Below are 56,149 nucleotides of genomic sequence, written 5' to 3' on the forward strand. Positions count from 1 at the left end.
TGCTGCCCGACGCGGCGACCTGGGTCCTGCCCGACCTCGAACTGTTCCGCACCGGCACGACCGAAGCCGGTCGACTGCACCCCCTGGTCGCCGCCGCGCTGGTACCGGGCCACGCGGCCACCGGACCGCCCCCGGCTCCCGAACAGGCCGGGCAGCCACGGCTCGTGGAGTGCCGGGGCGCCCGGCACCGGATCGGCCTGGTTGACGGGGTACTGGCCCCGCTGGACCACGACCCGGCCGAGATCCGGCGCGAGGAGCTGCTGGCCGCGCTGACCGGCACCCCGCTCCCCTGCCTGCGGGCCATCGACGAGGCACACCGTCGACCGCACTGCCTGGACGGTGTCCGCGATCGTCTGGCGCACGGCGACACCGAGGGTGCGCTGGCCGTCGTGGAGGCACTGCTCGGGCCCGAGGCGCTGCTGCGCGCCGGCCCCCTGCGCGACGAGCTGGAGGCGGCCGCGCTGCGGCGGATCACCTACGGCCTGTTCAGAGCGGGTCTGACGGGTCCGGGTCCCGCCTGGTTCCGCCCGCGCCTGAACGGCCGTCACTCCCATGACCACCGCACCCACCCGCGCCACGCGACCGCCCGCTGAGTTCCCTCTCCTCTCGCTGCGCCCACTCCTAGCCACAAGGTGATCACCCATGCCCACTCACGCTCCTGCCCACGTCTCCCAACTCGACATCGCAGCCGACCTGTTGACCCTCCTGCGCGACTCCACCACGGAACCCCGCCCCGACGAACAGCTGGAGGCCCTCACCCTGGCCGTGGCCGCCGACCTGCCCGTGCTGCTGTGGGGTGAGCCGGGCATCGGCAAGACGGCGGCGCTGACACAGCTCGCCGCCGCCCTGGACCTGCCGCTGACCACGGTGATCGCCAGCGTGCACGAACCGTCCGACTTCTCTGGGCTGCCCGTGGTCGGGGACGATCCCGCGACCCAGGGCGTGCCGATGGCCCCGCCGGACTGGGCGGTCCGGCTGGTGCGGGCCGGCCGGGGGCTGCTGTTCCTGGACGAGCTGTCCACCGCGCCGCCCGCCGTGCAGGCCGCACTGCTGCGTCTGGTGCTGGAGCGGCGGATCGGCGCGCTGCGGCTGCCGCCCGGCGTGCGGATCGTGGCCGCCGCCAACCCCCGTTCCTCGGCGGCCGACGGCTGGGAGCTGAGCCCGCCGCTGGCCAACCGGTTCGTCCATCTCCAGTGGACCCACGACCACGAGGTGGTCGTACGCGGACTCGGTGGGACCTGGCCCCGGGCGACCCTGCCGGCGCTCGACCCTCGCAAACTCACGGAGGCCGTGGACTTCGCCCGGCGCGCGGTGTGCGGGCTGCTCGCCGCGCGGCCCACGCTCGTGCACCGGCTGCCCAGCGGGGAGACCCGGCGGGGCGGGCCCTGGCCGTCGCCCCGGAGCTGGGACATGACGCTGTCCCTGATCGCCTTCGCGACCGCGGCCGGCTCCTCGCGGGACGTGCTCTCCTCGCTCGTCCGGGGCACGGTCGGGGACGGCCCCGGACTGGAACTGCTGGCGAGCCTGGACCGGCTCGACCTCCCCGACCCCGAGGAGGTGCTCGCCGATCCGGCGGGGGCGGTCCTGCCCGAGCGGGGAGACCTGCGGCAGGCCGTGCTCGACGGTGTGGTGGCGGCCGTACGCGCCCGTCCGGACCGGGCCCGCTGGGACGCGGCCTGGGCGGTGCTGGTCAGGGCGCTGGAGACCGGGGCCCCGGACCTGGTGGTCGTGCCCGCGACCACGCTCGCCTCGCTGCGTCAGGAGGACTGGGACCTGCCTGCGGCGATCGACAGGTTCGCCGGGACGGTGGCGCTGTCGCGGCGGGCGGACCGTGCGGCGCTCGCCGCCGAGGCCCGCCGATGAGCACGGGCACCAGCGAGCAGACGGGCGGTCTGGACCGGGACAAGCTCTTCGCCGCCCGCCTCCACGCCGCCCGGGTCCGCCCCTACCTGGCCACCGCGCTCTTCGCCCTGCACACCGTCGAGTCGCAGCGGGTGCCGACGATGGCCGTCGACCGGCACTGGCGCTGCTATGTCTCGCCGGCGTTCGTGGACCGGATGCCGGTGGAGGAGCTGGCGGGCGTGTGGGTGCACGAGGTGTCGCATCTGCTGCGCGACCATCACGGGCGCGGTGACCGGGTCGCCCGGGAGCGCGGGCTGACCGGTGTCGGCGACCGGCTGCGGATGAACATCGCCGCCGACTGCGAGATCAACGACGACGTGTACGGCGAGGGGCTGGTCCGGCCGAAGGGAGCCGTTCTCCCGCATCGTCTGCGGCTGGACGCGGGACTGCTGATGGAGGAGTACCTGAACGACATCAGCCTCGGGCCGCTGACGCTGGACCTGTCCTGGCTGGACTGCGGCAGCGGCGCCGACGGTCTGGAGCGCGAGTGGGACCTGGGCCCCGACGGCGCCGACGGTCTGAGCGAGCAGGAGCGGGACACGGTCCGCTTCCGGGTGGCGCAGGGCATCAACGGGCATCCCGGCAGCGCCCCGAAGGGGTGGCGGCGCTGGGCGGAGGAGGCGTTCCATCCGCCGCAGCCGTGGCGGGACCTGCTGGGCGCGGCGATGCGCTCGGCGGTCTCCGGGGCCGGTGCGGGCGACGACTACAGCTACGGCCGTCCGTCGCGGCGCTCGGCGGGCGTGCCCGGCGCGGTACTGCCGAGTCTGCGGCGCCGGCCACCACGGGTGTGCGTGATCATCGACACCTCCGGCTCGGTCAGCGACGACGAACTGGGCAGCGCCCTCCTTGAGGTCGCCGCGATCTCCCGTGCCGTGGGCGGCCGTCGTGACCTGGTCCATGTGCTGTCGTGCGACGCGGCGGCCGGGGTCGCGCGTTCGCTGTGCCGGGCCGAGGGCATCCCGCTGGTCGGCGGCGGAGGGACGGATCTGCGCACCGGTTTCGACAGGGCGCTGCGCTCGCGGCCGCGCCCGGACGTCGTGGTGGCCCTCACCGACGGGCAGACGCCGTGGCCCGCCGCGCGCCCTTCGTGCCGTACGGTGATCGGGCTGTTCCCGCGCGAACGGGCGGGCTGGGCGCGGAGTGAGAACAATCCCGAGTACGTGCCGAGGTCGCCGCCCGCGTGGGCCCGGGTGGTGGAGATCGGCTCGGTGTCCGGTACGCGATGAACGGCGGGCAGACGGCTGGTTCCGCCTCGGCCACGAGGTGGACGTGGGGGTGGTCGGCCACGAGATCATGGGGGCCTGCGATGTCCGGAGCACACTGCGCGCCTGGGCGGGAGGAGCGTCATGACCAATGTCGACGTGCACCAGCATCTGTGGAGCCCCTCGCTGGTGACGGCCTTGAGGTCGCGCCGCGAGCCGCCGTATCTCGACGGCTGGACCCTGTATCTGGACGGTGAGCCGCCCTACGAACTCCCGCCCGCCGACCACGACGTGGCCCTGCGCGCGGAACTCGCCGCCGCCGACGGTCTCGGCCTTGCGCTCGTCTCGCTATCCGCGCCGATCGGCGTGGAGTGGCTGCCCGCCGCCGAGGCCCGGCCCCTGCTGGACGCCTATCACGAGGGGGCGGCCGCGCTGCCCCGGCCGTTCGGGGCGTGGGCCGCCGCCAATGTGCGGGACATCGACGCCAAGGCGACGGCACAGGCCCTCGACCAGGGGTTCGTCGGTCTCCAACTGCCCGCGAACGCCCTTGCGGACGCGGCCGGTTACGCCCGGTGCGCCCCGCTGCTGGATCTGCTGGAGGAGCGTGGCCTCCCGCTCTTCGTCCACCCGGGACCCGCGGCCGGCGGTTCCGAGGGGCCCGGCTGGTGGCCCGCGATGGTCCCCTACGTCCAGCAGATGCACGCCGCCTGGTTCGCGTTCCGCGCCCACGGCCGGCCCCGTCACCCACGCCTGCGGGTGTGCTTCGCGCTGCTCGCCGGACTCGCCCCGCTGCACGGGGAGCGGTTCGCCGCCCGCGGGGGCGGCGTGACGACACAGCCGGACCCGCTGGTCTTCGTCGAGACCTCCTCGTACGGGCCCCGGGCGGTCGAGTCCGTCGTCCGGGCGCTCGGCGTGGACGCGGTGGTCCAGGGTTCGGACCGGCCGTACGCGGAGCCGCCGCAGCATCCCGGCCACGGTCTGGGCGGAGCGGCGGCGTACGCCTTCCGCATCGCCAACCCGCGGCGGCTGCTCACCGAGGCCCCGGATCAGCGACAAGTCAATTAATGGCAACGATTTTCATATAACAGCCGCCAGACCTGTTTACGACAATCATTTCCACTTAGCGTGAGGGGGCAATCAGAACCGCGCTTGGAGGATCCATGCTCACGTCCCCGTCCCGCCGTCTGGCGCTGCTCGCCGGCGCCTCTGTCGCCCTGTTGGCAGGGTGCGGCGGTTCCACGGACTCCGGGAGCGACGGGAGCGCGTCCGCGGCCCCGGCCGCGGCGTCCAGGGTCGCCGTCGTCGCCTCCACCAACGTGTACGGCGACATCGTCTCGCGCATAGGCGGCGACAAGGTCTCCGTCACCTCGGTCATCAGCGACCCCGACCAGGACCCGCACTCCTACGAGGCCAGCACCCAGAACCAGCTGGCCCTGTCGAAGGCGAAGGTCGTCGTCGAGAACGGCGGCGGCTACGACGACTTCGTGGACCGGATGCTGAAGAGCGGCGGCAACTCCTCCGCCGAGGTGATCAACGCGGTGAAGGTCTCCGGCCACACCGCCCCCAAGGGCGGCGAGCTCAACGAGCACGTCTGGTACGACTTCCCCACCGTCGCGAAGGTCACCGACCGCATCGCCGCCGCCCTCGGCAGGGCCGACCCCTCGAACGCCGCCGCCTACACGAAGAACGCCGCCGCCTTCAAGGCGGACCTGAAGCCGCTGGAGGCCAAGGAAGCTCAGATCAAGAAGGAGCACGGCGGCGAGGTGATCGCCATCACCGAGCCCGTGCCGCTGTACCTGACCGGAGCGAGCGGCCTGGTCGACAAGACGCCCGCCGAGTTCAGCGAGGCGATCGAGGAGGGCACCGACGTCTCCCCCAAGGTCCTCCGGGAGGCGCTGGCCCTGTTCTCCGGCAAGCAGGTCAAGGCGCTGGTGTACAACGCGCAGACCTCGGGACCGCAGACCGAGAAGTCCGAGCAGGCGGCCAAGGCGGCGGGCATCCCGGTGGTTCCGGTCACGGAGACCCTGCCGAGCGGCAAGAACTACCTCACCTGGATGACCGGCAACGTCGACGCGCTCGCGAACGCGCTGGCCAAGTGAGCCCGATACCCCCGCCGGTGATCAGCCTGCGCGGCGCCGCGCTGTCATACGGCGCCCGCACGGTCTGGCACGGTCTCGAACTCGACGTCCGGCCAGGGGAGTTCCTCGCGGTACTGGGCCCGAACGGGGCGGGCAAGACCAGCTTCGTCCGGGCCCTGCTGGGCCGGCAGCCGTTGTCCGCCGGGGAGTTGACGGTCCTCGGCCGCGCTCCCCGTGAGGCTGCCCGGCACATCGGGTACGTCCCGCAGCAGGCGGCGCTGTCCGCGCAGGCGATGCTCCGCGCCCGCGACCTCGTGCGGTTCGGTATCGACGGGCACCGTTTCGGGCCACGTCTGCGAACGGCCGCCGTACGCGGGCGCGTCGACGAGATCCTCGCGTCCGTGGGCGCCTCGTCGTACGCCGACGTACCCGTCGGCATGCTGTCCGGCGGCGAGCGCCAGCGCGTCCGGATCGGGCAGGCTCTCGCGACCGACCCCCGGATCCTGCTGTGCGACGAGCCGTTGCTCTCCCTGGACCTCCATCACCAGCGCGCCGTCACCGAGTTGGTGGACGCCCGCCGCCGTTCCCACGGCACGGCGGTCGTGTTCGTGACCCATGAGATCAACCCGGTGCTCGACCTGGTGGACCGGGTGCTCTACCTGGCCCCCGGCGCCCACCGCGTCGGTACTCCCGACGAGGTCCTCACGTCCGAGTCCCTGTCCCGGCTGTACGGCACCCGGGTCGACGTCGTCCATGTGCACGGCCGGGTCGTGGTGGTCGGCGCCCTGGACGAACACGCGCACCACGTGCCCGAGGAGGTCCACCCATGACCGTCTGGCACGAGCTGTTCAACTTCGAGAACTACGGCGAACTCCTCGCCCTGGTCCGCAACTCCCTCATCGTCGGCGCCGCCCTCGGTCTGGTCGGCGGCCTCGCCGGGGTCTTCGTCGCGATGCGCGACCTGCCGTTCGCGGTGCACGGCATCAGCGAGCTGTCCTTCGCGGGCGCCTCCGGAGCACTGCTGCTCGGCATGAACATCGTGGCGGGCTCGATCACCGGCTCGCTTCTCGCGGCCGGGGCGATCGGCGTGCTCGGCAGCCGCGCCCGTGACCGCAACTCGGTGATCGGCATCCTCATGCCGTTCGGACTGGGTCTCGGGGTGCTCTTCCTCGCCCTGTACAAGGGCCGTGCGGCGAACAAGTTCGGCCTGCTCACCGGTCAGATCGTCGCCGTGGACACCCCACAGACGACCTGGTTGCTCATCACCTCCGCGGTGGTCCTGATCGCCCTGGCCGTGATGTGGCGCCCGCTCGCCTTCGCCAGCGCCGACCCCGACGTCGCGGAGGCCCGCGGGGTCCCGGTGCGCGGGCTCTCGTTCGCGTTCATGATCGTGCTGGGCCTCGCGGTGGCCCTGTCGGTTCAGGTCGTGGGCGCCCTGCTGGTCCTGTCCCTGCTGATCACCCCGGCCGCGGCCGCCGCCCGCGTCACCGCGTCGCCGGTTCTGCTGCCCCTGCTCAGCGTGGCCTTCGCCCTGGTGTCGATCGAGGGCGGCATCCTGCTGGCCCTGGGCAGCAGCATCCCGATCAGCCCCTACGTGACGACGATCTCGTTCGTCCTCTACGTCGGCTGCGGCGCGGTCGGCAGATACCGGTCCCGCCGACGAGTCGCCCTGCGATCGGTCCCGGTGCCCGCCTGAACCGGCTCATCCGCTCCGCTCCCGGACCGCGCGCGGGGACGCGCCCAGCTCCTTGCGGCACGTCTTGTTGAACGCCTGGAGGTCGGGGATGCCGACGGTCGCCGCGATCGCCGGGATCGCCAGCGTCGAGGCGATCAGCAGGTGCCGGGCGCGTTCCATGCGGCGGCGCCGGATGTGGGCGACGACCGTGAGCCCGGTGTCCTCGCGGAACAGCCGGGTGAGGTGGGTGTGCGAGACCCCGGCTGCGCGGGCGATGCCGGGGACGGTCAGGGGGCCGGCCAGATGCTCCTCGATGTATGCGACGGCCGTGCGCAGCGCGGGGTGCCGGGAACCGGGGCGGCTCTCGGCGGCGCCGGTGAGGCCGGTGGTGCGCCACAGCACCGTCCACAGCTCGGCGGCTGCGCGGACCGGGGACTGCGCGCTCGCCGCGAGTGTCTGCCGCAGCAGCCCGCGCAGGACGGCCGCGTCCGCGCCGGCGTCCTGCATCACCGGGACCCGGCGCCGCTCGCCGTCGCCCGGCAGCCGGAAGTGGGCGTACAGGTGCTCGCAGCGCGTGGCGTCGTAGTGGAAGTGCACCTCGGTGTCGGGCGGGACGAGACTCAGGTGCCCGGGGCGGATCGGGTGCCGGGAGCCGCCGAGTTCCAGGGTGCCGGAGTAGCCGTAGAGGTGGAGCTGCCACAGCCGCGGGAGCCGGAACACCTCGTACGGGCCCGCGGAGCCGTGCACGCCGACGCCCGCGTTCTCCACGTGGGGCGGCTGGTCGAGGGCCAGGTCGACATGGCGTGTCATGGTGGAAAATTACCAGTGGTCGCCGAATACAGCCCACGACTGCCGGGACGGCAGTTCCTACGGTTGCCGTATGTCAACCACACGACAGCTGCTGAGCTCCGCCCAGGTGGCGCGGTTCGTGGCCCACGGTTTCCTGCGCCTTGACGGCATCGTGCCCCGGGAGACGAACGAGGAGGCGCTCGGGGTCTTCGCCGGCGGACTGCACGCCGTGCCGTACGGCACTCCCGTGCCGAAGGCCTTCCCCGAGGGTTCCTTCGCCCGCCGGCTCCTCGAACTGCCCGTCGTCGCTGGAGCGTTGGAGAGTCTGGTGGGTCCGGATCCGTCCGTCGACCACCATTTCGTGCACACCCGCCAACCGCGCGAGGGCAGCGCGCAGCCGCTGCACGCCGACGCCGTCATCGATCTGCGGCAGGACGCGTTCGACGTCCAACTCATGTACTACCCGCAGGAGGTCACCGCCGAGATGGGCGGGACGCTCATCGTCCCCGGCAGCCATCTGCGCCGCGTCAACGAGTCCGACACCGGCCGCTACCAGAACCTGCTCGGCCAGACCCGGCTGACCTGCCCCGCCGGCACGGTCGTCCTGCTGCACCACGGGATCTGGCACGGCGGACGGCGCAACGACAGCGACACCGTCCGGCACATGTACAAGATCCGTTTCAACCCCAGCGTGCCGCAGGTACGGCTGTGGGACACGGCGGACCTGGACACTCCGGCCGTCCGCGAGGAACTGGCGCACGGCTTCCCCTGGTACGAGCAGGCCACCGGCCGCCTCGAGATCCTCAACCGGATCAGGCTGTGGCGTTCCCTGTCCGGCGACCCCGGCTTCGACATCGACCACTGGGCCACCCGCATCGCCAACCGGCCCGCGGCACAGAGGAGCATGGCGTGAACCTTCCCAGCACCGTGCGCCAGCAGGTTCTCGTCCTGTACCTGGACACCTCCGCGCTCGACTCCCGGGTCGTCGGCTGGGCCCGCTACGACGGCACGGGCACCTCCCGTCCCACGACCGGGGACAGCGACGAGCCGCCGTACGGCACGGGCGTCGCCGCCCTGGAGGACGGCTGGCGGCTGTTCCAGGCCGCGCAGCTCCTCCCGCCGTATCCGGGGGTGGAGCAGGAGACGTCGTTCCTCAAGCACGAGTTCTTCTTCGAGAAGCTCGTGGAGCGGGTGCCGGTCGACGGCGGATGAGATGCAGCTCATAGCTTCGACAGCCCGAATATGGTCCAATACGCCATAAGTATGACGAATCGGACTCCACCCTTCGAGGAATCACACCTGATGACCCACCCTCGCGTGTCCGGGCGCTCCGCTCCCCGACTCCCTTCGGAGACCCTTCGGGAGCTGGCTGAGGCGGCCCGGCTCGCGGCGACAGGGCAGACTCCGGCCGAGCTGTGGGCGGCTCGCCGGTTCCTGGAGGGGACACAGGCGGCCGTCGCGGTCCTGGACACGGAACTGCGCTATCTCTACCTCAACGAAGCTCTGGCTGACGTCAACGGGCTGCCGGTCGAGGACCACCTCGGCCGGCCCATGCCGGAGGTGATCCCGGGCTCCGGGGCCTCGGCGGAGGTGGCGCGGGAAGTGATCCGCACCGGCCGGCCGCAGACCGTGGTGTTCGACGGCCGGGTGCCCGTGGACCCGGCGGACGTGCAGCGCTGGTGGCTCGGCGCCTTCCACCGGCTCGACGGCGAGAACGGCGAGATCCTCGGCGTCGCCGCCGTCGTCATGGAGGTCACCGAGGGCATCCGGCAGCGCGATTCGCTTCGGCGGGCCCAGGAGCGCCTGGAACTGCTGGAGGAGACCGCCGCCCGGGTCGGCGGCACGCTGGACGCGGCCGCCGCCTGCCGGGCGCTGACCGGTCTGCTGGTGCCGCGGTTCGCCGACTACGCCGTCGTGGACGTGCTCGACCCCGAGGGCACGCGCAGGCCCCCGGCCACCCCCGTGCCCGTACGGCTGCGCCGCATGGCGGTGGCCGCCGCACCCGGTATGCCCGAGCCGCTCACCCCGGTGACCCGAAGCGGCGAGGTGATCTTCCACCAGGCCACCTCGTCGATGGCCCAGGTACTGACCGGGCACAAGCCCGTCGTGCTCAACCGGCCCGACGACGACACCGTGCGCCTCCTCTCCCCCACACGGGAGCGACTGGAGCGCTACCGGGCCCTGGAGCTGCACTCCGTGGCCTACCTGCCCCTCATGGCCGGCGGTGAGCCCGTCGGGGCCGTCATCGTGGGGCGCAGAGCGGACTCCCCCGAGTTCACGCAGGACGACGTCGAGCTGCTGGAGCTGCTGACCTCGCGGGCCGCGACGGGTATCGGCCACGCCCTGCGCTACACCCACGAGCACGAGACCGCGCTGGAGATGCAGCGCGCCTTCCTGGCCACCCCGCACATACCCGGTCCGGGGGTGGAGATCGCCAGCCGCTATCTGCCCGCCGGACGGGGCGCCGAGGTCGGCGGGGACTGGTACGACGCCGTCGCCCTGCCCTGCGGGCGCACCCTGCTCGTGGTCGGGGACGTCATGGGGCACGGGGTGCGTGCCGCGGCGGCCATGAGCGAGTACCGCTCCCTGCTCCGCGCGCTGGCCCTGCAGGGGCTCGCCCCCGACCGGCTGCTCACCGAGGCGGACCGCACCGCCCACACCCTCGACCTGGACCGCGTCGCCACCTGTGTCCTGGCCCTCCTGGACCCCGCCGCCGGACACGTCGTCCTGGCCACCGCCGGCCACGTCCCGCCCCTGCTGGTCCGGCCGGGCACCGCTCCCGAACTCGCGGACCTCCCCGTCGGCCCCCCGCTGGGCACGGGCGCCGGCGGATACGGCAGCCGGCTCTGCCCGCTGCCGCCGGGCACCCTGATGCTGGCCTACACCGACGGTCTCGTGGAGCGGCGCGGCGAGGACATCGACATCGGCCTGGCCGCGCTCACCGCGCTGCCCATCACCGCCGCGCACGCCCTCCCGGACGTCCTGAACACCGTCCTCGACCGGCTGGCCCCCGCCGGCTCGGAGGACGACGTCACACTGCTCGCCGCCCGCACCCTGTGAGCGCGGCTCGGACCCCGGTGACCTTCCTGAACCGGGTCCGGTGGGAGGCCACGCCGCTGTACTCGCCCGGGCCGAGCAGGACACCGACCGGTGCAGGCGAAACGGCCGTTGCCGCAGACCTGCACGGCCCAGGTGCTGCCGGGACGGCCGTGCCGCCGCTGATCGCGTGCGCGGAGACGGCCGTGAGGGCGAGGCAGGCGATGACGACGAGCCGTTGCCGGTGACGCATGGGGGCTCGTCGTGAACGGGCCCTTCGGTACCTGGCCTCGCGAAGGGCGCCGGGCGGCCGCCTCGGCCGTTCGTCTGTATCCCGGCCGGGGCGAGGGGCACGCACTCGGGCCATTCGGCCGAGGTGGCGGAGCGGGTCCCGGCGGCCCTGAACCCCGCGCAGCCCACACGTCACCTTCCGCCCACCGAAGGCCAGTTGTGGCCCGGAGGCGGTCTCGTCGGGGTGGCGTTCAGTCAACGGGGGACAGTCCCGAAGACTCCCGCCGTCGGCCACGGCGACGCGCATACGGTCCGGCCATCCGGCGGACGGACCCATCAGGGCCCGCCGCGAACCACAGGTACAAGGGAGGCCCCGTGGCGAGTGTGGAAGTGTCGTTGAAGGAGATGCTGGCCGGGACGGAAGGGGCGATGGCGGCAGCGGTCGTCGACTACACCAGCGGGATGGCGCTGGGCACGCTGGGCGGCAGCAAGGACCTGGACATGACGGTCGCGGCGGCCGGCAACACCGATGTCATCCGGGCCAAGGTGCGCACCATGGAGCAGTTGGGGCTCAAGAGCAGCATCGAGGACATCCTGATCACGCTCGGGAGCCAGTACCACCTCATCCGCCTGGTGACCGGCCGCAACGGCAACGGACTGTTCCTGTATCTGGTCCTCGACAAAGCCCGCTCCAACCTGGCGATGGCGCGTCACCAACTCAAGCGCGTGGAGGAGCAGTTGGAGATCTAGACCCGCTCCCGGTCGGGACGCCGTGCGGCCGCCATGTGAAGACTTCTTCAAGTCGCCACATCCACATGAGTCCAATCCATGGCCGCCCGGCGTCCCCGGCCAGCAGGATCGGCACCGACGACCCCGTACCGTCCGGCAGGGAGCGAGCGAGCATGCACGTCCCCCTCTACCAGGCCAAGGCGGACTTCTTCCGCATGCTCGGCCACCCTGTGCGCATCCGCGTCCTGGAACTGCTCCAGCACGGGCCCGTGCCCGTCCGCGACCTGCTCGCCGACATCGACATCGAGCCCTCCAGCCTCTCCCAGCAGCTGGCCGTCCTACGGCGCTCCGGCATCGTCGTGTCCATCCGGGAAGGCTCCACGGTGAGTTACGCACTCGCCGGCGGCGACGTCGCCGAACTCCTGCGCGCCGCCCGCCGTATCCTCACCGAGCTCCTGGCCGGCCAGAACCAGCTCCTCACCCAGCTCCAACAGGCCGACACCGCCGTACCGTCGGCTCCCCCGCCTCCGCCCGGGCCCCCGGCGGGAGGCCTCCTCACAGATCGGGGCAGCCCTCGTCCGACCCCCTGACGCTGCGACCACCGCCGTAGACCACTTCGGCGGTGACCGGGGCGGCGGACGGACGGGTGAAGCGGTACGCGGCGGCGGCCGTGCAGATCACCTGCCGCACGGCGATGTCGCTCAACGGGCCAAGGCCCTGGGGCAGTCGGATCGACATCACGTCGCCCGTCACCGTCACCGTCGGGTCGTCCGGCGACGGCTGCCCGGAGGGTTCGGCGGTGGCGGGCGGGAGCGCCATGGAGGTCGGCAACGCCGGGATTTCGGTGGAGACGTCCTCGCCCGAACGGCCCTCCCCGGCCATCGGACCGGCCATCAGCAGCCGCAGCGCCGCCGCGGGGTCGCCGGGCAGTGCGGTCGTGCGCGGCATCGCGACGAGTCTGCCGTCGCTGACGAAGTAGACCTGCGTGATCGGCAGGGTTCCGCTCGCGGGACCGCCCGCCTCCACCACTCCGGTCGCGGGGATGCCGCAGGAGGTGAGCGCGAGGAGCGTCAGCGGCAGGACGCGGTGCAGGGTCTTCATGCCGGGTTCTCCTCGGGCGACTCGTCCCGCCACAGCGGAAGTTCCACGGTGAAGACGGCGCCGCCGTCGGGGTGGTTGGCCGCGCGGACGGTGCCGCCGTGGATTCGCACGTTCTCGGCGGTGATCGACAGGCCCAGGCCGCTGCCCTCGGAGCGGATCCTGGCGGTGTCCGACTTGTAGAACCGTTCGAAGACATGCGGCAGTACGTCGTGCGGGATGCCGGGACCGCTGTCCCTCACCTCGATGACGGCCACCCCGTCGGCCGCGCTCAGACGCACCCGTACCGGGCGGGCGCCGTGCTTCAGCGCGTTGCCGACCAGGTTGGCGACGATCACGTCGAGGCGACGCGGGTCGACCCGTCCGCGTACCGCGTGCGGGGGCGGCAGTTCGGTGCCCACCGTGTCCGTCCAGCCGCGGGAGGCGAGGGTGCGCCGGATCGACTCGGCGAGGTCGATCTCGTCGAGGTGCAGCACCGCCGCGCCCGCGTCGAAGCGGGAGATCTCCATCAGGTCGTCGACGAGCCGGGCGAGTTTCACGGTCTCCTCGCTGATCAGGCGGACCGCGGTGGCCGTGTCCGGGTCCAGCCGGGCCGCGTCCTCGTCGAGGACGTCGGTGACCGCGGACATGGCGGCGAGCGGGGTGCGCAGTTCGTGCGAGACGTCCGCGGCGAAGCGGCGGGCCCGGGCCTCCATCTCGCGCAGCTCCGCCACCGACGTCTCCAGGGCGGCGGCGGTCTCGTTGAACGTGTGGGACAGGTCGGCGAGTTCGTCGGAGCCGTTGACCGCGAGCCGGGTGTCAAGGCGCCCCTCGGCGATCCGGCGGGTGGCGTGCCGCAGCTTCCGCACCGGCACCAGTACGCCGCGGGCGGCGAGGAGGGCGAGCACCACGGCGAGCGCGAGGGCCGCCACCATGGCCCGTTCCACAGCGGTGACCAGAGCGTCGACGTAGGCCTGTTCGGTGGTCTGCGGGACGACCAGGAAGACCCGTACGCCGGTGGCGGTCCCGGCCGGGTCCGGCGCTCCGAACGTGATCGACATGCCGACGACGAGGGAGGTGCGGCCGCCCTCGCGCACCCGCTGGAAGACGGTCGCCTTGCTGGCGTCGACGGCCTCGCGCACGGCGGGCGTCACCTCCGTGAACGCGTCGCCGGGCACGGAGGAGCCACTGCGGTCCCCGTACGTCACCAGCACGCGCCAGCTTCCCTGGGCCTCGGTGTCCGCCACCTTCTCCGCGAACCGCCGGAGCGCCGACTCGTCCGGCGGATGGCCGAGTTCGGCCGCGTGCTGGTTGAGCTGGGCCCGCAGTTGCCGTATGACGGCGTCCTGGCTCTGCTGGAGCACTCCGGTGCGGGCCTCCCGGAAGGTCAGGGCACCGGTGGTGATGGCGGCGACGGCGGCGACGAGCCCGAAGGCCACCACCAGGCGGGCGCGCAGTCCGCGCAGCCGACGCTTCCGTACGGCGCCACCCAGCCGGGGCGTCTTCACGGCGCCATCCAGCCGACGCGTCCTCACGGCGCCGCGAAGCGGTAGCCGAAACCGCGCACGGTGTGGATGTAGCGAGGCGCGCGGGGCGGCTCGGACATCTTGGTGCGCAGTCGTTTGACGCAGGCGTCCACCAGGCGGGCGTCGCCGTGGTAGTCGTGTTCCCAGACCGCTTCCAGGAGTTGCTGGCGGCTGAACACCTGGCCCGGTGAGGCGGAGAGGGTGAGCAGCAGCCGTAACTCGGAGGGGGCGAGGGCGATCTGCTCGCCGTCGAGCGCGACGGTCAGGCCGGCCCGGTCGACGGCCAGGTCGCCGTAGGTGTCGATCTTCGGCAGTCCCTCGGTGCCGGATGTGCTCCCCGCCGACCGGCGCAGGACGGCGCGTATGCGCGCGTCGAGCACGCGGGCCAGTACGGGCTTGACGACGTAGTCGTCGGCGCCGGCCTCCAGACCGACAACGATGTCCACTTCGTCACCCCGTGCCGTCGCCATGATGATCGGCAGGGTCTGGTCGACGGCCCGGATGCCCCGGCACACGTCCAGGCCGGTCATGCCGGGGAGCATCAGATCGAGGATCACGATGTCCGGCCGGAAGGACCGCAGCCGGTCCATCCCCTCCTCGCCGGTCGCGGTGGCGGCGACGTCATGGCCCTGTCGGCGCAGGGCCAGGGCCACGCCCTCCCGGACGGCGGGGTCGTCTTCGATCAGCAGTACACGTGACATGCGCACAGTATCCACAGGGACATGACCACGACGAGCGTTATCGGTTCGTTACCTTCCGGGCCAGGTCCGATCACATGGCGATCACATCGTGAACGACCGTGACAGCGCACAAACAGAACTCCGCAGGCCGCCGTCGCCGCAAACACTCCCGGCGGAGCACGAAGCGGCAACTGACGGGTGGCCTGGCCGCGTTGGCGGTCTTCGCGGCCGTCGGTGGCGCGGTGGTGGCGTGGCTGCCGTCCGACACGGAACGACCGTCGGCGGCGCCCTCGACCGCCGCCGGCCCGGAGCCGCAGCGGACCACCGAGTCGCCGGAACCGTCCCCGTCCCCGTCCAGCGCTTCTCCCAGCCCTTCCACGACGCCCCTCCCCGAGAGCGGCCCCGGCACCTTCGTCACCGCGTCCGGCGGGAGCGCACGAGTCGGCAAGGGCACGCCCCTGCGCTACCGGGTCGAGGTGGAGAACGGCATCACGATCACGCCCGACGACGTCGCCGCACAGGTGGAGCGGACCCTGGCCGACCCGCGTGGCTGGACGGCCGACGGGCGCTCGGCGTTCCAGCGGGTGTCGAGCGGGCCCACCGACTTCGTGGTCCGCCTCGCCACCCCGGCGACCGTCGACAAGATCTGTGCCGAGGGCGGCCTCGACACCGGCGGCAAGGTCAACTGCAGCGTGAACCACAAGGTGATGGTCAACCTCAGACGCTGGGTGCTGGCGACCGAGTTCTACCCGAAGGACGTCACCGGGTACCGCGCCCTGATCATCAACCACGAGGTGGGCCACTTCCTCGGCCACGGGCATGTCACGTGCCCGGGCAAGGGGCAGCCCGCCCCGGCGATGATGCAGCAGATCAAGGGCCTGCTCGGCTGCGTCCCCAATGTCTGGCCGTACGACAGCGACGGCCGTCTCGTCACGGGGCCCTCCGTCCCGTGACGTCCCGATCCCGCCGTGGATCCCCCGTTGAATCACCCCTTGATTCACCGACGAACTGGAGTTCAGATGGAGTTACGCGTACGCCGCAGACACGCGTCCCTGGCCGCGGGAGTGGCTTCCGTGGCCCTGGTGCTGGCCGGACTGCCGGCCGGCGCGGGAGCCGTCGACGCGCGCACCGGGAAGACCGCCCGTACGGCCTCCGCGGTGCGGACGGTCACCCTGGTCACCGGTGACCGGGTCCGGGTGGACGGCACCGGGCAGGTCTCGGGGGTGGAGCGGGCGCAGGGCCGGCAGCGCGTGCCCTTCTCGATCAGGGTCGTCGCCGGGCACACCCGGGTCGTCCCCGGTGACGCCGAACTGCTGCTGGCCAAGGGCACGTTGGACCCGCGACTGTTCGACGTCACCCAGCTGGTCAAGGACGGCTACGACGACAAGGGCCGTTCCGACCTGCCGCTGATCGTCACGTTCCGCGGCAAGAAGGCCCCCTCGACGAGCCCGTTCACCGAGGCCGGTGCGCGGATGGGCCGTCAGCTGCCCGTCGTCAACGGCAGGGCCATGCGTTCCGCGAAGAAGCGCGGCACCGACTTCTGGAAAGCCGTCACCCACAACTCGGCCCAGGGGACAGCGCAGTTCACCGCCGCGGCCGGCGTGGAGAAGCTGTGGCTCGACGGCAGGCGTAAGGCCTCCCTCGACAAGAGCGTGCCGCAGATCGGCGCACCGACAGCCTGGGCCGCGGGATTCGACGGCACCGGCACCAAGGTCGCCGTACTGGACACCGGCATCGACACCAGCCACCCCGACCTGGCGGGCAAGGTGGTCGCGGAACAGGACTTCAGCGGCACCGGTTCCACCACCGACAAGTTCGGCCACGGCACGCACGTGGCGTCCACGGTGGCCGGCAGCGGCGCGAAGTCGGGCGGGAAGTACAAGGGGGTCGCGCCGGGCGCACAGCTCCTCAACGGCAAGGTCCTGGACGACAACGGCGGTGGCACGGACTCCGGGATCATCGCCGGCATGGAGTGGGCGGTGGCCCAGGGCGCGGACGTCGTCAGCCTGAGCCTGGGCGGCACCGACTTCCCCGGCATCGACCCGATGGAGGAGGCCGTCAACCGGCTCTCCGCCGAGTCGGACAGCCTGTTCGTCATCGCGGCCGGCAACGAGGGCGACCACGAACGGACCGTCGGCTCGCCCGGCAGCGCCGCGTCCGCGCTCACCGTCGGCGCGGTCGACAAGTCCGACGCGCTCGCCGACTTCTCCAGCCGCGGTCCGCGCGTCGGCGACAGCGGGGTCAAACCGGACCTGACCGCGCCCGGTGTCGCCATCACGGCCGCGGCAGCCGCGGGCAGTTCCCTGGAGGAGTGGTATCCCTCCGACGTCCCCGGATACCTCACGATCGACGGCACCTCGATGGCCACCCCGCATGTCGCGGGCGCCGCCGCGATCCTCGCGCAGCAGCACCCCGGCTGGAGCGGCGAGCGCCTGAAGGCGGTGCTCACCGGCTCGGCGAAGCCGGGCGCGTACAGCTCCTTCCAGCAGGGCACCGGACGTGTCGACGTGGTCCGGGCACTGGACCAGAGCGTCGTCACCGAGCAGGGGCCGGTCGACTTCGGCGTCCAGCAGTGGCCGCACGACGACGACAAAGCGGTGACCAAGCAGCTCACCTACCGCAACCTCGGCACCGAACCGGTCACCCTGGACCTGTCCGTCGACGCCTACGCGGTGGACGGAAAGCCCGGCGCCGAGGGCATGTTCGCCGTCTCCCCGCAGCGGGTCACCGTTCCGGCGGGCGGCGAGGCGAGCGCCGAGGTCACGGCTGACACCCGCGTCGGAAGCGCGGACGGCAGCTTCGGCGGCTCGGTGTCGGCCACCTCGGCCGACGGCAAGGTACAGGTGCGGTCCGCCGTCGGTGTGGAGCGCGAGGTCGAGTCGTACTCGCTGACGCTCAGGCACATCGACAAGGACGGCAAGGCGACCGGCGACGCCCTCACCTCCGTCGCGGACCTCTACGGCGACTTCTACGCCGAGTACGCCGACGACCAGGACGGCGAGCTGACGGTACGGCTGCCCAAGGCCGACTACCTCCTCACCGGGCTGATCCACCCCTCGCTGTCGTCCGCCGAACACGCGGTACTGATCCAGCCCAGGCTGCGGCTGGACAAGGACACGACGGTCGAGGTCGACGCGCGGCAGGCAAAGCCGATGGACATCACCGTGCCGGACCCGGCCACCGTGAACAACGACGCCGCGGTCGCGATCGGCTACGGGCGAGGTGAGGGACAGGACGACGGCTCCCTCCAGTTCCTGATGCCCACCTTCGAGGGCTCCCGGTTCGGGCGGCTCGGCCCGGACGAACCCGTGGACGGACTGAAGTCCCTGTACTCCGGCGACTGGGCCGGCCAGGACAAGGACGGCAAGCCGGTCACCTACCACCTGGGCTGGTACCGCGAGGGCAGCCTGGACGGCTTCACCGCGAAGGTCGCGCGGGGGCAACTGGCCAAGGTGAACCTCCAGGTGGGTGAGCCGGTCGACGGCCGGCGCGTCCAGGCCGAGGTGACCGCGCACCTGCCCGACGGCCGGCTGGTGACCGGATGGGCGGACATGCGGGGGGACCTGCCGTTCCGGAGCACCGAGTACATCCTCGACAACGGCGTGAAGTGGTCGCTGCGCACCTGGCAGGTCTCGGGAGAGGGCCGCGACTCGGTCGTCGAGGGCTTCCAGATGCGCATGCCGAGGACCTGGCAGGCAGGCCGCACCTACCAGGAGCGGTTCGCCGTGGGCGTCTTCGGACCGGTCATGAACCGGCCCGAGGACATCGGAGTCGCCAGGGGCTACCCCGGCGCGGGCCGCTCCGGGAACACCCTCAGGGCCTACCTGCCGCTGTTCGGCGACGGCTCAGGTCACTGGGGCATCAGCAATGCGGCCTCGGGAACGTCCAGGCTGGAGGCGAACGGCAAGGAGATCCCCGACGACTACGACACCCCGGTGACCGACGGTCTCACCGAATACACGCTCCCGGCTCAGGACACCGCGTACAAACTGACGGTGGACAACTCCCGCGATGCCGCCGTGTACGGGGTCAGCACCCGCGTCCACGTCGAGTGGACCTTCCACTCGGCCACGACACCCGAGGGTGACTTCGCCGCACTGCCGCTGTCGACGATCCGCTTCAGCCCCGACCTGACCCTCGCCGGCACGGCGAAGGCGGGCAAGCGCTTCGAGGTCCCGTTCACCGTCGAGGGCGCGACGGCGGGCCGGCACCCGGCGAAGCTCGCCTTCCAGGTGTCCTACGACGACGGTGTCACCTGGCAGCCGGCCAAGTCCGTCGGCGGCACCCACCTGTCCCTGAAGCACCCGGCGAAGGCGGGCTCCGTCTCCCTGCGCGCCGAACTGACCGACCGGGACGGCAACACCCTGACCCAGACGATCGAAAGGGCCTATCTGACGGCCCCGTGACACCCCGCACGCACCGCTGCCCGGGACGGCCTCGCCGCTGTCCCGGGCAGCGGTGCGTCGGCCACCGGCCCGGGAATCACGCCTGACGAGGCGACGGGCATGCCCCGGACCCGAGGTGGGCGCCCCGTTTCCTCAGCCGACGAACGACAGCCGGACCCGCCTGCTCGGATTGTCCCGGTTGGTGTCCACCAGGCACACCGACTGCCAAGTCCCCAGCTCCAGCTGTCCGTTCAGAACCGGCAGCGTCGCGTGCGGCGGGACGATCGCCGGGAGGACGTGGTCGCGGCCGTGGCCGGGGCTCCCGTGGCGGTGCTGCCAGCGGTCGTCGGCGGGGAGGAGCGTATGCAGCGCGGCCAGGAGGTCGTCGTCGCTGCCGGCGCCCGTCTCGATGATCGCGACGCCGGCCGTGGCGTGCGGGACGAAGATGTTGAGGAGGCCGTCGCGGCCGGCGGCGACCTCCCCCAGGAAGGCTTCGCAGTCGCCGGTGAGGTCGACGATCCGCTCCGTCGAACCGGAGGTGACATTCAGGACTCGGGTGGTGAAGGCGTCTGACATCCCCCCATCCTCACCCCTCCGCCCGTGTTCACTCCTCTCCCTCAGCTCAACCTGCGATACCGCGGGTCCACTCTGCGAGACACCATTGACCGTGGTCATGCCGACTGGCTACTTTCTGCCCCATGTTGCGTTCAGTTCTGCTCACCACGCGCGGTCACATCGACCTGCTGCGGGTGGCCTCCGCCGCGTGTCGCCGCGGCTGCTGACGCCTTCTCCCGCCCTCTTCGCGCCTGCGTTCCGCCCTCCCCGTACGTCCAGTCCGCGCTGATCTCCGATCTGTTCACGCGTGGCTGACGCGGCGGCGCCCGGCCGCCCCCTCTCATCGGCCGCTGTCCCCTCCGTGGAGCATCCATGAGCATCAGCCATGCCCCTCCCGGCTCTCTCGAACCCGATATTTCGCACATATCGGGTTCGAAAGCCGCTTCCGTCGACCTCGAACCCATCATCCCGACCTCCTCCCGCCGCACCCTCGTCCCCCGCTGGCTGCGCCGCACGACCGGACCTCTGCTCCTGCTCGCGCTCTGGCAACTCCTCAGCAGCACAGGCGTGTTGACCGCGAACGTCCTCGCCTCCCCGGGCCGCATCGCCCAGGTCGCGGGCGATCTGATCGCCGACGGCTCGCTGGCCTCGGCCATGACGACCTCGCTCCAGCGGGTCGCGGGCGGACTGCTCCTGGGCCTGCTCATAGGCACCGGACTCGCCCTCGTCTCGGGCCTGTTCCGGATCGGCGAGGACATCGTGGACGCTCCGGTGCAGATGCTGCGGACGGTGCCGTTCGTGGGTCTGATCCCGCTGTTCATCATCTGGTTCGGCATCGGCGAGGCTCCGAAGATCGCCATCATCACACTGGGCGTGACCTTCCCCCTCTACCTCAACGTGTACGCGGGCATCCGCGGCGTCGACGCCCAGCTGATCGAGGCCGGTGAGTCCCTCGGGCTCTCCCGCTGGGGACTCGTACGGCATGTCATCCTGCCGGGCGCGCTCCCCGGCGCCATGACCGGTCTGCGCTACTCCCTCGGCATCGCCTGGCTCGCGCTGGTCTTCGCCGAGCAGGTCAACGCGGACTCCGGGATCGGCTTCCTGATGGTGCAGGCGCGGGACTTCCTGCGCACCGACGTCATCGTGGTCTGCCTGATCGTCTACGCCTTCCTCGGCCTGCTCGCCGACTTCATCGTCCGCTCCCTCGAAAGGCTGCTGCTGCAATGGCGACCGACGTTCACGGGCCGGTGAGCCTCCAGGTGTCCGGGTCCCCCTCCGAGTCGCCCGAGGCGCCCGGGGCCGGGTCATCCACGGCAGCCCGGGGCTCCGAAGCGGCCGAGGCACCCCGGCCCGCGCACGCCGTGCGGGTCCAGGGGCTGACCCGCGCCTTCGACGGCCGCGCCGTCATCGACGACCTGCAACTGGACGTCCGTCCAGGTGAGTTCGTGGCCCTGCTCGGCCGCAGCGGCTGCGGCAAGTCCACGCTGTTGCGCATCCTCGCCGGGCTCGACCGGGAGATCGAGGGCACCGTCCTGGTCCCGCGCCGCAAGGCGGTCGCCTTCCAGGCGCCCCGGCTGATGCCGTGGAAGAAGGTGTGGCGCAACGTCCTGCTCGGGCTGCCCGGCAAACCCGCGCGCACCGTCGCCGACCAGGCCCTCGAGGAGGTCGGCCTGAGCCACCGCAGTGACGCCTGGCCCAAGACCCTCTCCGGCGGTGAGGCCCAACGTGCCTCGCTGGCAAGGGCGTTGGTGCGCGAGCCCGATCTCCTTCTGCTGGACGAGCCGTTCGGTGCGCTCGACGCGCTCACCCGCATCAAGGCCCAGCGTCTGGTGGGCGAGTTGTGGCAACGCCGCGGCTGCGCGGTGCTGCTCGTGACACACGACGTCGAGGAGGCCGTGCTGCTCGCCGACCGCGTTCTCGTGATGGACGAGGGCGTCATCGCGCACGAGCAGGAGATCGACCTCGCCCGGCCCCGCGACATCACCGATCCCCGGTTCGCGGAGATCCGGGGCCGGCTCCTGGAGCGCCTCGGCGTCGACACCGCCGCCGAAGCCGCCTGAACTCCCTGCCCCCAGAGCCGGGTTGCGGCTCACCCACCCACACTCCACGTTCCACAGAACGGATCTCCCATGCGACGCCGCCTCGCCCCCGCCGCACTGCTCCTCCCCTTCGCCCTCCTGCTCACCGCCTGCGGCGGGAACGCATCCGCCGGTACGGGCAGCGACACCGACGGCAAGGGCTCCCTCACGCTCAACGTCGGTGACCAGAAGGGTGGTTCGGAGGCCATCCTGCGTGCCGCCGGAGAGCTCAAGAACCTCGACTACAAGATCAAGTGGTCGACCTTCACCTCCGGTCCGCCGCTTCTGGAGGCCGTCAACGCCAAGGCCGTCGACATCGGCGGCGTCGGCAACACCCCGCCGGTGTTCGCGGCCGGCGCCGGTTCGAAGATCGCGGTGGTGGCCGCCTTCCACGGCACGTCCAAGGGCGACGCCATCCTCGTACCGAACGGGTCGAAGCTGACCGAGCCCGAGCAGCTCAAGGGCGCATCGATCGCCGTGGCGCAGGGTTCGTCGGCCAACTACCAGCTGGTCGCCTCCCTCAAGGCCGCCGGACTCACCCTGAGCGACGTCAAGGTCAAGTACCTCCAACCGGCGGACGCACTCGCCGCGTTCACCTCAGGCAAGGTCGACGCGTGGGCCGTGTGGGACCCGTACACCTCGCAGATCCTCCAGGCCAAGCAGGGCCGCGTGCTGACCACCGGCGAGGGCGTGACCAACGGTCTGACCTTCCAGGTCGCGGCGCCCGGAGCACTGAAGGACGCGAAGAAGGCCGCGGCCATCAAGGACTACCTGGACCGGCTGCGCCGGGCCACCGCCTGGGTCTACGACCATCAGGAGGAGTGGGCCAAGGTCTGGGCGAAGGAGACCGGGCTGCCGTACGAGGTGGCGCTCGCGTCGGTGAAGCGGACCAACGCGAGCCGGGTCTCGGTCGCGGTCGACAAGCCGCTGATCGCCTCCGAGCAGGAGATCGCGGACGCCTTCACCTCGTTGAAGCTCATCCCGAAGAAGGTCGACTTCGGGGCCTACGTGGACACCCGCTACAACGGCGACCTCCCGCCCTCCACCACGCCGGCCCGCACCGCGAAGGGCTGACGACATGACCGTACGACTCCACTGGTTCCTGCCCACGGGCGGCGACGGCCGCACCCTCGTGGACCGGCACGCCTACGGCTCCAACCACACCGGGCACGTCCCCGGCGTCCGCCCGCCGGACATCGAGTATCTCGTCCAGATAGCCAAGGCGGCCGAGCACTTGGGCTTCGAGGCGGTGCTCACCCCGACCGGCACCTGGTGCGAGGACGCCTGGCTGACCACGGTGGCCCTCGCCCAGCACACCGAACGGCTGAAGTTCCTGGTGGCCTTCCGGCCTGGCCTGATCTCGCCGACGCTCGCCGCGCAGATGGCGTCGACCTATCAACGTCTCACGCGTGGGCGGCTGTTGCTCAACGTCGTCACCGGCGGCGACTCCACCGAGCAGCGGCGCTTCGGGGACCGTCTCGACCACGATCAGCGGTACGCCCGCACGGACGAGTTCCTGTCGGTGGTCACAGGGGTGTGGCGGGGACAGCCGTACGACTTCGAGGGCGCCCACTACCAGGTCGAGGGCGGGCTGACCGCGCTGCCGCCCGACCCGCTGCCGCAGTTGTTCTTCGGCGGGTCCTCCCCGGCGGCCGGGCCGGTCGCGGCGCGGCACGCGGACGTGTATCTGACCTGGGGCGAACCGCCCGCGCAGGTGAAGGAGAAGATCGACTGGATCCGTTCGCTGGCCGAGCGGGAGGGCCGTGAGGTCCGCTTCGGGGTCCGGCTGCACACGATCTCGCGGGACTCCTCGGCGGAGGCCTGGGCGACCGCGAACCGGCTGCTCGACGACCTGGACGCCGACACGATCACGGCCGCGCAGAGTGCTCTCGGGCGCAGTGAGTCCGTGGGTCAGCAGCGGATGCTGGCCCTGCACGGGGGCTCCCGCGCCGAGTTGGAGATCCACCCGAACCTGTGGGCGGGCGTCGGTCTCGTCCGGGGTGGGGCGGGTACGGCTCTTGTCGGCAGCCACGCCGAGGTCGCGGACCTGGTCGAGGAGTACCACTCGCTCGGCGTCGAGCACTTCGTGCTCTCCGGATATCCGCATCTGGAGGAGGCGTACTGGTTCGGCGAGGGCGTGATTCCCGAGCTGGCCGCGCGCGGGCTGGTCGACCGGGGAGCACGGACCGGCGCGCCGATCCTGGTGGCGGGCGGACGCTGAGCGTCCGGGAAGATCCAGGCCCTCCCCACGGTTGGTAGAAAGGTGAACAACACGCGCGAGGTCGAGGTCGTCGTCACAGGCGCTGGTCAGGCGGGTCTGTCCAGCGCCTTTCACCTGCGCCGCACCGGTTTCGAGCCGGAGCGCGACTTCGTGGTGCTGGACCACTCCCCCGCCCCCGGCGGTGCCTGGCAGTTCCGGTGGCCGTCGCTGACGTACGGCAAGGTCCACGGCATGCACGCGCTGCCGGGGATGGAGCTCACGGACGCAGATCCGCAGCGGCCGTCCTCAGAGGTGATCGCCGAGTACTTCGCGGCGTACGAGCGGGCCTTCGACCTTCGGGTACGGCGGCCCGTCGACGTCCGTGCGGTGCGTTCGACGAGTGCGGGCACCGGCGGGCGGCTGCTCGTCGAGACCTCGGACGGCACCTGGTCGGCGCGGGCGCTGATCAACGCGACCGGCACCTGGGACCGCCCGTTCTGGCCGCGCTACGCGGGGCAGGAGACCTTCCGGGGACGGCAGTTGCACACCGCGCAGTACCCAGGGCCCGAGGCGTTCGCCGGGCTGCGGGTGGTCGTGGTGGGCGGGGGCGCCTCGGGCACCCAGCACCTCATGGAACTCGCCCCGTACGCGGCCGAGACCACCTGGGTGACCAGGCGTGAGCCCGTGTTCCGGGAGGGCCCCTTCACCGAGGACGTCGGCCGGGAGGCCGTGGCGCTGGTCGAGGAGCGGGTGCGGCAGGGGCTGCCGCCCAAGAGCGTGGTGTCGGTGACCGGGCTGCCGCTGAACGACGCGGTCCGGCAGGCGATCGCGGAGGGGGTCCTGGACCGGCAGCCCATGTTCGACCGCATCACGCCCGAGGGCGTGGAGTGGAACGACGGACGCCGAGTCGACGCCGACGTCATCCTGTGGGCGACCGGGTTCCGGCCCGCCGTCGATCATCTGGCCCCGCTGAAGCTGCGCGAGCCGGGCGGTGGGATCCGGGTCGAGGGCACCCGCGCGGTCGCCGATCCGCGGATCCACCTCGTCGGCTACGGCCCGTCGGCGAGCACCATCGGCGCCAACCGCGCGGGCCGTGCGGCCGTACGGGACATCAGGCGACTGCTGGCGGCGGAGCCCGTCGCGGCCTGACGCTCCGTCACATCACCCCGCTGTAGGCGACTTCTGCCGGTTCTTGTTGAACTCGGCCACGTTGCGCTGGTGTTCCGCGAAACTGCTGGTGAAGCGGGTGTCCCCCGGCTTCACCGTCACGAAGTACAGCCAGTCGCCCGGCGTCGGGTTGATCGCGGCCCGCATGGCGTCCTCGCCCGGGTTGTCGATCGGGGTCGGCGGCAGGCCCATGCGCTGGTACGAGTTGTAAGGGCTGTCGATCCGGACGTCCGCGGTGGTCGTCCGCAGCGTGGAGCGGTTCAGCGCGTAGTTGATGGTGGAGTCCATCTGCAACGGCATCCCGCGTTCCAGGCGGTTGAAGACGACCCGGGCCACCTTGCCCATGTCGGCCTTGTTCGCCGCCTCGGCCTGGACGATGCTCGCGATGGTGACGGCCTGGTAGACGTTCATCGCGTTGCGCTGGGCCCCGGCCGCGATCGGGGCTCCGTTGAACTTCTTGTTCGCGATGTCGACCATGAACGTGAGCAGCGCCTCGGGCGTCGTCTTCTTCCCGTTCCGCTCCAGCGGATACGTCGCCGGGAAGAGGTAGCCCTCCGGGTTGCCCTCGGCGTCGTTCGGCAGCTTGAGGTGCACCTTGGCCAGGGACTTCTTGGCGGTGCCCGGGGGCTGCGCGAGGGCCTTGTCCACAGCGTCGTAGATCTGCCCGGACCGCCAGCCCTCCGGGATGACCAGCGTGGTGGGCTTCTTCTCCCCCTCGCTCTCCAGGCTCAGCAACGGCACCGCCACGGCGGTGCCGGCCACGACGGCCCCGGTCGCGATGAGGACGAGTCGGCCCCGGCGCGTCAGTCGAATCGTGCTCGGTGGCGGAGTGTTCATGTGCATGCGGGCACGGTAACCCGCATATCGTCGCAAACCAGGCATATCTTCGGCTTGTCGGTTTCGGTTCAGCTGGTCGGTTCCAGCTGCGCCGCACGGCTGCCCGGTTCCGGCTGCGCCTCCCCGTGAGCGGGATCCCGTCGGGCGTCCCGGCGCACGAGCGCCGCGTACCGTCCGTCCTTCTCCAGCAGTTCCTCGTGCGTACCGCGCTCGGCCACCCGGCCCGAGTCGAGGACCACGATCTGGTCGGCGCTCCGGATCGTGGACAGGCGGTGCGCGATGGTGAGGGTGGTGCGGTTGGCCGAGAGCGCGTCGATGGCCTCCTGGACCGCGTGCTCCGTACGGGTGTCCAGGGCACTGGTCGCCTCGTCCAGGATGAGGACGGGCGGGTCCCGCAGGATGGTCCGGGCGATGGCCAGACGTTGCTTCTCGCCTCCGGAGAACCGGTGACCGCGCTCGCCCACGACGGTGTCGTAACCGTCGGGCAACGAAGCGATGTGGTCGTGGATCTGGGCCGCCCGCGCCGCCTGCTCGATCTCCTCGTCGGTCGCGTCCGGCTTGGCGAAGCGGAGGTTGTCGGCGACCGAGGCGTGGAAGAGGTACGTCTCCTGGGAGACGACCCCGATGCCGCGCGCGAGGGTGTCGAAGTCGAGGTCGCGGACGTCGACCCCGTCGAGGGTGACCCGGCCGCCCGTCACGTCGTAGAGCCGCGGGACGAGATAGCCGAGTGTGGACTTTCCCGCGCCGGTCGGGCCGACGACCGCGAGACTGCTGCCCGCGGGGACGTCGATGTCGATGCCGTCGAGGATGGGGCCCCGGTTGTCCTTGGCTTTGCCCTTGCCCTTGCCCTCGTCGGCGTGGGCGTCGGCGTCGGCGTCGGCGTCGGCGTCATAGCGGAACTCCACCTTCTCCAGGCGGACTTCGCCCTTGACGCGGTCGAGGTGGACCGGGTTCTCCCGCTCGGTGATGTCGACCGGCAGGTCGAGGTACTCGAAGATGCGCTGGAAGAGCGCGAGCGAGGTCTGGATCTGGACGCCGGTCGACAGCAGGCTCACGGCCGGGCGGAACAGGCCCTGCTGGAGCGAGACGAAGGCCACGATGGTGCCGATGGAGATGTCGGGACCGCCGGTCTGGAGGGCGATGCCCGCGGTCCAGTAGATGACGGCGGGCATCGCGGACATGACGATCCCGATGACGGCCATGCGCCAGCGGCCGGCCATGTTCGACCGCACTTCGAGGTCGACCAGGCCCTCGGACTCGTCGGCGAAGGACCGGGTGAGCGAGTCGGAACGGCCCATCGTGCGGCCCAGCAGGATGCCGCTGACGGAGAGCGACTCGGTGACGGTCGCGGCCATCGCGGCCATCTGCTTCTGGCGCTGAGTGACGATCTTCTTGCGTTCCTTGCCGACCCGGCGGCTGATCCACACGAACACCGGGAGCAGGAGCAGCGAGACGACGGTGAGGCGCCAGTCCAGGGCGATCATCGCGATGATCGTGGCGATCACGCTGGTCAGGTTGGAGACCAGGGAGGTCGCGGTCGAGGTGACGGTGGCCTGCATCCCGCCGATGTCGTTGGCGATGCGGGACTGCACCTCGCCGGTGCGGGTGCGGGTGAAGAAGGCGAGCGACATGCGCTGGAGGCGGCCGTACACCGCGGTGCGCAGGTCGTGCATGACGCGCTGGCCGACCGTCGTGGAGATCAGGGTCTGCAGGACGCCGAAGATCCCGGTGAGCACGGCACTGAGGACCATGCCCAGCGCGAGCAGGCTGAGCAGCCCGGTGCGGCCCTCGGGGATGGCCACGTCCAGCGTTTCCTTCAGCAGGAACGGGGTGGCCACGGTGACCAGGGACGAGGCGCCGACCAGCAGGCCGACGACGGCGAGCTTGGCGCGGTACGGCTTGAAGAGGCGGAGGATACGGCGCACCTGACGGGGTTGGTCGGTCGAGGTGCCGGGCGTGGGGGTCCAGTCGATGTGATCGCGGGGCATGGTCTCCTGCGGAAGGTGAGGTGATGAGGACTGACGGAGCCTAGCTCATTGTTACCTATGCTCACAATGAATTAAGTCCTGTTATTGTTCCCGCATGACCACGCCCGATTCCGACAGTCTGCTCGCCGAGCAGTTGCTCAGGCTCACGCGCCGGGTGCACCGCATCCAGAAGCGCCAGCTCCACGAGCGCGGACTCGGTGTGACGCCGGCCCAGTCCCGGCTGCTGCGCACCCTCGCGCACTGGGAGACACCGCCCCGTATGACCGATCTCGCGGAGCGCCTGGAGGTGGTCCCGCGTGCGGTGACCACCCTCGTCGACGGACTGGAGGCCGGCGGCAAGGTGCGCCGGGTACCCGATCCGGCCAACCGCCGGGAGATCCGCATCGAGCTGACCGAGGACGGCGTGAAAACCCTGCGGGGACTGCGGGACGTGCGCCGGGCCGCCGCCGAGGAGATCCTCACCCCGCTGTCGGACGAACAGCGAGCGGTGCTCGGCGGGTTGCTGGACACGTTGATGGACGGGCAGTGCTGAGAGGTCGGCACGCTGCACGGGACGGCGTTGCGCGATAGTCGCCCCATGTCGTGCGCGGGTGGGACAGGGGTGAAACAGGCCGCGGCCACCACTCCGTACGACGGGAGCGGTGGCCGCGGCCTGTTCGGGCAGGAGTGTCAGCGGGCCTAGGAGACCGGGTCCTTGGCCGACTGGACCGGCTGCTCGGCTTCCTCGGCCGACTGGGCCGGCTCGTCGACGGGATCGCCCTCCCCCGCGGGCACGCTCTCGCCGTCGAGCACCCTCTTCGCCTTCTCGATGTCCAACGCCCCTTCCCAGCGGGAGACCGCGAAGACGGCGACACAGTTGCCGAGCAGGTTCGTCACGACGCGCATCGAGTCCATGATGCGGTCCACACCGAGGAGCAGGGCGACAGCGCCGGCCGGGATCGCGCCGAGCGAGGAGGCGGTCGCGGACAGGGCGAGGAATGCCGAACCGGGGATGCCCGCCATGCCCTTGCTCGTCAGCATGAGCACCAGGACGACGGTGATCTGCTGGCTCAGGCTGAGGTCGACCCCCACGGCCTGGGCGATGAACAGGGTGCCGATGGAGAGGTAGAGCGAGGCGCCGTCGAGGTTGAAGGAGTAGCCGGTGGGCAGCACCAGACCCACGGCGTCCTCGCGGGCACCCGCCTTGCGCAGCTTCTGCATCACGCGCGGCATGACGGACTCGGTGGACGCGGTGCCGAGCGCGAGGAGCATCTCCTCGCGGATGTAGCGCAGGAACTTCCAGAGGCTGATCCCGGTGAGCGCCTTGAGCGCGACGGCGAGCAGCGTGATGAAGAGCGCGGCGGCCACGTAGCAGAGGATGATCAGCTTGGCGTAGGTCTCGATGACGCCGAGGCCGTACTGGCCGATCAGGACGGCCATGGCGCCGAAGACCGCGATGGGCGCGAGGCGCATCACGAAACCGACGATCGCGAAGATGATCTCCTGGGCCTGCTCAATGGCGGGCAGCACCCGCGGGACCTTGGTGTGGCCGAGGTGCAGCAGGGCGGCGCCGACCAGGCAGGCCAGGATGAGCACCTGGAGCAGGGAGTTCTCGGCGAAGGCGCCGATGAAACTGGTGGGCAGCGCGTTGACGATGAACTCGGTCGTCGAGGGCAGGTGTCCGCCGCCCGTCTTGGCGTCGACGGCCGCGGAGTTGAGCGTCGAGGGGTCGACGTGCATCCCCGAGCCGGGCTGGACGATGTTGGCGGCGAGGAGACCGATGAGCAGCGCCAGCGTGCTCGCGACCTCGAACCAGATCAGCGCCTTGAGCCCGATCCGGCCGAACGCCTTGAGGTCACCGGCCTTGGCGATGCCGACGACGACCACGCAGAACACGAGCGGCGAGATGATCGTCTTGATCAGCCGGGTGAAGCCGTCGCCGAGCGGCTGAAGGTCCGAGGCGAAGCCGGGCCACAGCTTTCCGACGAGGATGCCGAGCACCAGCGCGCAGGCGACCTGCGCGAAGAGAGAGGTACGCAGTATGCGTGCGACGCGTCGCGGCAGGGACGGGACGGACTGCGGCACGGGCACTCCTTGAGCGATGGGGACGCGCAGAAGCCGAAACGGAAGAATTAGAACTTCTGCGATACGGAAAGCGGTTTCCGTGGCGATCACTTTGCTGGCGCCGTTGATCTCGCACGAAACTGCGGTGTTTCGGCCAGGTAAATCCGCCCCTCGTGTGACCCATCGCACACGACTCGGAACGGAGTTCTCGCCGTCGGCCCGGCGGTTCGCGGAGATGTTCGCCGGCCGGAAGCGGACGGTGGCCGTCCGACGGTGGTGCGGGGTGGCGATGCGGCCCGTGAACCGGGCGTACGGGTACAGGAGTTGGCAGGTTCCACTTCCCCCCTGGGTAGGCCGAAGACCAAGACCTCGACGTGATGCGGGCGACCGGCGTTGAGGAGGTGGGGCAGCGGGGCCGGTGGCCGGCGTCAGGTCGTATTCGATCGGCTTGATGGCGAAGGCGCGGGGCCCTGGAACGACGGGAATGACAGACCGGCGGACCGGCGCGTTTCGTCCACGGCTCTCGATGCACGCCCCGACTTGTTCCAAGGGCCGTTGCCGGGCAGGCGGAAGTGCGCACTACGTTGCGTCGCCGGGGCGTGTCGGGCGTACGCCGGTCGAACTCCCGCCCCGTGACGTCGCCTTGGGGATCGTGGCACGATGATGTCCCAGCGGTCGGCGGTCTGCGGTCAACGGCCCGCAGTCAGCGGTCAGCGGCCGCGCCAAGAGGGTTGCCCGTCGGCACGGTCATCACAATCCGTATCCGTATCCGTCTCTTGCTGACCGTGTGCCAGGCCAGTTGGGCATCCGACGCGATGGCACCTCCCTCAGCGGCCCTACGCCCGCAGGTCTGCCCTGTCTCCCATCACCACCACAGGATGCTGGTCCGGGTCGAGCCGGCGGAGCAGATACGCCATCGCCGTCCTGGACACGCTGACGCAGGCCGACGTACCGCTGCCGTGGTCCATGTGCAGCCAGATCCCGCCGCCCTTGGCGTACCCCTCGGGCCGCGTCTGGTTGTTCGGCGGAGTGCCCTCGACACGGTTGTAGTCGATGGCGACGACGTAGTCGAAGTCGTGCCAGTAGGACTTGGGCCACCAGCGGGGAGCCGCCATCGCGGCGGACCTCGTGTACGGCAGCCTCGCGCCGGGGTCCGGGAGGACTCCGCCCGCGTCGCTGAGCGTGAACACGCCGACGGGGCTGCGCTTGTCGCCCTCGTGGTGGTCGGTGGTCCAGCCCTTCTTGCCGTTGTGCGCGGGCCAGTCGCGGACCCGGTTCCAGCCGGAGCCCCGCCGGGTGTAGAGCACGAGGGTGGCGTTCGGGGAGTTCCTGCTGTTGCCGTACACCGCGACGACCTGCCGGGAGCCGGCCGGGATGCGGCGCTGGAGGCGGTCGCCGACGTCAGGGATGCGGTCACTCACGCCGGGGGGACGGGAGGGTCGGTCCGCCGCGCCGCCCGCCGGCCCGTCCACGGCTTTGTCCGCTGCTCCGGTGCGTGTGCCACCGCCGACGGACTCCGGGCCCTGGCCGCCGCACCCGCCGAGGGGGGTCAGCAGCACTCCCAGGACCGTCGCCGTCACCATGGCACGCCGTGCGCCTGCGCCTCCTCGCATCGCACCATGGTCGCACCGCGGTCCGATGGGGGCAGACCCGGCAGACCCGGACATGGCACGTCCGGAGAAGGCCGGTCAGGGCAAGGCCTGCCCTACGGGCCTGTCGGACGAGAGCTGTCGGACGAGCCCTGCTGTCACGCGCAGGTTGATCCGGTAGCCCAGCCGGATCCGTGCGTCACAGCAGAAAACCGTTTGCCTCCGACCACGCTCTGCCGCGAACCTTTCACGGTTTGCAGCCGCCGTGTGCGGCTCCCTCCCACCCCCCTGACACGAGCCACTGGGACGTCACACGTCATGCAGATCCAAGACCTTCCGTATCCCGACCCGGGAGTGCCGGACGCCCGCTCGGGCCCCCGGTTCCTGTGGTGGCTCTTCCGGAACCAACTCGGCGGACAGTTCAAGTCGCTGGCCTGGGGACTGCTGCACTTCCTCTCCGTCTCCGCGCTGCCCTTCTGCGTCGGCGTGGCCGTCCAGGCGGTCGTCGACCACTCCGGCCGCAGACTGGCCCTCGCCGGCGGTCTGCTGGCGCTGTGCTGCCTCGGAAGCGCGCTCGGCGACACCTTCCTGCACCGCACCGCCGTCACCAACTGGATCACGGCCGCCGCGCGCGTCCAGCAACTCCTGGCCCACAGGGCCGCCAACCTGGGCTCGGCGCTCACACGGCGCGTCGCGGCCGGCGAGGTCGTCGCCGTCTCCACCGGTGACGTCGAGAAGATCGGCTGGTTCGTGGAGGCCTGGTCACGGTTCACGGCGGCGGCGGTCACCGTCGTCGTGGTCTGCGTCGGACTGGTCGTCTACCAGCCCACGCTCGGTGCCGTGGTCGCCGTGGGCCTGCCGGTCATGGCGCTCGCGGTGCTGCCGCTGCTGCCTCGGGCGACCAGACGCGCCGACGTCCAGCGGGAGAAGGCGGGCCGCGCCACCGAACTGGCCACCGACACCGTCGCCGGGTTGCGGGTGCTGCGCGGCATCGGCGGTGAGGAACTCTTCCTCGACCGCTACCGCAGCGCCTCCCAGGAGGTCCGGCACGCGGCCGTGCGCAGTGCCCGGATGTGGTCCCTGATCTCCGCGATCCAGGTGCTGCTGCCGGGGCTGCTGCTGATCGCGGTCGTCTGGTACGGCGTCCACCTGGCCCGCCAGGGCCGCGTCGAGGTCGGCGAACTGGTCGCCGTCTACAGCTCGGTGATGATCCTGACCTATCCGCTGCGGCACTTCGAGGAGATCGCCATGGCGTACTCCTTCTCCCGGCCCTCGGCCACCCGGGCCGCCCGGGTGCTGTCGCTGGAGCGGGCCACGTCCGCCGAAGGCTCACTGGACGCGGCGGACGTGCCGTCCGGGGACCTGTACGACCCGGCCACCGGTCTGCTCGCCCCCTCGGGCCGGCTCACCGCGGTGGTGTGCGGCGACCCGGACGCGGCGGGACTGCTGGCCGAACGGCTGGGCGGGCATCCCTCGGACGCCGGTACGTCGGTGCTGCTGGGCGGGGTCCCGCTGGACGACCTGCCGCTCGACTCGGCACGCACCGCCGTCCTCGTCCAGGACAAGGACCCGGTCCTGCTCTCCGGCAGCCTGCGGGAACTGCTCGACGTGCCCGCCTCGGGCGAAGTCGGCGCCGTGGCCGCGCTCGCCGCCGCGCAGTGCGCGGACGTGCTGGCCGCGCTGGTCCAGGGGTCCCTTGACGCCGAGGACCCGATGGACGCGCGCATCACCGAACGGGGACGGTCCCTGTCCGGCGGCCAGCGCCAGCGGCTCGCGCTGGCCCGGTCGCTGTTCACCGACCCCGAGGTGCTCGTCCTGGACGAGCCGACCTCCGCCGTCGACTCGCACACCGAGGCGCGGATCGCCGAAGGCGTACGGGACTTGCGAGCCGGGCGCACGACCGTGGTGTTCACCTCCTCGCCGCTGCTCCTGGACCGAGCCGACCGGGTCGTGCTCGTCCACGAGGGCGAGGTGGTGGCCGTCGGCGTACACCGCGAACTGGTGCACACGGAGCCCCGGTACCGGGCGGTCGTGACCCGCGAGACGGACGAAGAGGCCGCGCTCGACGACGTTCTGAACGAACTGGAAGAGATCGAGGAGACAGCATGATCGGCGTGGCGCCACCGGCGTACGACCCGGCGGCACCGACGACGGCGAACACCCTGCCCGTCGGAGCCACCGCGACCGTACGCGCGTACGTGGCCGAACTGTTCCACCGGCACCGACGTGCCTTCGTGCTCCTCGTCACCGTCAACACGGTCTCGGTCGTCGCCTCCATGGTCGGGCCATGGCTCCTCGGCGACCTCGTCGAGCGAGTGACGGACCAGGCGCGTGAGCTCCATCTGGAGCTGACGGCCGGCCTGTTCGTGGCCGCGTTGATCGTCCAGGCCGTGTTCGTACGGCAGGTGCGGCTGCGCGGTGCGATGCTCGGCGAGCAGATGCTGGCCGACCTGCGCGAGGACTTCCTCGTACGGTCCGTCGGCCTGCCGCCGGGCGTCCTGGAGCGGGCCGGGACCGGTGACCTGCTGTCCCGGATCACGACGGACATCGACCGGCTCGGAAACGCCATGCGCGAGGCCGTGCCGCAGCTCGCGATCGGCGTGGTGTGGGCGGCCCTGCTGCTCGGCGGACTCGTGATCACGGCACCGCCGCTCGCGGCCGCCGTACTGCTCGCCCTTCCCACGCTCGTTCTCGGCTGCCGCTGGTACTTCAAACGGGCGCCGTCCGCCTACCGCTCGGAGGCCGCCGGATACGCGGCTGTGGCCGCCGCACTCACGGAGACCGTGGACGCCGGACGGACCGTCGAGGCGCACCGGCTCGCCGCCCGTCGTATCGAGCTGTCGGAGCAGCGGATCAAGGAGTGGACCGCCTGGGAGCGCTACACACTGTGGCTGCGGTCGGTGTTGTTCCCGTGCATCAACGTCAGCCACGTCATGATCCTTTCGTCGGTGCTGATGGTCGGCGGGGTGTTCGTCCTCCAGGGCTGGATCGGGGTCGGCCAGCTGACGACGGGCGCCTTGATCGCCCAGATGCTCATCGACCCGGTCGGGCTCATCCTTCGCTGGTACGACGAGCTCCAGGTGGCCCAGGTGTCGCTGGCCCGGCTGGTCGGCGTCCGGGACATCGAGCCGGACACCGGGGACACGGGGCCGGCTCCCGAGGGCCGGAACGTGCACGCGGACCGGGTCCACTTCGGCTACCTGGAAGGCGTGGACGTCCTGCGCCAGGTGTCCCTGGAGGTGGCGCCCGGCACCCGGCTGGCGCTGGTCGGCCCCTCGGGTGCCGGCAAGTCCACGTTGGGCCGTCTCCTGGCCGGGATCTACGCGCCCCGGGACGGCCGGATCACCCTGGGCGGCGCCGAGCTGTCCCGGATGTCCGCCGAGCGGGTGCGTGAACACGTGGCCCTCGTCAACCAGGAGCACCACGTCTTCGTGGGCTCCCTGCGTGACAACCTCCTGCTCGCCCGGACCGACGCCACGGACGCCGAACTCTGGGCCGCGCTGGACGCGGTCGACGCGGACGGGTGGGCGCGGGCGCTCGACGACGGTCTCGACACCGAGGTCGGCTCGGGCGGGCTGACCGTCACCCCGGCCCAGGCCCAGCAGGTCGCGCTGGCCCGGCTGGTGCTCGCCGACCCGCACACCCTGGTCCTGGACGAGGCGACCTCTCTGCTGGACCCACGTGCGGCCCGCCATCTGGAACGGTCCCTGGCCCGTGTCCTCGAAGGCCGCACGGTGGTCGCGATCGCCCACCGGCTGCACACCGCCCACGACGCGGACGTCATCGCCGTCGTCGAGAACGGCCGCATCAGCGAGCTGGGCAGCCATGACGAGCTGGTCGTGGCGGACGGGGCGTACGCGGCGCTGTGGAGGTCGTGGCACGGCTGAGACCCGGCGCTGCCGGGTACCGTCCTGAACGACGGTGCCCGGGTCGTCCCGGCAGAGGGGAACAGCTGGGCGGCTCGGCGGCTCGGCGGCTCGGCGGCAAGGTGGGCGGGCCGCGGCTTCCCGCACCCTGTCGCCGGAACGCAGCAGCCCAGGCTCTGGCCGCACCCGCCATCCCGGCCCTCCGGCACCTCCCCACGCCGACCCTCCGGCACGCCGGCACCCCGGCGCTCCGGGCCGCGCCGGCACCCGCATCCGAGCACCCCGGCGCCGTCCGCGCCCGGGACTCGGCACCCATCCTTTGCCCGTTCCGCCGGCAGCGGTGGCCCCGTGCCGTTGCGCGGTGACGAAAGAGGGTGGAAGGCTGGACAGCAGCACCGGCTCAGGGAGCGCCCGCGGACAGCACGGTTCGCCGACGGGTGCGGCAAGTGTCCCGGGAGTCCGTGGCCCGCCCCGGGCCGCGCGAGGACCGGGTCCGTCCCCATCACCTGGAGGTACCCGTGGAAAGCTCCGACGGATGGGGAGACGACGTCTACCAGCCCGACGGATCCGAGATCCAGGACGACGCGGGTCTACTCGACGCGGAGGACACCCTGGAGGACGACGGAGTCGGCGACCCCCTCGACCGCGGCTGGTCCCCACCCGACCGACCGTGGGCGGTGGAGCACAGCGGTGTCACGGCCGCGGAGCGTCGGCGGGGTGAGACGCTCGACCAGCGGCTCGCCGAGGAAGTGCCCGATCTCGTCGCCCCTGATGACGACGGTCTCGGCGACTCCGACGGCACCGACGGCGAGCTCCTGGACAACGAGGTCGGCGCGATGCGCTCCGGTCGTCTCGTGGCCCCCGACGAAGGGGCGCACGAGGACGAGGAGAGCGCGCTGATCGCCACGGACGTGGGCATCGACGGTGCCGCGGCGTCCGCCGAGGAGGCCGCGATGCACATCGTCGACGAGGAGTCTCTGTCCGGCTGACCGACCCGTTGCCTGCCGCCCGCCATCCACCGCACAGTCGGCGTCGAATCCCGCGCCGTGCACCGCGCCCTCCGAGGAGCATCCATGCAGCAGGACAAGCACCCCGTCTACCACTCGGTCGTCTTCCGTGACCGCTCCGCCGGCTACGCCTTCCTGACCCGGTCCACCGCCACCAGCGAGCAGACCATCGAGTGGGACGACGGCGAGACCTACCCGGTGGTGGACGTGGAGATCTCCTCCGAGAGCCACCCCTTCTACACCGGCAAGGCGCGCACGGTGGACTCGGAGGGACGCGTCGCCGCCTTCGAGCGGCGCTACGGAGGCGGGACCGGTCAGAGCAGCTGACAGGACGGGCCGACGCGGCGGCCTCGGATGAATCAGATGAAGTTCAGCGCCGCCGCGCAGCCCACGCCGCCGAGCAGCATGAACGCCGGCATCAGCACCTTCAGCTCGACCCAGCTGCCCGCCCGGAACCGCATGATCTTGGGCGGTCCGATCGGGTACCAGCGCTTGCGGCCCACCGGGATCGGCCACAGGACCGGGCAGCCGGACACCGTCAGCGCGTCCCCGATGTCGTGCACGAGCGCGCCCAGCACGATCGGCAGTCCCAGCCACAGGTACTCCTGGCCCGGCTGGTCGAACAACCAGCTCGAGCCGTTGCCCGGCTTGTCCAGGACACCCGCGATGATCCACGCGCTGGTCGCGGCCAGCAGCCAGACCAGCACGTCGGCGCTGGAGCCGCGCGTGGCCCGCCACAGCAGGCCTTCGATGGCCAGCACCATGTGGACGAACAGGATCGCCAGCACCGCCCAGCGGCCACCGGTGATCGCCGCCGCCGAAGCACCGGCACCGATCAGGACGGCAAACAGCCAGGTGTGCGTGAGCGTGCGGTGCCCGCCGGAGCGACGCGGGTCGCCCTGCTTCTTCGTGGCCTTGTAGACGGCGTACGAAAGTTTGTCGACGATCTCGCACAGGCCCCGCGAGATCGGCCCGAAGGCCCGCGAGATCGTGGCCGCCTTGTGGTCGAGGTCGGGCGCGAGCGCGGCCCCCGCGCAGATCAGCGCTCCGGCCAGCAGAACGGGCCACGGCATGGTGTGCCCCGTGGCGGCGGCCGCCGCTCCTACGCCCAGCCAGGCCGCTGCCCCCGACAGTGAGTGTGCTGGTCCCATCATCGGCGTTGCCCGCCCCATTCCTCGTGTGCCACTGTCCAGTTGACCGGCTGCGCTGACGCCCCGTCGGCGACACAGCGTACTGGTCATGATCTTCCTGCCGACAACCGATTCCCCTATAGGGGAGGTCGCCAGGCAAGATGGGTCCGTGACCCTCATCGATCGCCTGCCGCCGACCGCCGACCCCGACGCCCTCTACGAAGCCTTCGAGTCGTGGACCGGGGAGCGGGGGCTCACGCTCTACCCCCATCAGGAGGAGGCGCTGATCGAGGTGGTCTCCGGGGCGAACGTGATCGTGTCGACGCCCACCGGTTCCGGCAAGAGCATGATCGCGGCGGGCGCGCACTTCGCCGCCCTCGCCCGCGACGAGGTCACTTTCTACACCGCTCCCATCAAGGCGCTCGTGTCGGAGAAGTTCTTCGAGCTGTGCAAGATGTTCGGCACCGAGAACGTCGGCATGCTGACCGGTGACGCCTCCGTCAACGCCGACGCGCCCGTCATCTGCTGTACCGCCGAAGTGCTCGCGTCGATCGCGCTGCGCGACGGGAAGGGCGCGGACGTCGGCCAGGTCGTCATGGACGAGTTCCATTTCTACACCGAGGGGGACCGCGGCTGGGCGTGGCAGATCCCGATCCTGGAGCTGCCGCAGGCGCAGTTCGTCCTGATGTCGGCCACGCTCGGCGACGTCTCGATGTTCGAGGGGGACCTGACCCGGCGCACCGGCCGGCCGACGTCGGTGGTCCGCTCGGCGACCCGGCCCGTGCCGCTGTCGTACGAGTACAAGTTCACCCCGCTCACCGAGACGCTGACCGAGCTCCTCGACACCAGGCAGGCGCCGGTCTACATCGTCCACTTCACGCAGGCCCAGGCCGTGGAGCGGGCGCAGGCGCTGATGAGCATCAACATGTGCTCGCGTGAGGAGAAGGACCGGATCGCCGACCTGATCGGCAACTTCCGCTTCACCACCAAGTTCGGCCGCAACCTCTCCCGTTACGTCCGGCACGGCATCGGTGTCCATCACGCCGGCATGCTGCCCAAGTACCGGCGGCTGGTGGAGAAGCTGGCCCAGGCCGGTCTGCTGAAGGTCATCTGTGGCACGGACACCCTCGGCGTCGGCGTCAACGTGCCGATCCGCACCGTGCTGTTCACAGCCCTGACCAAGTACGACGGCAATCGCGTCCGCACCCTGCGTGCCCGCGAGTTCCACCAGATCGCGGGCCGCGCGGGCCGGGCGGGATTCGACACGGCAGGCTACGTCGTCGCACAGGCTCCCGAGCACGTCATCGAGAACGAGAAGGCGCTCAACAAGGCCGGCGACGACCCGAAGAAGCGCCGCAAGGTAGTCCGCAAGAAGGCGCCCGAGGGTTTCGTCGCCTGGTCGGAGAACACCTTCGAGAAGCTGATCACCTCCGATCCGGAGCCGCTGGCCTCCCGCTTCCGCGTGACGCACACGATGCTGTTGTCGGTGATCGCCCGCCCGGGCAACGCCTTCGAGGCGATGCGGCACCTCCTGGAGGACAACCACGAGCCGCGCAAGCAGCAGCTCAGGCACATCCGTCGGGCGATCGCCATCTACCGCTCGCTGCTGGACGGCGGCATCGTCGAGAAGCTCGACGAGCCCGACGCCTCCGGCCGCATCGTCCGCCTCACCGTGGACCTCCAGCAGGACTTCGCGCTCAACCAGCCGCTGTCCACGTTCGCGCTCGCCGCGTTCGAGCTCCTCGACCCCGAATCGCCTTCCTACGCCCTGGACATGGTGTCCGTCGTCGAGTCCACGCTGGACGATCCGCGGCAGATCCTCGTCGCCCAGCTGAACAAGGCGAAGGGCGAGGCCGTGGCCGCGATGAAGGCGGACGGGATCGAGTACGAGGAGCGCATGGAGCGCCTCCAGGACATCGGCTACCCGAAGCCTCTGGAGGAGCTCCTCTTCCACGCGTACGACACCTACCGCAAGAGCCACCCGTGGGTCGGCGACCATCCGCTCTCCCCGAAGTCCGTCATCCGTGACATGTACGAACGGGCTCTGACCTTCACGGAGTTGGTCTCCCTCTACGACCTGGCCCGCACCGAGGGCATTGTCCTGCGCTACCTCGCCAGTGCCTACAAGGCGCTCGACCACAACATCCCGGACGACCTCAAGTCCGAGGACCTGCAGGATCTGATCGAGTGGCTCGGCGAGACCGTCCGCCAGGTCGACTCCAGTCTGCTGGACGAGTGGGAGCAGCTCGCCAACCCGGAGGTGATGACCGCCGAGGAGGCCCAGGAGAAGGCCGACGAGGTCAAGCCGGTCACCCTCAACTCGCGCGCCTTCCGCGTCCTGGTCCGCAACGCCATGTTCCGCCGCGTCGAACTCGCCGCCCTGGACCAGGTCGACCAGCTCGGCGAGATGGACGCCGAGGCCGGCTGGGACGCCGAGGCTTGGGGCGAGGCGATGGACAAGTACTGGGACGAGTACGAGGACCTCGGCACCGGACCTGACGCCCGTGGCCCCAAGCTGCTGCGGATCGAGGAGGAGCCGCAGAACAGGTTGTGGCGTGTGCGTCAGACCTTCGCCGACCCGAACGGCGACCACGACTGGGGCATCAGCGCGGAGATCGACCTCACGGCCTCCGACGCGGAGGGCCGTGCGGTCGTCCGGGTCACCGATGTCGGCCAGCTGTGAGCCGTAGGGCAGTTGTGAGCCAAGGAGAGACGCACGCATGACCAACCCGGCGGAGAAGCTCGTCGACCTGCTCGACCTGGAACGGATCGAGCTCAACATCTTCCGGGGCCGCAGCCCGAACGAGTCCCTCCAGCGGGTCTTCGGCGGCCAGGTGGCGGGCCAGGCGCTGGTGGCCGCCGCCCGCACCACGGAGGGCGACCGCCCGGTGCACTCGCTGCATGCGTACTTCCTGCGCCCGGGCCGGCCCGGGGTGCCGATCGTGTACCAGGTGGAGCGGGTGCGGGACGGGCGGTCGTTCACGACCCGCCGGGTCACCGCCGTGCAGCAGGGCCGCACGATCTTCAATCTCACCGCCTCCTTTCACAAGCCTGAGGAAGGTCCTTTCGAGCACCAGCTGCCGCCCGCCCGCAAGGTCCCGGCCCCCGACTCCCTGCCGAGGGTGGGTGACGAGATCCGGGAGCATCTGGGCGAGCTGCCCGAGCAGTTGGAGCGGATGGCGCGCAGACAGCCGTTCGACATCCGGTATGTGGACCGGTTGCGCTGGAGTGCCGAGGAGGTCAAGGACGCGGAGCCGCGCAGCGCGGTGTGGATGCGTGCGGTCGGGCCGCTCGGCGACGATCCGGTCGTGCACACGTGCGCGCTGACCTATGCGAGCGACATGACCCTCCTGGACGCTGTCCGTCTCCCGGTCCAGCCCCTGTGGGGCCCGCGGTCCTTCGACATCGCGTCGCTGGACCACGCCATGTGGTTCCACCGGCCCTTCCGCGCGGACGAGTGGTTCCTGTACGACCAGGAGTCGCCGATCGCGACGGGCGGACGGGGTCTGGCCCGCGGCCGGATCTACGACCTGGAGGGACGGCTGCTCGTCTCCGTCGTCCAGGAAGGGTTGTTCCGGCCGCTGTAGGTCAGGCGCTTCTGCGCCGGAGCCAGCCCAGCAGGCCGCGAGCCGGTTCCTCCTGGGGTGCCGGTGTGTCCCGCGGCCGGCCGGAGGAGGTCCGCCCAGCCGTGGGGCGCGGTGCGGGCCGGAGGCTTCGGGCGTCCTCCAGCGCGCGGGTCAGATCGGTCCGCAGCCACTCGATCTCGTCCGGATGGTCCGCCGTCATGATCTTCTCGATGAGGTGCGCGGCAGGCGAGCCCTGTGCGCCGTTGGCCGGGGGGCCGGGCCGGAACCGGCCCAGGTGGGACCGCTCGTAGGGGTCCGGGACGAGTTCCGCGATCTGGGCGGGGTCGAGGAAGGCGGCGAGGGCGCCGGCGCTCTCCCAGGGGTCCTCGGCCAGGCGCAGAAGGAATCCGCGGTGGCGCTGGCGCCAGTTGCGGGCGCGCAGGTCCACGCCCGCGTCGAGCATGCCGCGCAGTCCCTCGGGCATCCGCCGTGCCGTCAGCAGCAGGGTGTTCCCCTCGCCTTCCGTGAACTGCTCCAGTTCCTCGGCCAGATAGAGCCACACCACGGCCCGGTACCGGTTGAGATAGAAACGCACCGGCGAGAAGAGGCCGAGGCGAGCCAGGCGGGTGAACCTGCCGACGGGGATGTCCATGACCTCCGCACCCTCGGTGGTGCCCACGACCCGTACGCGTCGGTGCAGCGAGTCGGGAAAGCCGTCCGCCTCACGCAGCCGGTCGAGTTCGGTGTGGGTGACGCGCCGGCCCCCGCCTCCTTCGTCGGGTACTGTCCGGATCTGTCCGAGGTGGACGGCGAGGTCGAACTCGCTTCGCTTGAGCCCCAGTTCCCGTGCGGCGCGGCTGGGCGCGTAGGACTGGTGGCGGTGTTGGGTGATCAGGCTGCCGGACATGTGTCGCTCTCCCCCGTGGAGTCGCTGCTCACGCTGTGTGCGCTCGCCGTGACACAAAAGTAGCCGGTGGGGCGAGATGCGCGACGAGCCTGTGGATAACTCCGTTGAGGCGGAGAAACACGCAGGTCAGAGGTCGGTCGTCGAACTCCGCTCGGGACTGCGGGCGTCCACGTCGAGGTGCTCGCCGACTCGGTTGACGAGGAGGGTCATCTCGTAGGCGATCTGGCCGATGTCGGCGTTCGCGCCGCTGAGCACGCACAGGCAGCTGCCGGTGCCCGCCGCGGTGACGAACAGCACCGCTTCGTCGAACTCGACCATCGTCTGCCGCACCTGGCCCGCGCCGAAGTGGCGCCCGGAGCCCTTGGCGAGGCTGTGCAGTCCGGACGAGACGGCGGCGAGATGTTCCGCGTCCTCGCGGCGCAGACCGGTGCTGGCACCCGTGACCAGCCCGTCGTTGGACAGCACCAGGGCGTGCCGCACGTGGTCGACGCGCTCGGTCAGGTCGTCCAGGAGCCAGCCGAGGCCCCGCTTCTCCGGCATGTGTCCCGTCTCCCCGTGTGACGTCTCCTCCGGCCCGGAGGATCTCCCTGCAAGCCTTCCCCACGACCGTCAACGGAGCAAGGAGAATGGGGACATGGCACAGAAGATGACCGATGAGGAATGGCGGGAGTTCGTTTCGTACGGCACCCGCACCGGTAAGTTGTCCACCGTCCGGGCCGACGGGAGTCCGCATGTGGCCCCGATCTGGTTCGTGCTCGACGGTGACGACCTGGTGTTCAACACCGGCAAGGCCACCGTCAAGGGGCGCAACCTCGTGCGGGACGGGCGCGTCGCGCTGTGTGTCGACGACGACCGGCCGCCCTTCGACTACGTGGTGCTCCAGGGCCGGGCTCACATATCGGAGGATCTCGACGAGGTACGGCACTGGGCGGGCCGGATAGGGGCCCGGTACATGGGTGAGGAGCGGGCCGAGGAGTTCGGCGCCCGCAACGGCGTGCCCGGGGAACTCCTCGTCCGCGTGAGGATCGACAGGGTGCTGGCGGAGAGGGCCGTCGCGGCGTGACGTGCCGGTGACTCGGCCCCGTCCGGGTCCGGGTCAGCCCACCGAGTCGAGGAGCCGGGCGGTGTGCATCCGTCCGGCGTACTCGACCAGCCGGATCAGCACCTCCTTCCCCGAGTCACGGTCCCGTGCGTCGCACAGCACCACGGGTGTGCCCTGGTCCAGGTCGAGGGCGCGGGACACGTCGTGGGCGCCGTAGGTCCGGCTGCCGGTGAAGCAGTTGACGGCCACCACGAACGGGATGTGCCGGTGCTCGAAGTAGTCCACGGCGGGGAAGCAGTCCTCCAGACGCCGGGTGTCGGCGAGGACCACGGCGCCCAGGGCTCCTTGAGACAACTCGTCCCACAGGAACCAGAAGCGGTCCTGGCCCGGAGTGCCGAAGAGGTAGAGGGACAGGCCGGAGCGGATGGTGATGCGTCCGAAGTCCATGGCGACCGTCGTCGTGACCTTCTGGTCCACGCCGTCGGTGTCGTCCACCAACTGGCCGGCTTCGCTGAGCAGTTCCTCGGTGCGCAGCGGCCTGATCTCGCTGACCGCGCCCACCATGGTGGTCTTGCCCACGCCGAAACCACCGGCGACCAGGATCTTCAGCGCGAGGGCGGTCGTCTCGCCGCCCTCGGCGTCGGAGTTCTCGGAGACCATCGATCACTTCTCTCGGGAGGGCCGGCAACGGACGGCGACGTCAATGCGGGGTCGCGAAATCAGCATCATCACAACTGGAGCTCCCCTTCGAGGGGTTGGACCACTTATTGCCCGGTTCTGAACGTTCATCTACAGTGCCCGAAGCCCTTCGATCACCTCGCGCAGAATCCGTTCGTCGGGCAGCTGGGCGGGGGGCACCGGGCGGCTGACGGTGACGCAGCCGAGCTCCAGGAGATCTCCCAGGAGCACCCTGACGACACCGACGGGAAGGTCGGCGCCTGCGCCGAGTTCCGCCACCGACTGCGTCTCCGGGCGGCACAGGTCGATCAGGGCCCGGTGTTCCGGTCCGAGCGCGGTGTCGTCGCCGATGCCGGGCGCGCCCGGCTTCAGGGTGACGAGGGCGATCAGGTCGAAACGCACCCCGGTGGGGCCGGCTTTGGTGCGTCCACCCGTCATCGCGTAGGGGCGGACGAGTGGTCCTGCCTCGCCGTCGTACCACTGGCTGCCCTGTTCGTGCGGGGCGTCCGTCATGTCGTCGGTCATGTGTGCCGACCGCCCTTCCCTCTCATCCGGCGGCGGGCGGTCGCGCGCCCACGCGCGGCGCCGTGTAGAGGTGCTCGCCGACTCGTTTGACCAGTCGTGCCATCTCGTAGGCGACGAGGCCTATGTCCGCGTTCACGGCGGTGAGGACGGCGAGACAGGAGCCGTCTCCCGCGGCGGCCACGAACAGGAAGCCGTCGTCCATCTCGACCATGGTCTGGCGCACTCCCCCGGCCCCGAAGTGCCGGCCCGCGCCCTTGGCAAGGCTGTGGAAGCCGGAGGAGACGGCGGCGAGATGTTCCGCGTCCTCGCGGCGCAGGTCCGTCGAGGCGCCCACCGCGAGACCGTCGTTGGAGAGCACCACGGCATGTCGTACCTCGCTCACGCGCAGCACCAAGTCGTCCAGCAACCAATCGAGTTCGCCGGACCTCTGAGCGGCCCTCATACTCGGATCCTGGATCATCCTCGGTCTCCTTCGCTGCTGTCTCTGCCCGCTGGGAAATCTGGGGTGGCGCCGCGGCCCGGCTGCCTGCCGCCCCCGCGCGCCCAGCCGGCCCGGTACGCCGCCATCCGGTCCCGTACGACCTCCGGTGTACGGCTGTCGTCGTCCCGGTGGGCGGCTGCCGGAGCCGGTTCCTCGGAGCGTTGTGCGCGCAGTTGCGGAGCGAGGTTCGCCTGGCGCACCCGGCGGGGGAGCTCGTCGGAGTTCTCGGGCTCGTCGGGAGGTCGGTGCAGACGCAAGGAGGTGACTCCGGAGGGCGGTGTGTCGGTCGTTCCCCTGTCGGCCGCGGCCTTTCGGGGAGACACCAGGGCCGGTCGCTCGGCCGGGGCGGGCACGGATTCCTGGTCCCGTTCGGCGGCGGGCACGCGCGCGTACTCGCGTTCCGTGGACCGTTCCCTGGCCACGGCGTTGACGGGGGAACGTTCCGCCGCCTTGACGTGCAGCAGTGCCGTGGGCAGCAGGACGACCGCGGTGGTGCCGCCGTAGGGCGAGGTGCGCAGGTGCACCTTGATGCCGTGCCGGGCCGCGAGCCTGCTGACCACGAACAGGCCCAGCTGGTCGCTGTCGAACAGGTCGAGGGCCTCGGACTGCTCGATGCGACGGTTGGCCTCCGCGAGGGTCTCGTTGCCCATGCCCAGACCGCGGTCCTCGACCTCGATGGCGTAGCCGTTGCCGACGGGTTCGCCGGTGACCCGCACACGCGTGTGGGGCGGTGAGAACTGGGCGGCGTTCTCGATGATCTCGGCCAGCAGGTGGGTGAGGTCGGCGACCGCCGCGCCGACGACGGAGGCGTCGGGCAGCTGGCGTACCTCCACACGCGCGTAGTCCTCGACCTCGGAGACTGCCGCGCGGACCACGTTGGTCAGCGACACCGGCATGCGCCAGGCCCGGCCGGGTGCCGCTCCGGAAAGGATGATCAGGCTCTCCGCGTGGCGGCGCATGCGGGTGGTGAGGTGGTCGAGCCGGAAGAGGTCGCTCAGTTCGTTGGGGTCGTCGGAGCGGCGTTCCATGCTGTCGAGCAGGCTCAGCTGGCGGTGGACGAGGACCTGGCTGCGGCGGGCGAGGTTGACGAAGACCCCGGAGATGCCGCTGGCGAGCTCGGCGCGCTCCACCGCGGCTCGCAGCGCGGCGCGGTGCACGGTTCCCAGGGCCTCGGCGACCTGGCCGGTCTCGTCCTCCGCGGGGGGCCCGGGCGGGGCCTCGGACCTGATGTCGATCTCGTCGCCCGCGCGCAGCCTCTCCATGGCCTCGGGGAGTTTGCGGCGGGCGATCTCCAGAGCGCTGTTGCGCAGGCTGACGAGTTCGATGACGAGGCCGCGTCCGATGCGCACGGAGATGACCAGGGAGGCGGCTACGGCGACGAGGCCGAGCAGGACCGCGGCGCCCGCCGGGGTGAGGAGTCCCCGGGTGAACGGGTCGGCGCGGTGGGCGACGCCGCTGCCCGCCGCCTGTTGGACGTTCCGCATGCCACTCTGCACACGTGTGTGTGCCGCCTGCCAGGTGGTCTCGGGCGTCGACTCGACGGCGCGGGCACCGGGTGCCGCGGCGAGTGTCCTGTCCTCGGCGGCCGTCACGGTGGCGTAGGCGCCGCTGCCCGCGACGTTCTGCCAGGCGGCGCGGTCGGAGCCGCGCAGGTCGACCACGGCGCCCTCGGTGAGGGCTCGGCGGGTGTCGACGGCGCCGGTGAACAGCCGTAGCCGTTCTCCGGCGAGGACGCCCGCCTGGCGCGCGCTCGCGAGCACGACGTCCTCCTGGGCCAGTGACTCGCCCGCGCGGGAGAACTCGAGCAGCACGCGCGCGTCCGAGCCGAGGTCGGCGTCCTGGATGCCGGTGAGGGCACCGCCCACCGCGAAGGCACCGGCGATGGTCCTGGTGTAGCGGCCGTACGTCTCGTCCCAGCCGGCGCTGCGGTCGAGGACGGCGGTGCGCAGCGAGCGCAGTCGTTCGGCGCCGGTCACGAAGGCGTCGAGGCGCTGGGCGACCCCGGCGGGCAGTTCCTCGCTGTCGGCGACGGTGTTGTCGTCGCCGAGCCGCAGCCGTGCCACGGCCCGGTCGGTGCGTTCGGCGAGTCCGCGCAGTTCGTCGCCGTGCGCGGCGGACGGGTCGGTCGCGTAGCGGACCGCGGCGGCCCGCTCGGCCTGGAGCGCGGTCACGCTGTCGGCGACGGGTGAGCGGACTGCCGCGTCCACGTGCTGCAACTGCCGCAGCCGGGCGACGTCCTGGGCGGTGCTGACGGTCGCGTACGCCCAGAGGGCGAGCAGCGAGACGACGGGCACCATGAGCAGACAGACGATCTTGGCACGGACCGTGCGGGGGCGTATCCGCCACTGTCCCGCGCGCGCGGGTATGTCCTCCGGTACCGGGTCCAGCGGGTCGTCCCGGGTTTCGTCGGCCGGTGGCCCGGCATGGGCGCGGCGGCCGCGCGCGGGTGTCGTGGGCGGCGTCTCGGCGCCGGCTGTGGGGGTCCTACGCGGTGTACGCATGGCCTCCTCGCTCGGGAGTGGTTCACGGGTGTGTGGTCGGGGCCTTCCGGGGCCCGGATCCGCTGCTAGGAGGGGACGTTCTCGACCGTCCGCTGGGCCGAGACGGAGGCCGCGCGTTCTCCTGTCGTGGGCGACAGTGCGACGAAGGCCGAGGTCAAAAACAGGTAGGAGCCGAGGCCGACGGCGAGCGGGAAGATGAACTGCATCGCCGTGGCTCCGGGCAGGACGTCGCCGGAGGGCGCGACCCGCACGCTCACCGCGAACATCCCGGTGTAGTGCATGCTGCTGACCGCGGCCCCCATGATCAGGGAGGCGATGGTGACGGCGACCGGCGACTTGATGTTGAGCGCCGCCCACAGGGCCGCCGTGGCCGCGACGACGGCGATGAGGACGGAGAGTCCGACGAGCACCGGGTCGTAGGCGACGTCTCCGTGCAGCCGTACGGCTGCCATGCCCAGGTAGTGCATGCTCGCCACGCCCAGGCCGGTGGTGAGCCCGCCCAGGAAGAGAGCGCGGACCCGGTCGCGGCTGTAGCCGACCGCGAAGACGCCGGCGGAGACCACGATCATCGCGACCAGGAGGCTCGCGATGGTCAGTGGTACGTCGTAGCGGATGTCGGTGCCGCTGACGCTGAAGCCGAGCATGGCCACGAAGTGCATGGTCCAGATGCCGGTGCCGATGGCCGAGGCCGCGGTGATGAGCCAGTTGCGGCGCGAACGTCCGGTCGCGCCGAGTGCCCGGACGGTGCAGCGCAGACCGAGCGCGGCGCCGATGCAGGCCATGACGTACGAAAGTGTGGGCGTCAGCCAGCCCAGGGCTGCGTGGTCCAGGTGTCCCATGGCCAGGGGACGCTAGTCCGGTCAGGGGTGCACAAAGAGGGCGCATTTCGAAAGGTGCTGGAATATGACGCAGACGTGCACCTGAACGATCGCGTCACGCTCGAACGTGTGCGCAGGGGCTCCCATCCGTGTCGGTGGGGGATCATGCGGAACATGAGTGACGACCACACGCATGTCCAGGAGTTCTTCTCGGCCCGTGCCGCAGGCTGGGACAGCAGATTCCCGGACGACGGTCCCGCCTACGCCGCCGCGGTCGCCGAGCTCGGGCTGCGGGAGGGCGACCGTGTGCTCGACGCGGGCTGCGGCACCGGGCGGGCCCTGCCGCCCCTGCGTGCGGCCGTGGGGCCGTCCGGAGTGATCGTGGGGGCGGATCTGACTGCGGCCATGCTGGAAGCCGCCGTACGGGCCGGGAGGGACCGGGACGGACGGCTGCTCCTCGCCGACGTGACCGCGCTGCCGTTGCGCTCCCGGTCGCTCGACGCCGTGTTCGGAGCGGGCCTGATCTCTCATCTGCCTCAACCGGCCGAGAACGTGCGCGAGTTGGCCCGTGTGGTGCGGCCCGGTGGTCTCCTGGCTCTGTTCCATCCGATCGGCAGGGTGGCGCTCGCCGCCCGTCAGGGGCGGCAGATCACTCCGGACGATCTGCGCGCGGAGTCCAACCTCCGTCCTCTGCTGGCCGGTTCGGGGTGGCGTATGACGTCGTACGTCGACGAGGACGCCCGGTTCCTCGCCCTGGCCGTCCGCGAGGGCTGACCGCGCTCACCCGTCGCCTCGACCGCCACCGGCGCACGGGACGCGCGGGCCGGCGGCCTCATGGGCGCCCACAGAGAACGCGCTCACGGCACTCGGCGCCTGATGGCTTCACGCGACGCCGACCGCGCGGTGGTCCGTGACAGATGCCGTCGGTGGCCGATCCGGCTCAGTCGCCCGGTTCCTCCGGCGTCGTCGGCGGCTCGGTGGGTGTCGGGCCGGGCGGCCGGAAGAGGACGGCCCGGACCAGGGGTGGCGCGAACAGGGCGGTGACGGGCGCGGAGAGGGTCAGCACGGAGCGGAAGGCGCGGCCCACGACCGGGTCACCGGGGGACCGTTCCGTGACCCGGTCCAGGTACCACCCCGCCACGCGGTCCGCGGGCCCGTCGGTGACGGCGGTGCCGACCGCGCCCGGCATCTTGCGGTCCGCCCCGGCGGAGATGTCCCACGCGAGCGCGGACGCCGCGAGGATCTTCTGCTGCACGCGCCGTGTGGTGGGGGTCCGGCGCCGTTCGGCCAGCGCGTCACGCAGGGCGACCGCGCTCATCGCGGCGATGGCCATGCCCTGCCCGTAGATCGGGTTGAAGGTGCACAGCGCGTCACCGGTGGCGAGGAATCCGGCCGGGTGGCGGCCGGGCAGGTCGTAGCGACGGCGGACATTCGCGGTCCGCCGGTAGCCGAAGGCAGGGGAGAGCGGTTCGGCCTCCTCGATCCACCGGTCCAGGAGCGGATGCGCCAGCCGTTTGGTGTACGTCTCGAACTCGTCGTCGTCCGTGGGTGGTTCGTCTCCTCGCAGCCCCGAGACGATGACCAGGTGGCTGCCGTCCTCCAGCGGGAGAGCGCCGCCGCCGTGGACCTGTCCGAGGCCGGGGTAGACGAAGTAGCCGACCGTCTCGCCGTCGAGGACGCCCTTCCTGCCACGGTAGACACGGGAGGCATACGCGAGCCCGGTGTCGATGGTCTCCTCCTGCGCCGGCTCGGCACCGATCGCCGTGAGCCACTGCGGAGCCTTGGTGCCGCTGCCGGAGGCGTCGACGACCAGGTCGGCCTCCAGGGCCCGGTGTTCCGCACCGGCGCCGTCCGCACGGTCCCGCAGCAGCACGCCCCGTACCCGTGAAGCGTCGCCGAGCAGGCCGACGGCATCGGTCCCCTCCGCCACGCTGATCGCCGGATTGGCGAGAACCCGCCGTCGCACCAGTTCCTCCAGCTGCGCCCGGGAACCGGTGTAGATGTGCGTCGTCGCAGGTGTGCGGCGGAACCAGCGGCCGTTCTGCCACAGCACCATGTCCGACGGCATCCCCACCTTCGGCGCCCCCGCCGTCCGCAGCTCCGCCAGGAAGCCCGGCAGCAGGGACTCCACGGCCACCTGCCCGCCCTGCAGCAGGACGTGCGGATGGCGGCCCTGCGGTACGCCGGGCCGTGACCCGGTGCCGTCCGGGAACCGGTCGCGCTCGACGACGGTCACCCGGTCGGCGTACCCCGCCAGGACGTGCGCGGCGAGCAGCCCCGCGAGGCTTCCGCCCACGACTACCGCGTGCCGCCCGCCCCGACCGCCACTCTCGCCCCAACGGCCCGTTCCTACGGCTGAGTTCACCGATCCGCTCCCCTGGTCGCCTCGTCGTGAGAGACACAAGTATCCGGTCCGGCGGAGAGGGTTGACCGTGTTCCGGCCTTCCGCAACGGCCCGGCTCGTTCGCTCTGAACGGTCCGAGACCCCCTCGCCGGACCGCCCCCTTCTGCCGCCAGGCCCGCAACTCTACTTTGGGTAGCAGAAGACGAACGTTCGGTGAGATCACGTCACTCAGGGGGAAGGTGATCGACATGTGGGGCAGGATCCGTAAGTCCGGTGCCAGACTGGTCGATTCCATGCGGATCGAGGAGCACACCGGCCGGGAGACCCGCGCGCACAACCTGTTCGAGGCCGCCGCCGCGTATGTCTCGGCCTGCGCGGAGGACGACCAGGACCGGATCGAGGAGGCATCGGCCTGGGTCTCCCCGGAGGCGCTGTCGTTCGGGGTCAACGAACTCGCGTGCCGGGCCGTCATCGCCCTCGCGCGGGAGCGTGACGAGTCGCCGCGTACGGTGGCACGGGCGCTCCTCGGGCTGCCGACGGGCTGACCGGTCGGCAACGCGTGGTCGATTCGCCCCCGTCCAAGCGGAAAACTGCAGCTCCGGGTGTACTTGGGAATCGTGACAAGCGCCTTCCCGACCCACTAGGGTGCGCGCCGTTGGACGAACCTATCGGGAGGCTGGGATGGCCGGGACGGACGAGGACGCCGTCGCCGCCGCGGACGACGCGCTCTATGTGCTGACGGCGGTGCTGCTGACGCCGGCGAAGTTCCCGAGTGTGCTGGGCGACGACTATCCGGAGGCCTGCGCCGCGCTCGGTCTGGCACCGCTCGCCGACGGGTACGGACTGGTGATCGGCCAGGACGGCGGTGGCGCCCGGTGGACGGTCGTCATCGACGACGTCTCACTGGTCGCCGTCGCCATCGCGTCCTGGGACTGCGGCATGGAGTACGACCTGTCGCCCGACGAGCACACCGTCGTGGCCGCGCTGCCCGGCTGGCCCCTTGCGGTCGCCGTCGCCGCGCCCGGCGTGCCGGCGCCGCACGACCCCGACCCGGAGACCGCCGACGGCCCTGCGCTGACACCGCCGGACACCTCCGTGTGGGGAGCCGCCCAGCGACGCCTGGGGGCCGACGAGATCGCGCTCCAGTGGGCGATGTGGCGGGAGCAGATCGACGACGCGGACTTCCCCAGCCCGAACGGAGGGTCCGCCGGGGACGGCCCTGACAGCGAGCTCTCGGACCACGACGCCTCGGACAGCAAGGGTTCGGGCGCGGCCGAGAGGGAGACACCCAAGGGCCACAGCGGTGTCCGGCGGGTGCTTGCGGAGGCCCGCGCCTATGTGGAGTCCTCGCCGCCTCTCGGCCGCGTCCGCTCGTCCTTCGCGTCGGGCGACGCCCGCACTCTGCGTGCCGACGGGCCCGGGTGGTCTCTGGTCGCCAGGACCGACGACATCGCGTTCGTGCTGCTCGACACCGAGCCCGGCGAGGTCCTGCCGGTCGGCCGGGGCCCGGAGCTGCCGGGGCTGCTGGAAGCACTCGACAAGATGGCCGTCCGGCCCAGCTGAGCCGCTGCGGCGCACCGGCCGGGCCTGTACTGCCCGGCCGGTGCGCGGGTGTCAGCGGCCGAGTTCCTTGCCGGTGACGCGGCGCAGCCTGCGCCGCTGCGAGGGGTCCAGCGTGAGGTATGCGGCGGCCGGAACTCCCAGGACGATCAGGAGGGAGGCCCACCAGGGCAGCCAGATCAACAGGAGAAGCCCGACCGCCACCCCACCCGCAGCGATCTTCGCGTTCTTCGACATGTGCGTCGCCTCCTTCGCGGCGGTTGCCGCTCTCTGTCCAGAAAAACGGGTCCGCGCTTCCCGTGGTTCCGCATCGCGACCCTGAGACATCCCTGAGATCACGTGCTGAGACCTACCGAACGCGCATCTCCTAGTGGTCCGCCCGCAGCGGCTCGCCCACCTCGTGCATGTGGCTCAGTGCCTGTCGGTAGGAGTCGACGAGTCCGGTCTCCGTGTAGGGGATACCCACATCCTGGCAGTGCGCGCGCACCAGTGGCTGCGCGAGCCGCAGATGGGGCCGGGGCATGCTGGGGAAGAGGTGGTGCTCGATCTGGTAGTTGAGGCCGCCGAGGAACCAGTCCGTGAGGGCGCTGCCCCGGACGTTGCGGGAGGTGAGCACCTGGCGGCGCAGATGGCCCCAGGGCTCGCCGGTCGGGTCCGGCATCTGCATGCCCTTGTGGTTGGGCGCGAAGGCCATTCCGAGGTGCAGGCCGAGCAGCGCCTGGTGGATCGCCGCGAAGAGCAGCGCCCTGCCGGGGGACATGGTGGTCAGCAGCAGCGTGGCATAGGCGACGACATGGCTCACCAGAAGGGTGGCTTCCACGGCGCGCTCCCCCGGTTCCTGCCGGCGCAGGTCCTGGAAGCCCTGGATCTTCAGGGCGACGCCTTCGAGGAGGGTGAGCGGGAAGAAGAGCCAGGCCTGGTGGCGGGTGAGCCAGCGCCTGAAGCCCGTGCGCCCCTTCGCCTGTTCGCCGGTGAAGACGAGGACGTCCGCGACGACGTCGGGGTCCTTGTCGATGTGATTGGGGTTGGCGTGGTGGCGACTGTGCTTGCGGTTCCACCAGGAGTAGCTCATCCCCAGCAGCAGATTGCTGTGCACGAGACCGATGGCACGGCCGGTCGCCTTGTCGCCGGTGATCTGGGCGTGGCCCGCGTCATGGCCGAGGAAGGCGGTGCGGGCGGAGAACACGGCGAGGACCGGGGCCAGCAGCAGGGTCCGCCAGGAGTCCCCGGACAGGACGACTGCCGTGACGAGGCCGGTGAGGGCGAGGGCGTTGACGGTGATGGCCCGGGCGTACCAGTCCTGGCGGCGCTCCAGGAGTCCCCGGCCCCTCACCGCGCGGAGGAGGGGTGCGAACTCGCTTCCGCCGGGCGGGGAACCGGACGTACCGCGCGGCTGGGGTGCGACGGTCGCGGTGCTCTGGGGCATGTCCGGGCTCCGGCTCTTTCAGGAAACGTGCTGACCTGAGCAAACGTACGAACCGGTGACCTGTCGCGGCCATGTGGTGACCCCCCGTGTACGTGCGGGGGCCAGCACCGGGCCACGCAGGGGGTTGGCAACACCCTTGCGAGAAGGAGACCCACGCCACTCCACCGGTCCCCCGTAGGCCCGGAACGTGCTGTACCCTCGACCACTCCGGCGAGCTAGTCAAGTTTGAGGAGAACCACGATCTCTGTCCAGGGATTCCCCGCGGCATCACCGTCCGAGATCTCCGAACTCGCCTCTTGTTGCGCCGTGTTCATCCCCGGGGACCCCGCCCGAAGCGGCCGTGTGGCGTTCTGGCGGCCCGACGGCACCCCGCTTCCCTCCGTGGCGGCGGGGACCCTCGAGGACCTGCCGCTCGTGGTCCCCGGCGACGACGGTGTGGATGTGCTGAGCCTGCCCGCGGTGTTGCTGCCGGTCCGCGCGGCCCTCCCGGTCCTCACACGTGCGCGTGCCTCCGCGCACGGGGACCGGGCGGCGGTGTTCTGGGGTGCGGCGGCCGTGCTGGCCCTGCAGTGCCTGGCGCGCGGACTGTTGCTGCCCGGACTGTCCCAGGCCGACCACGACGCCTGGCGCATGGGTCCGCTGGGCGCGGCGGATGTCGAGCGCCTTCGTCGGCTCGCCGCCGCGATGCCACCCGAGGCGCATGCCGTACCGCTGAACACCGACGAGCCGCTCAGGCTGCCCGACCCCGAGGAACTGCTGCGCGCCTTCCTGGACGCGGTCGCCGACGCCCTGCCCCGCTCGCCCGCGGCACCGCTCGTGACGGGCGGGCCCGCCTACGCCGCTCAGGAACCGCAGCACCTGCCCGAGCAGCGCGCGTGGGCGGCCGATGTCGCCGCGGGCCATGACGCGGGCGTGCGCGTGTCGTTGCGGATCGAGGCGCACAGCCAGGCCGCTGACGGGGCACCCTCCTTCCGGGCCGTTCTCCAGGCGCACAGCGTCAGCGATCCGGCCATCGTCGCGGACGCCGCCGACGTGTGGGCGGGATCGCCCGTCCTCGGCCCCCGCGCGCGGAGGGACGTTCTCCTCGCGCTGCGCCGGGCGGCGCGCGCCTGGCCGTCGCTCACTCCGCTGCTCTCGGCGTCGGTGCCGGATGCCGTGGACCTCGTCGACGAGGAGGTCACCGACCTGCTGGGCGAAGGCGCCCGGGGCCTCGCCGACGTCGGGGTCGGCGTGCACTGGCCGAGGGAGTTGGTCAGAAAGCTCACCACGCGCGCGACCGTCGGTCCGCCCGACGGCATGGCGAGAATCGCCTCCGCCGCTCCGTCGTTCCTGTCCGCCGACGCGCTGCTCGCGTTCGACTGGTCCTTCGCGCTCGGGGACCACCAGCTGACGCGCGAGGAGCTCGACCGGCTCGCGGAGGCCGATCGCCCCGTCGTGCGATTGCGCGACCAGTGGGTGCTGGTCGACCCGCACGAGGTGCGCCGCGCCCAGGCCCGACAGGACCACAAGGTGACACCCGTCGACGCCCTGAGCGCCGCCCTGACGGGCTCCGCCGAAGTCGACGGCCGCACGGTCGACGTGCAGCCCACCGGATGGCTCGCGGCGCTCCGGGACCGTCTCGCGGACCCGGAGGGCCAGGAGCCCGTCCCCCAACCCGCCGCCCTCGCCGCCACTCTGCGGGACTACCAGCGCCGGGGCCTGAACTGGCTGGTCCGCATGACCTCCTCGGGACTCGGCTGCTGTCTGGCCGACGACATGGGACTCGGCAAGACGATCACGCTGATCGCTCTGCATCTGCACCGGCAGACCGACAGGGCCACCGCCGGGCCCACCCTCGTGGTCTGCCCGACGTCCCTGATGGGCAACTGGCAACGCGAGATCGAGAGATTCGCACCGGGTACGCCGGTGCGCCGCTTCCACGGTCCGCGACGCGAGCTCGACGGCCTGGCCGGCGGGGAGTTCGTGCTCACCACGTACGGCACCATGCGCCTGGACGCGTGCCGGCTGGCAGAGGTGGCCTGGGGGATGCTCGTGGCGGACGAGGCCCAGCACGTGAAGAACCCCTACTCGGCGACCGCGCGCGAACTGCGCTCCATCGGGGCACGCGCACGCGTGGCGCTCACCGGCACCCCGGTGGAGAACAACCTGTCGGAGCTGTGGGCGATCCTCGACTGGACGACTCCGGGTCTGCTGGGCCGGCTCGGCGCCTTCCGCACCCGGTACGCCCAGGCCGTCGAGAGCGGTCAGGACCCGGCCGCCGCGGAGCGTCTCGCCCGGCTGGTGCGCCCCTTCCTGCTGCGGCGGCGCAAGGCGGATCCGGGAATCGCCCCGGAGCTGCCGCCGAAGACCGAGACCGACCGTGCCGTGTCCCTCACCCCGGAACAGGCGGGTCTGTACGAGGCGGTGGTGCGCGAGACCCTCGCGGAGATCTCCGAGGCGGACAGCATGGCGCGGCGCGGACTGATCGTGAAGCTGCTGACGGGACTGAAGCAGATCTGCAACCACCCCGCGCAGTTCCTCAAGGAGGACCA

Annotated in this window: 52 protein-coding genes (2 of these 52 running past the window's edge); 32 read left to right on the forward strand and 20 right to left on the reverse strand. The window is 71.3% G+C overall.

Features of this window, described 5'->3' with window-relative positions:
* The 7 genes from ACZ48Z_RS07060 to ACZ48Z_RS07090 all read left to right on the forward strand — a co-directional run.
* Positions 1-593, forward strand: the final stretch of a protein-coding gene (locus ACZ48Z_RS07060; protein ID WP_468734766.1) for a hypothetical protein. 769 nt of this gene lie to the left of the window's left edge; 593 of the gene's 1,362 nt are visible here — the last part of the coding sequence; the start codon falls outside the window, past its left edge; it ends in the stop codon at positions 591-593.
* A gap of 49 nt (positions 594-642) precedes the next feature.
* Complete coding sequence (locus ACZ48Z_RS07065; RefSeq protein ID WP_468734767.1) at positions 643-1,863, forward strand: AAA family ATPase; 1,221 nt, start codon at positions 643-645, stop codon at positions 1,861-1,863.
* Entirely contained in the window at positions 1,860-3,128 is a 1,269-nt protein-coding gene (locus tag ACZ48Z_RS07070) for a vWA domain-containing protein (RefSeq protein WP_468734768.1), read from the forward strand. The genes ACZ48Z_RS07065 and ACZ48Z_RS07070 overlap by 4 nt, the downstream gene beginning before the upstream one ends.
* 120 nt (positions 3,129-3,248) lie before the next feature.
* On the forward strand, positions 3,249-4,169 hold the full coding sequence (locus ACZ48Z_RS07075; protein WP_468734769.1) for an amidohydrolase family protein: 921 nt from the start codon (positions 3,249-3,251) through the stop codon (positions 4,167-4,169).
* A gap of 95 nt (positions 4,170-4,264) precedes the next feature.
* A complete protein-coding gene (locus ACZ48Z_RS07080; RefSeq protein WP_468734770.1) occupies positions 4,265-5,203 on the forward strand; it encodes a metal ABC transporter solute-binding protein, Zn/Mn family in 939 nt (312 codons plus the stop codon).
* Positions 5,200-6,012 (forward strand): metal ABC transporter ATP-binding protein, encoded by an 813-nt coding sequence (locus tag ACZ48Z_RS07085; RefSeq protein ID WP_468734771.1) that lies wholly within the window; start codon positions 5,200-5,202, stop codon positions 6,010-6,012. The genes ACZ48Z_RS07080 and ACZ48Z_RS07085 overlap by 4 nt, the downstream gene beginning before the upstream one ends.
* Positions 6,009-6,878, forward strand: a complete 870-nt coding sequence (locus tag ACZ48Z_RS07090; RefSeq protein ID WP_468734772.1) for a metal ABC transporter permease — start codon at positions 6,009-6,011, stop codon at positions 6,876-6,878. The genes ACZ48Z_RS07085 and ACZ48Z_RS07090 overlap by 4 nt, the downstream gene beginning before the upstream one ends.
* Positions 6,879-6,884: 6 nt before the next feature.
* On the opposite strand, the gene ACZ48Z_RS07095 is transcribed toward ACZ48Z_RS07090, so the two are convergent.
* A complete protein-coding gene (locus tag ACZ48Z_RS07095; RefSeq protein ID WP_468734773.1) occupies positions 6,885-7,667 on the reverse strand; it encodes a helix-turn-helix domain-containing protein in 783 nt (260 codons plus the stop codon).
* Positions 7,668-7,737: 70 nt separating this feature from the next.
* Here ACZ48Z_RS07095 and ACZ48Z_RS07100 point away from each other — a divergent pair, with 70 nt between their 5' ends.
* From ACZ48Z_RS07100 to ACZ48Z_RS07120, 5 genes are all read left to right on the forward strand, one after another.
* Entirely contained in the window at positions 7,738-8,559 is an 822-nt protein-coding gene (locus ACZ48Z_RS07100) for a phytanoyl-CoA dioxygenase family protein (RefSeq protein WP_468734774.1), read from the forward strand.
* Between the two features lie 14 nt (positions 8,560-8,573).
* Positions 8,574-8,858 (forward strand): hypothetical protein, encoded by a 285-nt coding sequence (locus tag ACZ48Z_RS07105; RefSeq protein WP_468734874.1) that lies wholly within the window; start codon positions 8,574-8,576, stop codon positions 8,856-8,858.
* Positions 8,859-8,948: 90 nt separating this feature from the next.
* Complete coding sequence (locus ACZ48Z_RS07110; protein WP_468734775.1) at positions 8,949-10,706, forward strand: SpoIIE family protein phosphatase; 1,758 nt, start codon at positions 8,949-8,951, stop codon at positions 10,704-10,706.
* Positions 10,707-11,288: 582 nt separating this feature from the next.
* A complete protein-coding gene (locus ACZ48Z_RS07115) occupies positions 11,289-11,663 on the forward strand; it encodes a hypothetical protein (protein WP_468734776.1) in 375 nt (124 codons plus the stop codon).
* 152 nt (positions 11,664-11,815) lie between these two features.
* Positions 11,816-12,232, forward strand: a complete 417-nt coding sequence (locus tag ACZ48Z_RS07120) for an ArsR/SmtB family transcription factor (RefSeq protein ID WP_468734777.1) — start codon at positions 11,816-11,818, stop codon at positions 12,230-12,232.
* Here ACZ48Z_RS07120 and ACZ48Z_RS07125 read toward each other — a convergent pair.
* Genes ACZ48Z_RS07125 through ACZ48Z_RS07135 form a run of 3 tightly spaced genes read right to left on the reverse strand, consistent with a single transcriptional unit; the run spans position 12,198 to position 14,946 of the window.
* Positions 12,198-12,743 carry a hypothetical protein gene (locus ACZ48Z_RS07125; protein WP_468734778.1) on the reverse strand — a complete coding sequence of 182 codons (546 nt, stop codon included), beginning with the start codon at positions 12,741-12,743 and terminating at the stop codon, positions 12,198-12,200. The two genes, ACZ48Z_RS07120 and ACZ48Z_RS07125, sit on opposite strands and share 35 nt — an antisense overlap.
* Positions 12,740-14,227 (reverse strand): ATP-binding protein, encoded by a 1,488-nt coding sequence (locus ACZ48Z_RS07130; protein ID WP_468734779.1) that lies wholly within the window; start codon positions 14,225-14,227, stop codon positions 12,740-12,742. Before ACZ48Z_RS07130 ends, ACZ48Z_RS07125 begins: the two co-directional genes overlap by 4 nt.
* 23 nt (positions 14,228-14,250) lie before the next feature.
* Complete coding sequence (locus ACZ48Z_RS07135; RefSeq protein WP_468734780.1) at positions 14,251-14,946, reverse strand: response regulator; 696 nt, start codon at positions 14,944-14,946, stop codon at positions 14,251-14,253.
* A gap of 98 nt (positions 14,947-15,044) precedes the next feature.
* Between ACZ48Z_RS07135 and ACZ48Z_RS07140 the strand changes: the two genes are divergently transcribed.
* Positions 15,045-15,878, forward strand: a complete 834-nt coding sequence (locus ACZ48Z_RS07140) for a DUF3152 domain-containing protein (RefSeq protein ID WP_468734781.1) — start codon at positions 15,045-15,047, stop codon at positions 15,876-15,878.
* A gap of 66 nt (positions 15,879-15,944) precedes the next feature.
* Entirely contained in the window at positions 15,945-19,331 is a 3,387-nt protein-coding gene (locus ACZ48Z_RS07145) for a S8 family peptidase (protein WP_468734782.1), read from the forward strand.
* Positions 19,332-19,463: 132 nt separating this feature from the next.
* Here the strand turns inward: ACZ48Z_RS07145 and ACZ48Z_RS07150 are convergent, their stop codons facing one another.
* Entirely contained in the window at positions 19,464-19,886 is a 423-nt protein-coding gene (locus ACZ48Z_RS07150) for a YjbQ family protein (protein WP_468734783.1), read from the reverse strand.
* Positions 19,887-20,008: 122 nt separating this feature from the next.
* Between ACZ48Z_RS07150 and ACZ48Z_RS07155 the strand changes: the two genes are divergently transcribed.
* From ACZ48Z_RS07155 to ACZ48Z_RS07180, 6 genes are all read left to right on the forward strand, one after another.
* Positions 20,009-20,092, forward strand: coding sequence for a putative leader peptide (locus tag ACZ48Z_RS07155; RefSeq protein ID WP_350495123.1), 84 nt, complete (start codon positions 20,009-20,011; stop codon positions 20,090-20,092).
* A gap of 145 nt (positions 20,093-20,237) precedes the next feature.
* The gene (locus ACZ48Z_RS07160; RefSeq protein ID WP_468734784.1) at positions 20,238-21,116 is read left to right on the forward strand and encodes an ABC transporter permease; all 879 of its coding nucleotides are present in this window, start codon (positions 20,238-20,240) and stop codon (positions 21,114-21,116) included.
* The gene (locus ACZ48Z_RS07165; RefSeq protein WP_468734785.1) at positions 21,089-21,925 is read left to right on the forward strand and encodes an ABC transporter ATP-binding protein; all 837 of its coding nucleotides are present in this window, start codon (positions 21,089-21,091) and stop codon (positions 21,923-21,925) included. The genes ACZ48Z_RS07160 and ACZ48Z_RS07165 overlap by 28 nt, the downstream gene beginning before the upstream one ends.
* A gap of 69 nt (positions 21,926-21,994) precedes the next feature.
* On the forward strand, positions 21,995-23,017 hold the full coding sequence (locus ACZ48Z_RS07170; protein ID WP_468734786.1) for an ABC transporter substrate-binding protein: 1,023 nt from the start codon (positions 21,995-21,997) through the stop codon (positions 23,015-23,017).
* Positions 23,018-23,021: 4 nt separating this feature from the next.
* Positions 23,022-24,164, forward strand: a complete 1,143-nt coding sequence (locus ACZ48Z_RS07175) for an LLM class flavin-dependent oxidoreductase (protein ID WP_468734787.1) — start codon at positions 23,022-23,024, stop codon at positions 24,162-24,164.
* 42 nt (positions 24,165-24,206) lie between these two features.
* Entirely contained in the window at positions 24,207-25,292 is a 1,086-nt protein-coding gene (locus ACZ48Z_RS07180) for an NAD(P)-binding domain-containing protein (protein ID WP_468734788.1), read from the forward strand.
* 12 nt (positions 25,293-25,304) lie between these two features.
* On the opposite strand, the gene mltG is transcribed toward ACZ48Z_RS07180, so the two are convergent.
* A complete protein-coding gene (gene mltG, locus ACZ48Z_RS07185) occupies positions 25,305-26,153 on the reverse strand; it encodes an endolytic transglycosylase MltG (protein ID WP_468734789.1) in 849 nt (282 codons plus the stop codon).
* A 62-nt stretch (positions 26,154-26,215) separates the two neighbouring features.
* Positions 26,216-28,135, reverse strand: coding sequence for an ABC transporter ATP-binding protein (locus tag ACZ48Z_RS07190; protein WP_468734790.1), 1,920 nt, complete (start codon positions 28,133-28,135; stop codon positions 26,216-26,218).
* Positions 28,136-28,229: 94 nt separating this feature from the next.
* Here ACZ48Z_RS07190 and ACZ48Z_RS07195 point away from each other — a divergent pair, with 94 nt between their 5' ends.
* Positions 28,230-28,667, forward strand: coding sequence for a MarR family winged helix-turn-helix transcriptional regulator (locus ACZ48Z_RS07195; RefSeq protein WP_468734791.1), 438 nt, complete (start codon positions 28,230-28,232; stop codon positions 28,665-28,667).
* 146 nt (positions 28,668-28,813) lie between these two features.
* On the opposite strand, the gene ACZ48Z_RS07200 is transcribed toward ACZ48Z_RS07195, so the two are convergent.
* Both ACZ48Z_RS07200 and ACZ48Z_RS07205 read right to left on the reverse strand, forming a co-directional pair.
* The gene (locus ACZ48Z_RS07200) at positions 28,814-30,199 is read right to left on the reverse strand and encodes a cation:dicarboxylate symporter family transporter (protein WP_468734792.1); all 1,386 of its coding nucleotides are present in this window, start codon (positions 30,197-30,199) and stop codon (positions 28,814-28,816) included.
* Positions 30,200-31,014: 815 nt separating this feature from the next.
* A complete protein-coding gene (locus ACZ48Z_RS07205) occupies positions 31,015-31,791 on the reverse strand; it encodes a L,D-transpeptidase family protein (protein WP_468734793.1) in 777 nt (258 codons plus the stop codon).
* 294 nt (positions 31,792-32,085) lie between these two features.
* On the opposite strand from ACZ48Z_RS07205, the gene ACZ48Z_RS07210 reads away from it, so the two are divergent.
* The 4 genes from ACZ48Z_RS07210 (at position 32,086) to ACZ48Z_RS07225 (ending at position 36,967) form a co-directional block, all read left to right on the forward strand.
* Positions 32,086-33,876: an ABC transporter transmembrane domain-containing protein gene (locus ACZ48Z_RS07210; RefSeq protein ID WP_468734794.1), complete on the forward strand. Its 1,791-nt coding sequence runs from the start codon at positions 32,086-32,088 to the stop codon at positions 33,874-33,876.
* Positions 33,873-35,654 carry an ABC transporter ATP-binding protein gene (locus ACZ48Z_RS07215; RefSeq protein WP_468734795.1) on the forward strand — a complete coding sequence of 594 codons (1,782 nt, stop codon included), beginning with the start codon at positions 33,873-33,875 and terminating at the stop codon, positions 35,652-35,654. Before ACZ48Z_RS07210 ends, ACZ48Z_RS07215 begins: the two co-directional genes overlap by 4 nt.
* 497 nt (positions 35,655-36,151) lie before the next feature.
* Complete coding sequence (locus tag ACZ48Z_RS07220; protein WP_468734796.1) at positions 36,152-36,622, forward strand: DUF5709 domain-containing protein; 471 nt, start codon at positions 36,152-36,154, stop codon at positions 36,620-36,622.
* Positions 36,623-36,706: 84 nt separating this feature from the next.
* Positions 36,707-36,967 carry a type B 50S ribosomal protein L31 gene (locus ACZ48Z_RS07225; protein ID WP_468734797.1) on the forward strand — a complete coding sequence of 87 codons (261 nt, stop codon included), beginning with the start codon at positions 36,707-36,709 and terminating at the stop codon, positions 36,965-36,967.
* A gap of 32 nt (positions 36,968-36,999) precedes the next feature.
* Here ACZ48Z_RS07225 and ACZ48Z_RS07230 read toward each other — a convergent pair whose 3' ends face one another.
* Complete coding sequence (locus ACZ48Z_RS07230) at positions 37,000-37,794, reverse strand: metal-dependent hydrolase (protein ID WP_468734798.1); 795 nt, start codon at positions 37,792-37,794, stop codon at positions 37,000-37,002.
* A gap of 145 nt (positions 37,795-37,939) precedes the next feature.
* Between ACZ48Z_RS07230 and ACZ48Z_RS07235 the strand changes: the two genes are divergently transcribed.
* Both ACZ48Z_RS07235 and ACZ48Z_RS07240 read left to right on the forward strand, forming a co-directional pair.
* The gene (locus tag ACZ48Z_RS07235) at positions 37,940-40,453 is read left to right on the forward strand and encodes a DEAD/DEAH box helicase (protein ID WP_468734799.1); all 2,514 of its coding nucleotides are present in this window, start codon (positions 37,940-37,942) and stop codon (positions 40,451-40,453) included.
* Between the two features lie 37 nt (positions 40,454-40,490).
* A complete protein-coding gene (locus tag ACZ48Z_RS07240; protein WP_468734800.1) occupies positions 40,491-41,357 on the forward strand; it encodes an acyl-CoA thioesterase in 867 nt (288 codons plus the stop codon).
* Between the two features lies 1 nt (position 41,358).
* Here ACZ48Z_RS07240 and ACZ48Z_RS07245 read toward each other — a convergent pair whose 3' ends face one another.
* Together ACZ48Z_RS07245 and ACZ48Z_RS07250 are read right to left on the reverse strand one after the other, a co-directional pair.
* The gene (locus ACZ48Z_RS07245; protein ID WP_468734801.1) at positions 41,359-42,243 is read right to left on the reverse strand and encodes a DUF6397 family protein; all 885 of its coding nucleotides are present in this window, start codon (positions 42,241-42,243) and stop codon (positions 41,359-41,361) included.
* Positions 42,244-42,369: 126 nt separating this feature from the next.
* Positions 42,370-42,783, reverse strand: coding sequence for a roadblock/LC7 domain-containing protein (locus ACZ48Z_RS07250; protein WP_468734802.1), 414 nt, complete (start codon positions 42,781-42,783; stop codon positions 42,370-42,372).
* Positions 42,784-42,877: 94 nt separating this feature from the next.
* On the opposite strand from ACZ48Z_RS07250, the gene ACZ48Z_RS07255 reads away from it, so the two are divergent.
* Positions 42,878-43,306, forward strand: a complete 429-nt coding sequence (locus ACZ48Z_RS07255) for a PPOX class F420-dependent oxidoreductase (RefSeq protein ID WP_468734803.1) — start codon at positions 42,878-42,880, stop codon at positions 43,304-43,306.
* A gap of 33 nt (positions 43,307-43,339) precedes the next feature.
* Here the strand turns inward: ACZ48Z_RS07255 and ACZ48Z_RS07260 are convergent, their stop codons facing one another.
* From ACZ48Z_RS07260 to ACZ48Z_RS07280, 5 genes are all read right to left on the reverse strand, one after another.
* Positions 43,340-43,945, reverse strand: a complete 606-nt coding sequence (locus ACZ48Z_RS07260; protein WP_468734804.1) for a GTP-binding protein — start codon at positions 43,943-43,945, stop codon at positions 43,340-43,342.
* Positions 43,946-44,074: 129 nt separating this feature from the next.
* Entirely contained in the window at positions 44,075-44,488 is a 414-nt protein-coding gene (locus tag ACZ48Z_RS07265) for a DUF742 domain-containing protein (protein ID WP_468734805.1), read from the reverse strand.
* A gap of 22 nt (positions 44,489-44,510) precedes the next feature.
* On the reverse strand, positions 44,511-44,948 hold the full coding sequence (locus ACZ48Z_RS07270; RefSeq protein ID WP_328745193.1) for a roadblock/LC7 domain-containing protein: 438 nt from the start codon (positions 44,946-44,948) through the stop codon (positions 44,511-44,513).
* Positions 44,945-47,470 (reverse strand): sensor histidine kinase, encoded by a 2,526-nt coding sequence (locus tag ACZ48Z_RS07275; RefSeq protein ID WP_468734806.1) that lies wholly within the window; start codon positions 47,468-47,470, stop codon positions 44,945-44,947. Before ACZ48Z_RS07275 ends, ACZ48Z_RS07270 begins: the two co-directional genes overlap by 4 nt.
* Before the next feature lie 65 nt (positions 47,471-47,535).
* Positions 47,536-48,309, reverse strand: a complete 774-nt coding sequence (locus tag ACZ48Z_RS07280; RefSeq protein WP_468734807.1) for an MHYT domain-containing protein — start codon at positions 48,307-48,309, stop codon at positions 47,536-47,538.
* 153 nt (positions 48,310-48,462) lie between these two features.
* On the opposite strand from ACZ48Z_RS07280, the gene ACZ48Z_RS07285 reads away from it, so the two are divergent.
* Complete coding sequence (locus tag ACZ48Z_RS07285; RefSeq protein ID WP_468734808.1) at positions 48,463-49,062, forward strand: class I SAM-dependent methyltransferase; 600 nt, start codon at positions 48,463-48,465, stop codon at positions 49,060-49,062.
* A gap of 166 nt (positions 49,063-49,228) precedes the next feature.
* On the opposite strand, the gene ACZ48Z_RS07290 is transcribed toward ACZ48Z_RS07285, so the two are convergent.
* Positions 49,229-50,584 (reverse strand): NAD(P)/FAD-dependent oxidoreductase, encoded by a 1,356-nt coding sequence (locus ACZ48Z_RS07290; protein WP_468734809.1) that lies wholly within the window; start codon positions 50,582-50,584, stop codon positions 49,229-49,231.
* Between the two features lie 296 nt (positions 50,585-50,880).
* Here ACZ48Z_RS07290 and ACZ48Z_RS07295 point away from each other — a divergent pair, with 296 nt between their 5' ends.
* Positions 50,881-51,177: a hypothetical protein gene (locus ACZ48Z_RS07295; protein WP_468734810.1), complete on the forward strand. Its 297-nt coding sequence runs from the start codon at positions 50,881-50,883 to the stop codon at positions 51,175-51,177.
* Positions 51,178-51,313: 136 nt separating this feature from the next.
* The gene (locus ACZ48Z_RS07300) at positions 51,314-52,195 is read left to right on the forward strand and encodes a hypothetical protein (RefSeq protein ID WP_468734811.1); all 882 of its coding nucleotides are present in this window, start codon (positions 51,314-51,316) and stop codon (positions 52,193-52,195) included.
* A 51-nt stretch (positions 52,196-52,246) separates the two neighbouring features.
* Here ACZ48Z_RS07300 and ACZ48Z_RS07305 read toward each other — a convergent pair whose 3' ends face one another.
* Positions 52,247-52,429 carry a hypothetical protein gene (locus ACZ48Z_RS07305; protein WP_468734812.1) on the reverse strand — a complete coding sequence of 61 codons (183 nt, stop codon included), beginning with the start codon at positions 52,427-52,429 and terminating at the stop codon, positions 52,247-52,249.
* 130 nt (positions 52,430-52,559) lie between these two features.
* A complete protein-coding gene (locus tag ACZ48Z_RS07310) occupies positions 52,560-53,618 on the reverse strand; it encodes a fatty acid desaturase family protein (protein ID WP_468734813.1) in 1,059 nt (352 codons plus the stop codon).
* A 306-nt stretch (positions 53,619-53,924) separates the two neighbouring features.
* Between ACZ48Z_RS07310 and ACZ48Z_RS07315 the strand changes: the two genes are divergently transcribed.
* Positions 53,925-56,149 carry the 5' portion of a DEAD/DEAH box helicase gene (locus tag ACZ48Z_RS07315; protein WP_468734814.1) on the forward strand. It continues 547 nt past the right edge of the window, so the window shows 2,225 of its 2,772 coding nt (coding positions 1-2,225); its start codon is at positions 53,925-53,927; the stop codon falls past the right edge of the window.

This window comes from Streptomyces sp. NPDC031225, assembly GCF_055570355.1.

Coding starts and splice junctions, on each gene's coding strand:
- ACZ48Z_RS07065 (WP_468734767.1), top strand. CDS start 643: ATGCCCACTCACGCTCCTGCCCACGTCTCCCAACTCGACATCGCAGCC.
- ACZ48Z_RS07070 (WP_468734768.1), top strand. CDS start 1,860: ATGAGCACGGGCACCAGCGAGCAGACGGGCGGTCTGGACCGGGACAAG.
- ACZ48Z_RS07075 (WP_468734769.1), top strand. CDS start 3,249: ATGACCAATGTCGACGTGCACCAGCATCTGTGGAGCCCCTCGCTGGTG.
- ACZ48Z_RS07080 (WP_468734770.1), top strand. CDS start 4,265: ATGCTCACGTCCCCGTCCCGCCGTCTGGCGCTGCTCGCCGGCGCCTCT.
- ACZ48Z_RS07090 (WP_468734772.1), top strand. CDS start 6,009: ATGACCGTCTGGCACGAGCTGTTCAACTTCGAGAACTACGGCGAACTC.
- ACZ48Z_RS07095 (WP_468734773.1), bottom strand. CDS start 7,667: ATGACACGCCATGTCGACCTGGCCCTCGACCAGCCGCCCCACGTGGAG.
- ACZ48Z_RS07100 (WP_468734774.1), top strand. CDS start 7,738: ATGTCAACCACACGACAGCTGCTGAGCTCCGCCCAGGTGGCGCGGTTC.
- ACZ48Z_RS07110 (WP_468734775.1), top strand. CDS start 8,949: ATGACCCACCCTCGCGTGTCCGGGCGCTCCGCTCCCCGACTCCCTTCG.
- ACZ48Z_RS07120 (WP_468734777.1), top strand. CDS start 11,816: ATGCACGTCCCCCTCTACCAGGCCAAGGCGGACTTCTTCCGCATGCTC.
- ACZ48Z_RS07125 (WP_468734778.1), bottom strand. CDS start 12,743: ATGAAGACCCTGCACCGCGTCCTGCCGCTGACGCTCCTCGCGCTCACC.
- ACZ48Z_RS07135 (WP_468734780.1), bottom strand. CDS start 14,946: ATGTCACGTGTACTGCTGATCGAAGACGACCCCGCCGTCCGGGAGGGC.
- ACZ48Z_RS07145 (WP_468734782.1), top strand. CDS start 15,945: ATGGAGTTACGCGTACGCCGCAGACACGCGTCCCTGGCCGCGGGAGTG.
- ACZ48Z_RS07150 (WP_468734783.1), bottom strand. CDS start 19,886: ATGTCAGACGCCTTCACCACCCGAGTCCTGAATGTCACCTCCGGTTCG.
- ACZ48Z_RS07155 (WP_350495123.1), top strand. CDS start 20,009: ATGTTGCGTTCAGTTCTGCTCACCACGCGCGGTCACATCGACCTGCTG.
- ACZ48Z_RS07160 (WP_468734784.1), top strand. CDS start 20,238: ATGAGCATCAGCCATGCCCCTCCCGGCTCTCTCGAACCCGATATTTCG.
- ACZ48Z_RS07165 (WP_468734785.1), top strand. CDS start 21,089: ATGGCGACCGACGTTCACGGGCCGGTGAGCCTCCAGGTGTCCGGGTCC.
- ACZ48Z_RS07170 (WP_468734786.1), top strand. CDS start 21,995: ATGCGACGCCGCCTCGCCCCCGCCGCACTGCTCCTCCCCTTCGCCCTC.
- ACZ48Z_RS07175 (WP_468734787.1), top strand. CDS start 23,022: ATGACCGTACGACTCCACTGGTTCCTGCCCACGGGCGGCGACGGCCGC.
- mltG (WP_468734789.1), bottom strand. CDS start 26,153: ATGCACATGAACACTCCGCCACCGAGCACGATTCGACTGACGCGCCGG.
- ACZ48Z_RS07190 (WP_468734790.1), bottom strand. CDS start 28,135: ATGCCCCGCGATCACATCGACTGGACCCCCACGCCCGGCACCTCGACC.
- ACZ48Z_RS07195 (WP_468734791.1), top strand. CDS start 28,230: ATGACCACGCCCGATTCCGACAGTCTGCTCGCCGAGCAGTTGCTCAGG.
- ACZ48Z_RS07205 (WP_468734793.1), bottom strand. CDS start 31,791: ATGCGAGGAGGCGCAGGCGCACGGCGTGCCATGGTGACGGCGACGGTC.
- ACZ48Z_RS07210 (WP_468734794.1), top strand. CDS start 32,086: ATGCAGATCCAAGACCTTCCGTATCCCGACCCGGGAGTGCCGGACGCC.
- ACZ48Z_RS07215 (WP_468734795.1), top strand. CDS start 33,873: ATGATCGGCGTGGCGCCACCGGCGTACGACCCGGCGGCACCGACGACG.
- ACZ48Z_RS07225 (WP_468734797.1), top strand. CDS start 36,707: ATGCAGCAGGACAAGCACCCCGTCTACCACTCGGTCGTCTTCCGTGAC.
- ACZ48Z_RS07230 (WP_468734798.1), bottom strand. CDS start 37,794: ATGATGGGACCAGCACACTCACTGTCGGGGGCAGCGGCCTGGCTGGGC.
- ACZ48Z_RS07240 (WP_468734800.1), top strand. CDS start 40,491: ATGACCAACCCGGCGGAGAAGCTCGTCGACCTGCTCGACCTGGAACGG.
- ACZ48Z_RS07245 (WP_468734801.1), bottom strand. CDS start 42,243: ATGTCCGGCAGCCTGATCACCCAACACCGCCACCAGTCCTACGCGCCC.
- ACZ48Z_RS07250 (WP_468734802.1), bottom strand. CDS start 42,783: ATGCCGGAGAAGCGGGGCCTCGGCTGGCTCCTGGACGACCTGACCGAG.
- ACZ48Z_RS07255 (WP_468734803.1), top strand. CDS start 42,878: ATGGCACAGAAGATGACCGATGAGGAATGGCGGGAGTTCGTTTCGTAC.
- ACZ48Z_RS07260 (WP_468734804.1), bottom strand. CDS start 43,945: ATGGTCTCCGAGAACTCCGACGCCGAGGGCGGCGAGACGACCGCCCTC.
- ACZ48Z_RS07265 (WP_468734805.1), bottom strand. CDS start 44,488: ATGACCGACGACATGACGGACGCCCCGCACGAACAGGGCAGCCAGTGG.
- ACZ48Z_RS07270 (WP_328745193.1), bottom strand. CDS start 44,948: ATGATCCAGGATCCGAGTATGAGGGCCGCTCAGAGGTCCGGCGAACTC.
- ACZ48Z_RS07275 (WP_468734806.1), bottom strand. CDS start 47,470: ATGCGTACACCGCGTAGGACCCCCACAGCCGGCGCCGAGACGCCGCCC.
- ACZ48Z_RS07280 (WP_468734807.1), bottom strand. CDS start 48,309: ATGGGACACCTGGACCACGCAGCCCTGGGCTGGCTGACGCCCACACTT.
- ACZ48Z_RS07285 (WP_468734808.1), top strand. CDS start 48,463: ATGAGTGACGACCACACGCATGTCCAGGAGTTCTTCTCGGCCCGTGCC.
- ACZ48Z_RS07295 (WP_468734810.1), top strand. CDS start 50,881: ATGTGGGGCAGGATCCGTAAGTCCGGTGCCAGACTGGTCGATTCCATG.
- ACZ48Z_RS07300 (WP_468734811.1), top strand. CDS start 51,314: ATGGCCGGGACGGACGAGGACGCCGTCGCCGCCGCGGACGACGCGCTC.
- ACZ48Z_RS07305 (WP_468734812.1), bottom strand. CDS start 52,429: ATGTCGAAGAACGCGAAGATCGCTGCGGGTGGGGTGGCGGTCGGGCTT.
- ACZ48Z_RS07310 (WP_468734813.1), bottom strand. CDS start 53,618: ATGCCCCAGAGCACCGCGACCGTCGCACCCCAGCCGCGCGGTACGTCC.